Annotated in this window: 36 protein-coding genes and 1 pseudogene (1 of these 37 running past the window's edge); 13 read left to right on the top strand and 24 right to left on the bottom strand. The window is 34.7% G+C overall.

Annotation, left to right across the window (positions count from 1 at the left end; all coding sequences use genetic code 11):
- The 4 genes from F6K27_RS04990 to F6K27_RS04975 form a co-directional block, all read right to left on the bottom strand.
- Nucleotides 1-1,252, bottom strand: the 5' portion of a protein-coding gene (locus F6K27_RS04990; protein ID WP_287300846.1) for a hypothetical protein. 905 nt of this gene lie to the left of the window's left edge; only the first 1,252 of its 2,157 coding nucleotides appear in the window; its start codon is at nucleotides 1,250-1,252; its stop codon lies off the left edge, out of view.
- A gap of 327 nt (nucleotides 1,253-1,579) precedes the next feature.
- Nucleotides 1,580-2,479: a hypothetical protein gene (locus tag F6K27_RS04985; RefSeq protein WP_287273511.1), complete on the bottom strand. Its 900-nt coding sequence runs from the start codon at nucleotides 2,477-2,479 to the stop codon at nucleotides 1,580-1,582.
- Nucleotides 2,480-2,699: 220 nt separating this feature from the next.
- The gene (locus F6K27_RS04980; protein WP_287273513.1) at nucleotides 2,700-3,515 is read right to left on the bottom strand and encodes a hypothetical protein; all 816 of its coding nucleotides are present in this window, start codon (nucleotides 3,513-3,515) and stop codon (nucleotides 2,700-2,702) included.
- A gap of 950 nt (nucleotides 3,516-4,465) precedes the next feature.
- Nucleotides 4,466-5,209: a hypothetical protein gene (locus tag F6K27_RS04975; RefSeq protein ID WP_287273515.1), complete on the bottom strand. Its 744-nt coding sequence runs from the start codon at nucleotides 5,207-5,209 to the stop codon at nucleotides 4,466-4,468.
- 195 nt (nucleotides 5,210-5,404) lie between these two features.
- On the opposite strand from F6K27_RS04975, the gene F6K27_RS04970 reads away from it, so the two are divergent.
- The gene (locus F6K27_RS04970; protein WP_287273516.1) at nucleotides 5,405-5,590 is read left to right on the top strand and encodes a tetratricopeptide repeat protein; all 186 of its coding nucleotides are present in this window, start codon (nucleotides 5,405-5,407) and stop codon (nucleotides 5,588-5,590) included.
- 197 nt (nucleotides 5,591-5,787) lie between these two features.
- Here F6K27_RS04970 and F6K27_RS04965 read toward each other — a convergent pair whose 3' ends face one another.
- Nucleotides 5,788-6,024 (bottom strand): hypothetical protein, encoded by a 237-nt coding sequence (locus F6K27_RS04965; RefSeq protein ID WP_124143188.1) that lies wholly within the window; start codon nucleotides 6,022-6,024, stop codon nucleotides 5,788-5,790.
- 166 nt (nucleotides 6,025-6,190) lie between these two features.
- On the opposite strand from F6K27_RS04965, the gene F6K27_RS04960 reads away from it, so the two are divergent.
- A complete protein-coding gene (locus F6K27_RS04960) occupies nucleotides 6,191-6,319 on the top strand; it encodes a hypothetical protein (RefSeq protein ID WP_275670271.1) in 129 nt (42 codons plus the stop codon).
- 162 nt (nucleotides 6,320-6,481) lie between these two features.
- Here the strand turns inward: F6K27_RS04960 and F6K27_RS04955 are convergent, their stop codons facing one another.
- Nucleotides 6,482-7,951, bottom strand: a complete 1,470-nt coding sequence (locus tag F6K27_RS04955) for a hypothetical protein (protein ID WP_287273518.1) — start codon at nucleotides 7,949-7,951, stop codon at nucleotides 6,482-6,484.
- A 643-nt stretch (nucleotides 7,952-8,594) separates the two neighbouring features.
- Between F6K27_RS04955 and dnaE the strand changes: the two genes are divergently transcribed.
- Genes dnaE through F6K27_RS04940 form a run of 3 tightly spaced genes read left to right on the top strand, consistent with a single transcriptional unit; the run spans nucleotide 8,595 to nucleotide 16,829 of the window.
- Entirely contained in the window at nucleotides 8,595-14,513 is a 5,919-nt protein-coding gene (gene dnaE / locus F6K27_RS04950) for a DNA polymerase III subunit alpha (RefSeq protein ID WP_287300845.1), read from the top strand.
- Nucleotides 14,489-15,271, top strand: a complete 783-nt coding sequence (locus F6K27_RS04945; RefSeq protein WP_287273522.1) for an endonuclease — start codon at nucleotides 14,489-14,491, stop codon at nucleotides 15,269-15,271. Before dnaE ends, F6K27_RS04945 begins: the two co-directional genes overlap by 25 nt.
- Complete coding sequence (locus F6K27_RS04940; protein WP_287273524.1) at nucleotides 15,264-16,829, top strand: OB-fold nucleic acid binding domain-containing protein; 1,566 nt, start codon at nucleotides 15,264-15,266, stop codon at nucleotides 16,827-16,829. Before F6K27_RS04945 ends, F6K27_RS04940 begins: the two co-directional genes overlap by 8 nt.
- A 732-nt stretch (nucleotides 16,830-17,561) precedes the next feature.
- Here F6K27_RS04940 and F6K27_RS04935 read toward each other — a convergent pair.
- Nucleotides 17,562-20,168, bottom strand: a complete 2,607-nt coding sequence (locus F6K27_RS04935; RefSeq protein WP_287273526.1) for a DNA topoisomerase (ATP-hydrolyzing) subunit A — start codon at nucleotides 20,166-20,168, stop codon at nucleotides 17,562-17,564.
- 880 nt (nucleotides 20,169-21,048) lie between these two features.
- Here F6K27_RS04935 and F6K27_RS04930 point away from each other — a divergent pair.
- The gene (locus F6K27_RS04930) at nucleotides 21,049-21,447 is read left to right on the top strand and encodes a response regulator (protein WP_287273528.1); all 399 of its coding nucleotides are present in this window, start codon (nucleotides 21,049-21,051) and stop codon (nucleotides 21,445-21,447) included.
- 166 nt (nucleotides 21,448-21,613) lie between these two features.
- Here F6K27_RS04930 and F6K27_RS04925 read toward each other — a convergent pair whose 3' ends face one another.
- Nucleotides 21,614-23,842 carry an amino acid permease gene (locus F6K27_RS04925; protein ID WP_287273529.1) on the bottom strand — a complete coding sequence of 743 codons (2,229 nt, stop codon included), beginning with the start codon at nucleotides 23,840-23,842 and terminating at the stop codon, nucleotides 21,614-21,616.
- Nucleotides 23,843-24,685: 843 nt separating this feature from the next.
- Here F6K27_RS04925 and F6K27_RS04920 point away from each other — a divergent pair.
- Nucleotides 24,686-26,341 (top strand): YcjF family protein, encoded by a 1,656-nt coding sequence (locus F6K27_RS04920; protein ID WP_287273530.1) that lies wholly within the window; start codon nucleotides 24,686-24,688, stop codon nucleotides 26,339-26,341.
- A gap of 486 nt (nucleotides 26,342-26,827) precedes the next feature.
- On the opposite strand, the gene F6K27_RS04915 is transcribed toward F6K27_RS04920, so the two are convergent.
- From F6K27_RS04915 to proX (F6K27_RS04890), 6 genes and pseudogenes are all read right to left on the bottom strand, one after another.
- Nucleotides 26,828-27,115 carry a type II toxin-antitoxin system RelE/ParE family toxin gene (locus F6K27_RS04915; RefSeq protein WP_124145038.1) on the bottom strand — a complete coding sequence of 96 codons (288 nt, stop codon included), beginning with the start codon at nucleotides 27,113-27,115 and terminating at the stop codon, nucleotides 26,828-26,830.
- On the bottom strand, nucleotides 27,100-27,288 hold the full coding sequence (locus F6K27_RS04910; RefSeq protein ID WP_044136527.1) for a hypothetical protein: 189 nt from the start codon (nucleotides 27,286-27,288) through the stop codon (nucleotides 27,100-27,102). The genes F6K27_RS04915 and F6K27_RS04910 overlap by 16 nt, the downstream gene beginning before the upstream one ends.
- Before the next feature lie 1,118 nt (nucleotides 27,289-28,406).
- Nucleotides 28,407-30,233: a threonine--tRNA ligase gene (gene thrS, locus F6K27_RS04905; protein WP_287273531.1), complete on the bottom strand. Its 1,827-nt coding sequence runs from the start codon at nucleotides 30,231-30,233 to the stop codon at nucleotides 28,407-28,409.
- A 1,189-nt stretch (nucleotides 30,234-31,422) separates the two neighbouring features.
- The gene (proX, locus tag F6K27_RS04900) at nucleotides 31,423-32,025 is read right to left on the bottom strand and encodes a glycine betaine/L-proline ABC transporter substrate-binding protein ProX (RefSeq protein WP_287273533.1); all 603 of its coding nucleotides are present in this window, start codon (nucleotides 32,023-32,025) and stop codon (nucleotides 31,423-31,425) included.
- Between the two features lie 311 nt (nucleotides 32,026-32,336).
- Nucleotides 32,337-33,206, bottom strand: a pseudogene (gene proX / locus F6K27_RS04895) (glycine betaine/L-proline ABC transporter substrate-binding protein ProX).
- A 211-nt stretch (nucleotides 33,207-33,417) separates the two neighbouring features.
- Complete coding sequence (proX, locus tag F6K27_RS04890; RefSeq protein ID WP_287273535.1) at nucleotides 33,418-34,431, bottom strand: glycine betaine/L-proline ABC transporter substrate-binding protein ProX; 1,014 nt, start codon at nucleotides 34,429-34,431, stop codon at nucleotides 33,418-33,420.
- Between the two features lie 196 nt (nucleotides 34,432-34,627).
- Between proX (F6K27_RS04890) and F6K27_RS04885 the strand changes: the two genes are divergently transcribed.
- Complete coding sequence (locus F6K27_RS04885; protein ID WP_287273537.1) at nucleotides 34,628-34,771, top strand: hypothetical protein; 144 nt, start codon at nucleotides 34,628-34,630, stop codon at nucleotides 34,769-34,771.
- Between the two features lie 140 nt (nucleotides 34,772-34,911).
- Nucleotides 34,912-35,088, top strand: coding sequence for a hypothetical protein (locus F6K27_RS04880; RefSeq protein ID WP_287284066.1), 177 nt, complete (start codon nucleotides 34,912-34,914; stop codon nucleotides 35,086-35,088).
- Between the two features lie 518 nt (nucleotides 35,089-35,606).
- Here F6K27_RS04880 and proX (F6K27_RS04875) read toward each other — a convergent pair.
- On the bottom strand, nucleotides 35,607-36,626 hold the full coding sequence (gene proX, locus F6K27_RS04875; RefSeq protein WP_287273539.1) for a glycine betaine/L-proline ABC transporter substrate-binding protein ProX: 1,020 nt from the start codon (nucleotides 36,624-36,626) through the stop codon (nucleotides 35,607-35,609).
- Between the two features lie 270 nt (nucleotides 36,627-36,896).
- On the opposite strand from proX (F6K27_RS04875), the gene rplI reads away from it, so the two are divergent.
- Both rplI and dnaB read left to right on the top strand, forming a co-directional pair.
- Nucleotides 36,897-37,355: a 50S ribosomal protein L9 gene (rplI, locus tag F6K27_RS04870; RefSeq protein WP_124145033.1), complete on the top strand. Its 459-nt coding sequence runs from the start codon at nucleotides 36,897-36,899 to the stop codon at nucleotides 37,353-37,355.
- 457 nt (nucleotides 37,356-37,812) lie between these two features.
- Entirely contained in the window at nucleotides 37,813-41,292 is a 3,480-nt protein-coding gene (dnaB, locus tag F6K27_RS04865; protein ID WP_287273541.1) for a replicative DNA helicase, read from the top strand.
- Between the two features lie 545 nt (nucleotides 41,293-41,837).
- Here dnaB and F6K27_RS04860 read toward each other — a convergent pair.
- From F6K27_RS04860 to F6K27_RS04835, 6 genes are all read right to left on the bottom strand, one after another.
- Nucleotides 41,838-42,527 carry a hypothetical protein gene (locus F6K27_RS04860; RefSeq protein ID WP_287273543.1) on the bottom strand — a complete coding sequence of 230 codons (690 nt, stop codon included), beginning with the start codon at nucleotides 42,525-42,527 and terminating at the stop codon, nucleotides 41,838-41,840.
- 20 nt (nucleotides 42,528-42,547) lie between these two features.
- Complete coding sequence (locus F6K27_RS04855; RefSeq protein ID WP_287273545.1) at nucleotides 42,548-43,282, bottom strand: hypothetical protein; 735 nt, start codon at nucleotides 43,280-43,282, stop codon at nucleotides 42,548-42,550.
- 65 nt (nucleotides 43,283-43,347) lie between these two features.
- The gene (locus F6K27_RS04850; protein ID WP_287273547.1) at nucleotides 43,348-44,865 is read right to left on the bottom strand and encodes an NACHT domain-containing NTPase; all 1,518 of its coding nucleotides are present in this window, start codon (nucleotides 44,863-44,865) and stop codon (nucleotides 43,348-43,350) included.
- Between the two features lie 224 nt (nucleotides 44,866-45,089).
- On the bottom strand, nucleotides 45,090-45,416 hold the full coding sequence (locus tag F6K27_RS04845) for a Uma2 family endonuclease (RefSeq protein ID WP_287273549.1): 327 nt from the start codon (nucleotides 45,414-45,416) through the stop codon (nucleotides 45,090-45,092).
- Between the two features lie 281 nt (nucleotides 45,417-45,697).
- Nucleotides 45,698-46,219 (bottom strand): FKBP-type peptidyl-prolyl cis-trans isomerase, encoded by a 522-nt coding sequence (locus tag F6K27_RS04840; RefSeq protein ID WP_287273551.1) that lies wholly within the window; start codon nucleotides 46,217-46,219, stop codon nucleotides 45,698-45,700.
- Nucleotides 46,220-46,673: 454 nt separating this feature from the next.
- Nucleotides 46,674-47,000 (bottom strand): phasin family protein, encoded by a 327-nt coding sequence (locus F6K27_RS04835; RefSeq protein WP_202223014.1) that lies wholly within the window; start codon nucleotides 46,998-47,000, stop codon nucleotides 46,674-46,676.
- Nucleotides 47,001-47,117: 117 nt separating this feature from the next.
- Between F6K27_RS04835 and F6K27_RS04830 the strand changes: the two genes are divergently transcribed.
- Nucleotides 47,118-47,471 (top strand): zinc ribbon domain-containing protein, encoded by a 354-nt coding sequence (locus F6K27_RS04830; RefSeq protein WP_287273555.1) that lies wholly within the window; start codon nucleotides 47,118-47,120, stop codon nucleotides 47,469-47,471.
- A 780-nt stretch (nucleotides 47,472-48,251) separates the two neighbouring features.
- Here F6K27_RS04830 and F6K27_RS04825 read toward each other — a convergent pair.
- Nucleotides 48,252-50,432, bottom strand: coding sequence for an ATP-binding protein (locus tag F6K27_RS04825; RefSeq protein ID WP_287273556.1), 2,181 nt, complete (start codon nucleotides 50,430-50,432; stop codon nucleotides 48,252-48,254).
- Nucleotides 50,433-50,940: 508 nt separating this feature from the next.
- Nucleotides 50,941-52,218 carry a phosphoribosylamine--glycine ligase gene (purD, locus tag F6K27_RS04820; protein ID WP_287273558.1) on the bottom strand — a complete coding sequence of 426 codons (1,278 nt, stop codon included), beginning with the start codon at nucleotides 52,216-52,218 and terminating at the stop codon, nucleotides 50,941-50,943.
- 854 nt (nucleotides 52,219-53,072) lie between these two features.
- Here purD and F6K27_RS04815 point away from each other — a divergent pair.
- Nucleotides 53,073-55,862, top strand: a complete 2,790-nt coding sequence (locus tag F6K27_RS04815) for a bifunctional serine/threonine-protein kinase/formylglycine-generating enzyme family protein (RefSeq protein ID WP_287273560.1) — start codon at nucleotides 53,073-53,075, stop codon at nucleotides 55,860-55,862.
- A 524-nt stretch (nucleotides 55,863-56,386) separates the two neighbouring features.
- Here the strand turns inward: F6K27_RS04815 and F6K27_RS04810 are convergent.
- A complete protein-coding gene (locus tag F6K27_RS04810) occupies nucleotides 56,387-57,577 on the bottom strand; it encodes a serine hydrolase (RefSeq protein WP_287273562.1) in 1,191 nt (396 codons plus the stop codon).
- Between the last annotated feature and the right edge of the window lie 94 nt (nucleotides 57,578-57,671).

Below are 57,671 nucleotides of genomic sequence, written 5' to 3'. Positions count from 1 at the left end.
TGTTCCCCAAAGATTCTAAATATTCTAAATCGTGGCGAACTTGTTGTTTGATTATAGTAGAATAGGTTGACCATAAACTATTTTTAGTTTTTAATAGCCAACAGAAAGCAGGAACAGATATTTTTCCTCCTAATATTTGATAGAAGGCGTAATTCATTCCTAGTACAATTAATGGATCTAATGATTTTTGATAATTTTTCAGTTGAGATTGTAATTTTAGAGATATTTTTTGTTTCTCATCTTCTTTTTTTTCATCTCCAGTAATATTTAACCAATTCAGATATTCTGGTAAAGTTTCGGGAATAAAAATTGCTCTTAAAGTTAATAACCTAACCATTTGAGCATTAGCATTTTCTTGTTTTACAGCATTACTCGCCCCCAGATTATCAAACAGGTTGTTTAAATATTTTGATGTAACTTGACCATTCTGTAATTTTAAAATTAAATTTTCTACCCATTCTTGTTTTATTTGAGAACCACTAATTAATCCTTTAATTGCTGTTTCTATAGCTGCTTCATCTATATTTGTTGAGATATTTTCCCTGGAATTTTTCATCATCTTTGTCTGTATTTGTAACAGATTTGCTTCTACTTTAGTATTAGCAGGATGAATAATAATAAATTGTTCTGGTCGTTCAATTGCTTCAACATTATAAGCCCATGATATAGGTAGATTGTTGGCTTTAATTTCAGCCATTTTATTAATAATTTGTAAGTCAGATAATTCAGTAGGAATTATTACAGGTATAACTTGACTACTCAGCCAATTTTGCCATTCTGTGGGTAAATTTATTTCTGATTTTGTAGTAACTGTATGTTGATTTGGTTTACCAACTTCTTTAGTTTCAGATGGATTAAATACCGGATTAACACCTTGTTGTTGTTGAGTACTTATCCAGTCTAATATTTGCCAAATATTATCTTTACCAGTGCAGAGAAAATAACGATAAAAAGAAGTCGAACGTCCATACTCATCTTGTCCAGTAGTGACTACAGCAACTACTGAATAATCTGGTTCTTCATTACTTATACTTAAGACAACTCGCCCTACAAAAGTAGGTTCTTGACTATTACGGTCTTTGGCTACTTCAAAGCCTTTATTAGCAATTGCTCTTGCTACAATATGAGGAACTTGAGTTAAGGTTAAGTTCATATATTCCCCTACTTTAAATCCCCGAGAAATCCATTTACCATCGGGTAATATTTCGGGAATTATACCTGTGCTGAACTCGTGAATTTCAATTGTTTCCATGGGCAAATTAATTTTTTTGGTGGTGGTGCATTGTAATGGTGGTGCATTGCATTATTTTTGTTACGAGAACAGTGGGAGCATCTTGCTCCCGTGCCAAGCATCTCTTGTTCCTTGTATACCATTACTATGCAGGACTACCATTTTTTTGTTAAATCCATTCCCAATAATAAAACGATATTAATAATCAAACAATATTAGACATCTGGTGATAATAAAAAATAAAATTAATTATCGCACATAAACTATCAATTATTTCCCCTCCTGGGAGGGGTTAGGGGTGGGTTCCCTACTCCCTACTTCCTACTCCCTATTCCCTAAAATACAATATTAATCATAATCTAACTGTGAATTACGTTTACCTGTACAAATCCAATATATAGGAGAAACTAAGCCAAAAGGTCGCCATTTTTTCGAGTCTTCTAATACTGATGCTACCCCTCCACGACCCCGATAAATTTGCTGAGAATTTGGTTTATAATATTTATTTCCTGTCACACCAAAAGCAGAAGTTGTAAAATATTCCACATTACCCATTCCCAAATTTTGCCAAGATTCTAATCTTTTAAAAATAGTAGGAAACCGTGCCTCTGCCAAAAACTTTGGTCTATTTCTATTTACCCATAAATCAGCTAATTCACACTTAGTTAAAACCAAAGCAATACGCCGTTTTTCACTAAACAAATCCCGACCTGCTAATGCTACTAAAAGTCGATCGACTCCTCTGGCATATTCTAAATCTTTACGATGAGTTGTACCATCAATCATTAACATAATTCCCGTAGCTGGAAAACAATCATTTAAGTAGTCTCGAAGTAATTGAGAATCTGTTTGCTGAAGTACATCGCTGAAAAATTCTCCAGAATAATCTTTGCAACTAATATCTAGGTTTAAAACAGTATTTAATCGCCTCGAATTATCTTCTTGTTTGAGAGTAATTCTTAAAGTATAATCCTTAATTTCTAGCACATCATTAGCTAGACGAGTTTGTTCAATTTGTAACCCTGACTCTATCAAATTTTGTGCCTGCTTAATCAAATATTCTCCATCTTTATTTGCTGGAGTAACTAATTCAACAGGACTAGAAAAATCAGCATTTGGCCATCTAGCCAAAGCAGCCATATAAGTAGTTTTACCAGCAGCGCGATCGCCTATTACTCGTAAAATGCCAGAACAATTTTCTTCTTTTAAATTCTCATTAATTCTGGTCTTTAATAGGGATTTAAACATTTTTTTTACCGAAAAATTGTGGTTTGAAATAGCAGTCAGCACCTCAGCGGTCAGCTATTCCTACGGAATGCTGCGCAAACAGCTTCTGTGGCGTGTATAATGGGGGATACTTAAGAGAAGCCGCTCCGCGTCTACAAACCCCCATAAAAGGGGATAATAAATAAAAATTTTCATTATTAGTCAATCCTATCCGTTTTAAAGGAGAGGTAATTATTAATTATTAATTATTAATTGTTTTACCTTGACTTAACCAATACAGGGGTGAAACTATACCATAAGGTTTCCATTTCAAAGGTTCCCGTAAAATTGAGTGGGGACTTCCTAATTCATCAGTACGATTTGGGCGGGGGTCATTTCGTTGTAGAACGCCAAAAGTAGATATAGCATAAAACCGTAAATTTTGTTGAGGAATACGCTTTTGTAAAATACTGGTTGTTCTTGGTAAATGCACTTTAAATATGTCTAATTCTGGGTCAAGACGGCCAGGCCAAATTTCTCCTCTTTCACATTTACTCATTGCTATAGCTAGGCGTAAATCTTGGGAGCGGTCGCGTTCATCCATTAAATTAATAAATTTCTCCATCACATTACTATAGAATATGTCGTTTCCTGGCTCCCATTTGTGGAGTAAAATTAGACAACCGACATTATCTTTGATTAGACATTCATCGAGAAATTCTTGATGTAAAGGATTAGAAATACCTGTTTGTAATTCATTAAAAATTTCCCCTGGATAATCTCGCACTACTAGATTAATTTCTTCTGGTTTTTTTTGCCACCAACGCTTAATTTCTATGTGAAAAGAATACAAAGGTAAATCATAGAAACTTTTGATTTTTATTCCATCAATAATAGTGGGTTCTAAAGAAGCACCATTGAGAATAATTGTTTCAGCTTTATTAACTAAATTTTGAGCATCATTAGTAATGGCTGTAATTTGAAAATTTGGGTGAGTTTTTTCCGGCCAATAAGCTAATCCTGCTAGATAAGTAGTCTTTCCCGCACCCGTAGGTCCAATAATACAAATATTCCCCATTTTTTTGATTAAATCTGTGTTTACTATGTAAGCATTTCCTGCGGAATGCTGCGCAAACAGCTCTCAGTAGTCAGCACTTCCCTACGGGATGCTACGCAAACAGCAAATAATGAATAATTCCTTCTAAGGTTGAAGGAGCGTACCTTGGCAGTAATATCAAGTCTCATTAATTAGCCATAATAAATTAGCTATCTTTAGTCATCTTTAGATGACTTCTGCTTTGATCCTAGAAATTTATTTCTTGGCGGATAACATGGCTCGCTAACCTCGCCAAGGATTTCAATCCTTGGCTAATAGTTTAAGTCATCTTAAGATGACTCTTGAGGAGTATGCCATCTTTTTATATTGTGGTTAATCAGTGCAACTTGATATAATTTTTAATTCTCTCTCAATTTTTCAATTGCTTTTACCGAGAAATTGTGGTCTAAAACCTCTCCTTTAAAGGAGAAACAAGAAAAATTTTTCCTTTGAGTCAATCCTCTTCTTTCCAAAGAGAGGTAATTGTTAATTATTAATTATTAGACTTGTCGCTTTATAACTTAAAAAAACCAAAAACCTTGTTCTGTAAGGATTGTAGCTATTGACAGGAAAAATGCTTAGAATTATTGCTCTGTCTAGGTTAGAGTGATTTTTTCCCTTTATTTAGCGACAACTCTATTAATTATTAATTGTTGAATTCTTCCTCTCATCAATAGCTAATAGCTGATGGCTGTTTGCGCAGCATTCCGCAGGAAATACTTACTTTACTATTGATTAATTTAACTTGCTTGTTTGACAAAAGGAAATATCTAACTCAATGACAAAACTTTCACTCTTACCTTCTTGCTTTTTCCTTCTTCCTTATTTTTAGAACGGGAGCAAGATGCTCCCACTAGCTATACCATTATAATTCACAACTACCCTTGTTGCCTTCTTCCCTCTTCCCTCTTCCTTCTTCCTTATTGCTTCTTTTAAACTAAATAACTAGCTAAATAAATCCAAGGTAATTCTAATAAACTACGGTGATAAATACTGGTAATAAAACACCGAACAGACAAACCAGAACGACTACTATTTATTTGTTCCAACTGTGACTTAAGGGGTAAAAAATAACTATTAACCACATAATTATGCCGTTGCAGCCAATTCATAGTAGAACCATGAGGTAAATAAGCCAATTTAGAAATTTCTTGCTCAAGATTACAATCAATTAAATCAGCTTTATTCAGACATATTACAATACGTCTAACTTGAGGACAATCATAAATAAAAAAGTCTTTCCAACGATTAAATCTATTGCACCATTGCTGCTGAGTAATATAATTTTCCTGGTTAATATGAGGCTGTAAAATTTCTCTATAGGGAGGAACAATTAAAAAAAATCCTTCACTTTTACCCATTGTTTCTTTAAAATCTTGCCATTCATTAATATGCTCAGATTGCCATGATCTACGAAATAATTCCCCAGGAGAATCTATCCAATCTACAGAAATTTTACTAATACCAGTAGAAAGTCTAACTTTCACATCCAAAGAACGCTTTTCAATGCTTTGAGTAGGTTTAGCAGTACCATCTAAATTAAGTAAATTTGCCTGGAGATTTTGATAATTTTGATTGCTCAAAGAAACCTGAACATAATTTCCTTGGGGATTGGCCAATTCTAATGCTAAATGAGTTTTGCCGACGGCGCGATCGCCTATATAAACTACTCCCATTTTAGAGTTAATACCAATTTGATAAATATTTGCTACAAATAACTAGGTTATTTCTTAGAAGTCAGGAGTCAGGGGTCAGAATGAATAGCTTTGATACTATTTGTTAGGTCATAATTTATCTTTTTAGTCTAAGGGACATTTCCTGTATATGTCTTTTAACTGCCCTGATTATTCAAACACATTCTTTTTCCAAAGGTGTTAATCTCTTCTGCTTACAAAGAAAATATATTAGTAGCAAATATTTCCAACAATTTGGGATTAATTTATAAAGATTTAAGTTGCTATTCTGAAGCCGAAGAATATCTGATTAAATCCATAGCGATCGCTACCCCCATCTTACCGAAGACTTCCACAAACTCCGCGACTTTGGCGAACAAATAATCCACCTTGCCTTTTCCACCACTCAAATCCAAGATTTCACCACTTACCAACAACAATTAGCACAATTGCAAACCGAACATAACAAAAGGAGTCCTATTTGCTCAGGACGTAGCCGGACTTGACCTCTGGGCAAATGAAATTACTGTCCTGCTTCGTTGGCAAAGAGCGCAGTAATAATGTTTGTATCTAGAAGGTATTTACCACTCATTTTGTTCACAACCTTGTTTAATTGCTTCGTCCATAGTTTGAAGGTCTTCAGGAGAAATTGAGCCAGCAAAAGGTAATAATTGTGTTCCTGAAATACCTCTAACTTGAGTTTTTAGCAATTTCCGAGCCAATTCAAGCACTTGCAATACTAAGTACTGTGGCATAACTTTGTACTGTGGCATAACTTTTAATTGTTCGACTACCTCATCAATGACAGACAAACTCATTAGACTTCTCCTTTGCTGAGTAGAGATTAAAATATAGTAATTAAGGAAACGCCAATTAATTTGACTTTATGATAAAAATACTGCACTTCAAACAATATTGCATAAATTATAATTTACTGATGATGTGATTATTTATTTGCATTAAATCCTACTACTTATAAAAACAATGTCAAGAGAAAATATAGCAACTGTTGTAAAAATTTTAGAGTCTCTTTCTGATGAGCAGCAGGAAAGAATTTTTGAGCATTTACGAGAATATATTGCAGATTTTCAAATTGGTATTAAAGTAGGATAAATCTTTTGAAAAAACCCAAAGCAAGTTAGTAGTAGCAGCGAGACAGGCGAAACAGTAAATTGCTGAAGGAAAAGGGCAAACAATTGACTATGATAAGTTATGAAGTCTGTTACCTTACCATCTTTTTGGGAGGAATATCATGGTCTTTCCCTACTTGTTGCTTTATTCACAAAAGTGTCTCTCAAGTGATACAAGAAAGTCTCTAACTTCAACAAGAATTTCCTTGAGCACATCAGAACGGTTACTGTCTTTCAATCCAAAAGTTTTGGCAATTTTTTTGTAATTGTCGCTCTTACGATGAGCTACGCTAGTTGAGCGAAGGTTTTGCAAATTTCTCAAGAATTTTATCTGCTGCTCATAGTTTGGATATTGATGAGCTTTGAGGAACTGCTCGAATTTAGATATTCCCTTTTCTTCGGTGTTGCCTCCTAGAGTTGCCTTAACAATTTCACCCTCATTTAGAGAGTCAATCAAAATCTTTGTCAGAGCAAGAACTTGTGAATCAAATTCTACCTGACTATTTGTCAGGGGAATGTGCAAAGCGTCAAAAAGATGCTGGTCAGATTCAGCTAATTTGCGAAAGAGACTCCATCCCATAAATGCTTTCCAATTCTTAGAAAACCTAACAAAACAATCCTTAAACATAAGGTCAATTTGTTCTGGAGGAGCAGGTGTTAGTTGAAAGCTACGCTCAAAATTAACTTTACTAATCTTTCCTTCAGGTAGAATATTGTAACTACGCCAATATATTTGTTCATCTGATGGCAAAGATGCTAAGTCTCCAAGGAAGACAGTTATGTATTCAGGGTGATTATTATCAAGTTTCAATCCCCATAATCCTTGACATCTGAGAAATCCATCTTCAACCGAGTATCGCTCTGGATGAGCATAATATTTTGCAAGAACCTCGCGCTGAAAGAAAACTGGTGTGAGATAGTTAGGAGTATCTGGGTAGTTTGGAAGCTTATCTGGATTACAAGAATATTCGACTGAATCTCCATTTTCATCCATTCCAACAATGAAATCAATGTAGTTTTCCTTGTCCTTATCATTGAATGGCCACATTCCACAGCGATTGAGTGGAAATGGAGAAATAAGTTTCTTTCCACACAAGTATGAGAAGGATTTGTAGTTGGCTATATGAAAATTTTCTGCCGAACTTGCGCGAAGTTTATAGTAAGTTAAATCCTTTTTATTTTTATGGTCTAATTCCTGTGTAAATTCATCAAGCACTGATTCAGAGTATCGTTTAAAGTCAAAATAAATTGCTAAGTGCATTTCTTTTACAGCAAGAAATTGACGTACTTCTTTGAGACGAACTTCAACCTTATCTGTTTCAAGTTTTGCTACTACAGTTTCATCTCCTCTATCATCAAATTTGAGAAGTTGATTTTTTTCAACATCGTGGTACAAACGATGGAAGTGTCGAAACTCTTCAATGATTTCGTTATATGAGTCGCGAATGCCATGAAAATCCCGACGAATTATAAAGGGTTCTACATTATCTAAGTTTCCAAACCGCAAATAGGTAGGATTTTTATTTCTGCCGTTGAAACATGGATGCCCATCTTCAAGATGGAAATCCCAAGAAATCTTGCTTAGAGAAGTTTCAACATCAGCATTTGGAATCAAGGCTGAAAATATGCCAAGATTCTCGTCTTCAGTAACTTTATCAAAATAAACAGTTATCCATGGGTCTATACCTAAACTAGGAATGAATTTTTCTCGCCAATCTGATTGAAGTAGCCATTCCATTCCAAACTTGGATTTACCTTTTTAGTAGTCATAGTAGTGGTTTCATATCAACATTACTAATTGTAATTTGATTTACATAATATTGACGGAAATGCGATCGCACTCCCACTCAAAAATTCTTTACTCATCTTAATAAGCACCTACGCAGAGCGAGCTACTTACTTCCAAAATACACGAAAATTTCTTGACAAGCAACAACCTTGTATCTCTTACATATCAATACTTATAACAAATGGACAATGAAGGCGCGATCGCACCCAAATTACCCCCATTTTTCCTCCTAAATAGCTCATTTGAACTTTTTTTGGAAAATTCAGTTTAAATTTCTAATATATTTAGCAATAATTTATCAGCTTAATTTATACTAACTATTCATTAAACCCTAAAAACTTAACAGGTAAAGACTTTCAGTCAAACCAACACCAGCAAAAATTAAATATCAACCTTCTTCTTTCTTCCTTCTGACTTCTTCCTTATAAAATAAAGCTACATATAATATTTATTCTAAAATCTAAAAAAAATGTCATTTGTTGGCCTACATATTCATAGCGACTATAGCCTATTAGACGGGGCATCCCAATTACCACAATTAATAGATAGAGCAGTAGAACTAGGAATGCCAGCCATTGCTCTGACAGACCATGGAGTAATGTATGGGGCGATTCAATTAATTAAACTGTGTAGAAATAAAGGAATTAAACCCATAATTGGCAATGAAATGTATGTGATAAATGGAGAAATTGAGAAACAACAAAGAGGCAAAAAATTTCACCAAGTCGTATTAGCAAAAAATACTCAAGGCTATAAAAATTTAGTCAAACTAACAACTCTTTCTCATCTACATGGTTTTCAAGGAAAAGGCATATTTGCTCGACCTTGTATTAATAAAGAATTACTAGAAAAATATCACGAAGGTCTGATAGTAACTAGCGGGTGTTTGGCAGGAGAAGTACCGCAAAATATTATGCAGGGAAAATTAGATGAAGCCAAGAAAATAGCTAAGTGGTACAAAGATTTATTTGGAGAAGATTATTATTTAGAAATACAAGACCATGGTTTCCCAGAAGATAGAGTAGTAAATACTGGAATTGTCAAAATTGCCAATAAATTAAAGATAAAAATAGTAGCCACAAACGATTCTCATTTTATTTCTTGTCGAGACGTAGAAGCACACGATGCTTTGTTGTGTATTAATACTCAAAAATTAATCTCTGAAGTAAAACGGATGCGGTATAGCGGTACCGAATATTTAAAGTCTGCTGAAGAGATGAAACAACTATTTAGAGACCATCTAGAAGATAAAGTTATAGAAGAGGCGATCGCTAATACATTAGAAGTAGAAAAGAAAGTTGAAAAATATGAGGGAATTTTAGGAGAGCCAAGAATTCCTGATTATCCGATTCCACCAGACCATAATGCTGATACTTATCTAGAAAAACTTTCCTGGGATGGATTATTAGAAAGACTGAAACTTAAACAAAGAAGTGAAATTTCCCCAGTTTATAAAGAGCGGATGGAAACTGAATTGAAAGTTCTTCAGGATAAAGGTTTCTCTACATATTTTTTGGTGGTTTGGGATTATATAAAATATGCCAGAGATGAAAATATTCCTGTTGGACCTGGTAGGGGAAGTGCTGCTGGTTCATTGGTTGCTTATTCTTTGCGAATTACTAATATAGATCCGGTGCATCATGGCTTGTTATTTGAAAGATTTTTGAATCCAGAACGGAAGTCAATGCCAGATATTGATACAGATTTTTGTATTGAAAACCGAGATGCAATGATTGATTATGTGACTGAACGGTATGGAGAAGAGAGAGTTGCCCAAATTATTACTTTTAACCGGATGACATCTAAGGCAGTATTAAAAGATGTGGGGAGAGTGTTGGGAGTTTCGTTTGGGGAAGCGAATAAAATGGCAAAGTTAATTCCTGTTGCACGGGGTAAACCAGCTAAGTTAAAAGTGATGATTTCTGATGAGACTTCTTCTCCTGAATTTAAGGAAGCTTATGAAAATAATGAAATTCAAATAGAAGATAATCAAGCCGGAAAAGTTAGTAAAATTTCTGTTCGTCAATGGATAGATATGGCAATCAGAATTGAGGGTACTAATAAGACTTTTGGAGTACACGCAGCAGGGGTAGTAATTTCTAAGGAACGCCTAGATGAAATTGTGCCTTTACAAAGGAATAATGATGGAGCTGTGATTACTCAGTATCACATGGAAGATATAGAATCCCTTGGTTTGTTGAAAATGGATTTTTTGGGATTGAAAAATTTAACTATTATTCAGAATACTGCCGATTTGATTGAGCAAAATCATCATCTTCCTTTAGTTCCAGATGAGTTACCAGCTAATGAAAGAAAGGCAATGGAAATTTTGGCGAGAGGCAATATTAAGAAAATGCCAGAGGATGTGAAAAAGACCTACGAATTGATAAAGTCTGGAGACTTGGAAGGAGTATTTCAGTTGGAATCTTCTGGCATGGTGGATGTGGTGAAAAAATTGAAGCCTACTTCTATTGAAGATATTTCTTCTATATTGGCTTTGTATCGCCCCGGACCTTTAGATGCGGGTTTAATTCCTAAATTTATTGACCGGAAACATGGGCGGGAGAAAATTGAATACCAACATCCAAAGTTAGAACCAATTTTGCAAGAAACTTATGGAGTTTTGTGTCTGCCAAAGGGAACTTTAATCGATCAACCAGATGGTTCGAGAGAGGCGATCGAAAATATTAAGAGTGGGGAGATAATTTTAACTTCGGATGGTAGGAAAGTTTGGCAGGCAAAAGTTGCTAAACAGTGGCGGAGTGGTGTTAGGGAAATATTGAAAATTACTTTGTCTAGCGGAACGGTAATTTATGCGGGAAAAAACCATCGCTTTTTAACGCCGGAAGGAGATAAGTTTGCCTGGGAATTAGAATCAGGAGTTAAAAACGGTAATATTTATGGTTCTGCTGTTTATGAAAAATGGCAGGTTTCTAGTAATAACAAAAGACTAGGTAAAAATGAAGCTTATTGTTCAAATATACCTCAGCCAGAAAATGGGGAAAAATCTAGAGAAAGCCATCTACAAATTTCCTCTTTATCTTTGACAACTTCTTCGGAAAATTATATTTCTCACACCAATACTTCGAGTCGGAAAAATCAGGAGTTTTCTCTGGAAAAATGTACTTTATTTAAAGAGACAAATTTCTTAGATAGACTCAAGGCAGAAAATGAGGAAAATTTGAGAGAAAACTATCTACAGATTTCCTATTTCCCTTTGGCAACTCCTTCAGAAAATTATATTTCTCACACCAATACTTCGAGTCGGAAAAATCAGGAGTTTTCTCTGGAAAAAGGTATTTTCTTTAAACAGACAAATTTATCAGATATAAGGAACCTGGAAAAAGATACTTTATTTAAACCGACTAATTTATTAGACAGAGGGAAGCTGAAAAATTGGGAAAATTTGAGAGAAAGCTATCTACAGATTTCCTATTTTACTTTGACAACTTCTTCAGAAAATTCCATTTATCAGACAGATGCTTCGAGTCGGAAAAATCTAGAGTCTTTCCTCGAAAAAGGTACTTTATTTAGACAGACAAATTTCTTAGATAGAAAAAATTGGGGAAATGAGGAAAATTTCCGAGAAAACTATCTAGAGATTTTCCCTTTCTCTTTGACAACTCCTTCAGAAGATTCTATTTCTCAGATAGATACTTCGAGTCGGAAAAATCTGGATTCTTCCCGGGAAAAAGCTACTTTATTTAAACAGACAAATTTCTTAGATAAGCCTCAGCAAGAAAATCAGGAAAATTTTAGAGAAAACCATCTACAGATTTTCTATTTTCCTTTGACAACTACTTCAGAAGATTCTATTTCTCAGATAGATACTTTCAGTCGCAAAAATCAGAAGTTTTCCCGGGAAAAAGCTACTTTATTTAGACAGACAAATTTCTTAGATAGAGGGAAGTGGGGAAATGGGGAAAAATCTGGAGAAAGACATCTACAGATTTCCTATTTTCCTTTGACAACTCTTTCAGAAGATTCTATTTCTCAGACAGATACTTTGAGTCGGAAAAATCAGAAGTTTTCCCGTGAAAAAGCTACTTTATTTAGACAGACAAATTTCTTAGATAGACAGAAACTAGAAATTAGGGAAAATTTGAGAGAAAACTATCTACAGATTTCCTATTTTCCTTTGACAACTCTTTCAGAAAATTCTATTTCTCAGACAGATACTTTGAGTCGGAAAAATCAGAAGTTTGCTCAGGAAAAACCTACCTTAAATTTTTTAGATAAACCTCAGCCAAAAAATCGGAAAAAGTCTGATATAAAGATATACGAAAAAAATCATTTACAGGATGTCAGACTTGTTTATGTTGTCTCGGTGGAAGAAGCAGGAAAAGCAGAATGTTTTGATTTGGAAATGGAAGACCAAGCTTCTCCTTATTTTCTAGCTGAAGGAGTAGTTGTTCATAATTGTTACCAAGAACAAATTATGAAAATGGCTCAAGATTTAGCAGGATATTCTTTGGGAGAAGCAGATTTATTACGTCGTTGTTTGAGTGGTTCAACAAAAGTAATAGATGCAGCAACAGGCAACTTAGTTACTCTCAAAGAAATAGCTGCTAAACCTGAGTATTGGTTAAGTCGAAAAGTATTTTCTTTAGACACCAAAACTCAACAAATTGTGCAAAAACCAATAACAGAAATTCATCCTAATGGTGTGCGAGATGTTTGGGAAATTACCACTCGTACAAATCGGAAAATTAAAGCTACAAACGACCATCTTTTTTATACAGTTTTAGGATGGAAACCTTTAAAAGATTTTTCTGTAGGCGATCGCTTAGGTTTACCAAAGAAAATTCCGATTAATCATGGCAGTGAAATATCTGATGCTCAAATTAAACTTACTGCTTATTTAATAGGTGACGGACATCTATCTACTAAGAGTTTTTCGTGTAGTTATTTCTGTAATAGTGATGCGGAATTAATTGCTGATTTTAATCGCTGTACAGAAGAATTATTTGGTTCTTTAGCGCCTATCGATCAACAACTCCATCAAGGAAAAAAATCAGTTACTTATGTTCGTATAGGTTTTCTTTCAGCTTTTAATCATTGGGTAGATAATCATCTCAAACTTGCTAATTCACGGGATAAAGAAATTCCTGATTGGGTATTTTATTTGTCTAAGAGTCAGTTACAACTTTTCTTAGGAATTTTATGGTCAACAGATGGTAGTAGGGATGTTGCATACAACGTCCGTACAAACAAAACAATTGGGTATACAGAATATAACTCTACCTCAGAAGTTTTAGTCAGACAAATCCAACATTTACTTCTACGTTTAGGTATAGTTTCTCTGTTCAATATTAAGAAGATAAAATATCAAGGTAAACCTTATCTTTCTTATCAAGTTCAAATTACAGGACGTGAGGATATGCTCAAGTTTTGTGAATTGATACAACCATATTTAAGTAGTTACAAAAAGGAGCTTTGTCAAAGTTGTTATTTAGTTATTCAAGATATAGAATTTCTCAGACTTATAAGGAATGGTTCTTTTTCTTCTTTCCTATTTTCTGGAACCAGAATTACTAATTCCTACTCCCTACTCCCTACTCCCTACTCCCTAAGAGAAAAAAATCAATCTAAACATTGTCTACCTCCAGAAATTCTTACCCTAATTGCAGAAGCTAAAAAAGCTAGTGGAATGACTTGGACAGAAATAGATAAAGCTGTGGGAGTATGTCGTGGCACTATGTCGTCAGGTTTAAATTTTCAAAATACTCCAACTAGGAGTTTATCCCGTTATAAAGTTAATAATTTTGCCACAGCTTTTGTAGATGAAGATTTAAAAGCCATAGCTAATTCTGAGGTTTTTTGGGATGAGATTACTTCTATAGAATATATTGGCAAAGAAGAAGTTTTTGATTTGACAATTTCCGAAACTCATAATTTTATTGCCAATGATTTTATAGTTCACAATTGCATGGGTAAAAAGAAAGTTTCAGAAATGGAAAAGCATCGAGAAATATTTATTGATGGTGCGACTCAAAGAGGTGTTCATTCTGCCGTGGCACAAGATTTGTTTGAACAGATGATTAAATTCGCTGAATATTGTTTGGCTTATGAGACAGAAATTATGACTGTAGAATATGGTGCTATTCCTATTGGTAAAATTGTAGAAGATAAGATTGAATGTACTGTTTATACGGTAGATAAAAATGGATATATTTATACACAACCAATTGCCCAATGGCATAATCGGGGTATGCAGGAAGTTTATGAGTATAGTCTGGAAGATGGAACGGTTATTCGAGCAACACCAGAACATAAGTTTATGACTGAAGATGGTCAAATGCTGCCTATTGATGAAATTTTTGAGCGTAATTTAGATTTGAAGTGTTTAGGAAATATAGCACAATGGAACTTTCCTATCGTCAGTTAACACCTCAATTGAAGCAACAGATTGTTCAAGCATTTGAGGGGGGAATGGAATGCCGAGAAATTCCAGATTTTCTCAATGTAAGTAAACGCTCAGTTCCACGAGTCTTGGCAGAAGTAGGAATTAATACTAAACGAAAGAATCGTTATAGTCTTGATGAGGCATACTTCGATACGATTGACTCGCAAAAGAAAGCATATTTACTTGGGTTAATGGCTGCAGATGGCTGTGTAACTTCAACGAATTACGTTGTTTATGAGTCAACCGAACTTTCTCTAGTTAAGTTGTTTAAAGCTGAGTTGAGATACACCGGGGATATCCGTACTATTACCTTTCCACAGGGATATGCTCCTCATTATCGGATTAACTTTTCTTCCAAACAACTAGCAACAGCACTAAAGCAATATGCTGTGGTTGTTGGACGCACTGAGTCAGGTGCTTATTATTTTCCAGAAGCTCAATACTTTAGTAGTTATTTACTAGGATATTTTGATGGTGATGGATGTGCCTATGTTAATCAGGGTAGAAGTGGTGGGTTAGTCTGCATTGTTGGTTCATACCCTTGGGCAGAGGCATTGTCAAATTACCTTGACATGGGCAAGGTTGTTCAGCACCAATCAGAATCCGTTTACTATTGGCGAATTTATAGTCAAGAGCATATTCAGCAATTTTACAATTGGGTTTATCAAATACCTGATCTAGGGTTAGATTACAAAAAAGCAAAAATAGAACAGATTTTAAGGAGTTATCGTCGTGGTTAAAATTGTTTCTCGCAAGCTGGCAAAAACAGAAAATGTTTATGATATTGGAGTAGCTAAAGACCATAACTTTGTCTTAGCAAATGGGTTAGTTGCTTCTAACTGCTTTAACAAATCTCATTCCACAGCTTATGCTTATGTAGCTTATCAAACTGCTTATTTAAAAGCTAATTATCCAGTCGAATATATGGCAGCTTTACTAACTGCTAATAGTAGTGACCAAGATAAAGTACAAAAATATATAGCTAATTGTCAGAAGTTTAATATCGAAGTCGAACCGCCGAATATTAATAAGTCAGAAGTAGATTTTACTCCTTTGCCAAAAGTAACTACAGGAGAAACAAAAGATAAAATTTTATTTGGATTATCAGCAGTAAAAAATGTAGGCGATGGAGCAATAGAAGCAATTTTAGAAGCAAGAAAAGAAGGGGAAGAATTTAAGTCTTTAGCCGATCTATGTGACAGAGTTAATCTTAACGCTCTTAATAGTCGTACTTTAGAATCTTTAATTAAATGTGGAGCTTTCGATAAAATTGAATCAAACCGTCACCAATTAATCAAAGATTTAGAAGGTGTAATGAAATGGGCGCAAGATAGAAATAAAGACCGGGATATAGGGCAATTAAGTTTATTTGATGTGGCAGAAAAAACAATGCCTGCTTTTGATTCTGCTCCTAAATCTTCCACTGTTTCAGATTTTCCAGCTAAAGAAAAATTGCAGTATGAAAAAGAAATTATAGGATTTTATGTATCCGACCATCCTCTCAAATATGCACAGGAGCAAAATAAAATTTCGGATGCTATTTCTATTGCTGAAATGAAGGAAAAAAAATCTAAGTCAGTTATAAAATTATTGGTAATGTTAGCTGGAATTAAACCTCATATTACAAAAAAAGGCGATCGCATGGCATTTCTGCAAGTAGAAGATATGACTGGGCAGGTAGATGCAGTAGTTTTTCCGAAAATATATGAAGAAATTAAAAATTTACTAATAGAAAGTTCTCTTTTAGTCTTGACTGGAAAAGTTGATAGGAAGGATGATGAAAGTCAGTTATTGGTAGATGGTGCAGACAAATTAGAAAAGGTAATGGCAGATGCAGTAGAACAACATGAAAAACCAGTGACAGAATTAGATAATTATCAAAATGAATCGAGAAATGAAGAGATAGAAATTAACCAACCTATTGTAGAAGTAGAAAAACCAATAGAGCAATTAGAAAGTCAAAAAAATCCTCCGAAAAAAGACCCTGAATTATTAATAACTGAAAATGGTTCTGCGAAACAAAGACAAATAATTATCTTACAAATACCAGTAAATATTATTCCTGAAAATGATTCTTTATTTGAACAAATTAAAGCCATTCTTGAAGAACAATCTTCTGGTGATCTGGAAAAAGCAAAGGTAGCAATAGGAGCATTAATATCTGATGGAAAACAACAACATTTAGTACAGTTTGGTCGGCAATTTTGGGTTGAAGATGAAGAGACAACTATTCGTCGTTTTCATGATGTAGGGTTTAAAGTTCAGATATCTAGTTGGGAAGCTTTTGCTTCTAAATAATAGTAACTAGGGCTTGCTGATTAAATTTCAAAGCATTGAATGGTATTAGTTTTAGCCTTTTTGGAGCGAAAAAAGTGAGCTTGTTTTTGGCATAAAAACTTCAAAAAGTTAGTATTGAGGGCAAAAAAAGCAGAACAATCTGCGGACAACTCTTCTTCCTACCTCCTCTATAATTCCCATTCCTCCTGTCTCCTGTCTCCTGTCTCCTACCCCTACTAAAAGACTTTTGATCACAAACCCTAAATATAGTTATAACAAACCTGGTTTATAAAGTTTATCAAAGAGATTTATAATTTTTCCGATTCTCTATAATAGTAATTTGGAAAAAGAATGTTATTAATAATAAGGACAGTTAAAAGACACGTCCAGGAGATTTTCCTTGGACTGAAAATGTAAATTAAGACCTAATAATATCATGTCCGTTAGTATCATTTGTGTAAAAGCTAGGGAAATATCTAACCTCATGTTAAAATTTACCGAATAATTAAGGTTTAAAGCCTCTCCTTTAAAGGATAAAAAAGAAAAAATTATTCTTTTAGTCAATCCTCTTCTTTTCAAGGAGAGGTAATTATTCATTATTCATTATTCATTATTCATTATTCATTATTCATTATTCATTATTCATTATTCATTATTCATTATTCATTATTCATTATTCATTATTCATTATTCATTATTCATTATTCATTATTCATTATTCATTGTTGAACCTCTTCCTTCTTACTTCTGCTATCAATAACCAACCACCTTAATAATCCTCTCCTTTGCCCCCAACTTCACCAACCGATTCCCCCTATCATCCTGTCCATAAACTTTAACAGAATCCACCATCATTCCACATACTTTTCCTTCAGTTGTTAACATCTGAGCTACTACATCCGACCTACTAACAACAATTCCTGCCAAAACATCAGTTTGTCTCGTAAACTGAAAAGCATTCTGACCAATACCACCACGATTAGCAACTCGCAACGAACCAATAGCAATACGCTTTCCATAACCCTGTTCAGAAACTAAAAATAAATTGCTTTCTCCATCCAAAGTCACACAACCTACCAACTCCTCTTGCTTTCTTAATCTTGTTGCTTGAGACCCCTGTGCAGTACGTCCCATTAAAGGTAACTGTTCCTCATCTATTTCTAATCTTAATAATCTCCCCCCAGAAGTTGCCAAAACTACTTGTTCCCCTACCTGAGCTAAATTAGCATAACGTAATTCATCCTCTTCCTTTAGTTTAATTACTGTTATACCGCGATTTGTAATATCACTTAAATCAGACAAAGGTAAACGCTTAATTTTACCATTTTGAGTCAACATGATTAAATCCTTATTTTCTTCAGCCTCCTGTAAAACAAATTGAGCAATAATAAACTCCTGACGAGCATCCGTCATTTCTTTAGTTGCTGACGGTGATAATAATGTTACTAAAGGTACACCCTTATATTCATGTCGTGTTGTCGAACGATTAGAACCAGAAGGAATATCATTTACTTTCAGAGGATAAGCTTTACCACTACGAGTCAATACCACTAAAGTTTGGTCTGTAGTTGCCTCAATAATATTAATAGTAAAATCATCATTATTTTCAACAGTAATATTAGATTTTTTATCAATTTGATGCTTCTCAAATTCTTTAGCAAGTAATCGTTTTACATATCCTCGGTGAGTAAATTCTATAACAACTTCTTCAGTCGGTGGTGGAGCAGCTTCCAAAGTCAAAAATTGTGATTCAACAGCTGTACCTTTTGATTTTCTACCTCTACCTTTAGCTTGTTTATTTGTTTCTTGATTACCAACTTCTACATTACCCTTTTGTGGAGAAACAGAAACATTTGATTCTGCTTGAACAATAATTCGAGTACGTCTAGGATCGCCATACTTGCGCTTTAGAGTCCGTAATTCTTTTTTCAGCGATCTTAGAAGTAAACGGCGATCGCTCAATAAACCCTGTAACTCTTGTATTTTCCCCCTCAGTTGCTCATATTCCTCCTCCAATTTTTGCCTTTCCAAACCAGTCAGTCTACGCATTGGCATTGCCAGAATAGCATCAGCTTGATTTTCACTCAAACCCAAACTTTCCTGAAAACTAACCTTAGCACTACTACCATCAGGAGCATTTCTGAGAATATCAATCGTAGCATCCAAATCTTTTAAAGCTTTGAGCAAACCCTCAACTATATGACACCTCCCTTGAGCTATTTCCAAATCATTACTGTAGCGACGAGTTAAAGTTTGCTCCCTAAAACTAATAAACTCCTGTAAAAAATCTCGTAGAGATAACTGTCGTGGTTGTGCATCCACCAAAGCCAACATAATAGCACCAAACTTTGAAAGTAAATCAGTATGCTGATAGAGGTGGTGAAGTACAACACTAGGATCAGCTTCACGTTTAAGCTCAATTACAACCCTAATACCAGAGCGATCGCTCTCATCTCGCAAATCAGAAATACCCTCTATTTTACCCGCATTAACCAAATCTGCAGTTTTTTCAATCCAACCCGCCTTATTAACCTGGTAAGGCAACTCTGTCACCACAATAGCCCTTTTTGTGCGACGCCCACGAGCTGTAGGAACTTCCTCAATAGTGGCCACTCCCCTGATAGGAATACTACCTCTACCTTTAGTATAAGCATCAATAATTCCGTCAGTACTAACAATTTCCCCACCAGTAGGAAAATCAGGCCCAGGAATCAATCGAAATAACTTTTCATCAGAAAGATTAGGATTATCAATTAAAGCAATAAGGCCATCTACTACTTCTCCCAAATTATGTGGCGGAACATTAGTCGCCATTCCCACTGCAATACCAGAAGAGCCATTAAGTAATAAAAAAGGTAATTGTGCCGGTAATACAGTAGGTTCTTGCTGAGAGCCATCAAAGTTGTTGGTATAATCAACTGTAGCCTCACTAATTTGGGTAAGTAAACCTTCATTACTAATAGATGCCAAACGACTTTCTGTATAGCGCATAGCAGCAGCAGGGTCATTATCGATAGAGCCAAAGTTACCATGTCCATCTATTAATGGATAACGACTGGAAAAGTCTTGAATCATCCGTACCATGGCATCATAAACAGCTTGGTCGCCGTGAGGATGATATTTTCCCAGAACATCTCCGACTACCCTGGCACATTTACGAAATGGTCTGTCTGGGGCGAGACCAAGTTCATGCATAGCATATAGAATTCGACGATGCACTGGCTTTTGTCCATCTCTGACATCTGGCAAAGCTCTACCAATAATCACACTCATGGCGTATTCAAGATATGATTGCTGCATTTCGATGTGCAGCGCTGCAGTAACGACTTGTCCGGAGAGTAGATTTAATTGTTTGGCCATGAGTTGCTATTTAGATTACTATTTATAAAAAAAAATGACAAAGCACAATTGAGAGGCTAAGTCCAAATATTATGACAATTTAAGATTTTCAGCATGAAATACCTAAATTTTCTCAAAAGTAACAAGTGTTACCCAATTTAATATGCGCATCAGTTTACTAATTGGAGTGTATTGAAGAATGTTTTGTTCTAATTAAGGCAAAGTAAATTTAATATTTTTACAGATCCTGACAGTAGTAACTTTTTTCTCTATTTTTTTTAATGTACACAAGATTTTTTGGAGATCGTAGCTAACACACCTCAAATCTTTTGACCATAGTTGATGATAGGAATAATTATTTATATTTGATTGAGCACAAACTTAGGTTAAAGCTTAAAATATTACCTACTTAGCCAACTAATACTTTGAAAGCTATGCAGATCGAAAATATCTGCTATGTCACTTTAGGTAGTCGTACAACTACATGAGGGTAAAGTATGTTAACCTCTATTATGCTGAAGGAATTGAAATCTTACCTCGATAAGTATGTATGATTATTGATGTTTTAGATTCCTGCATTGGAGCTGCTAAAAGTAGTATTTCTAGATTACTTTCGTGATCATCATAGCAGTCAGAAGAAAATAAGCTCTTAATCTTTATACAAATAAGATTGGACTATTAAGCTTCTTCCTGGTGAGGTAGACGTCCAAAAACTCATAGATAACCATTAGAAAAATTTAAAACAATAGCTATTTAGTTAGTTTAGTAAGTGATTATGGAATTTTTAATTGATTAAACTGAAACTAGTTAAACTAAGTTGGCTTTCCCTATCTATAAAAAAATTTAGTCTAAACTTTATAATGGGGTTTTTACATTTACGAGTATTTAGTGGGAGGCCTATATGAAAACTGTTTTGATTGTAGAAGACGATCAAGTTAATGCTAGAGTTTTTTCCAAGATTTTGACAAAAAGAGGTGGTTTAGCTGTTAAACACACAGAAGATGTGGAAGAAGTAGTAAAAATGGCTAACTCAGGGGAAGCAGACTTGATTTTGATGGATGTTTCTCTAGCTCGTAGTGTTTACCAGGGTAAATCTGTTGATGGGATTAAAATTACTCAAATTCTTAAAGCTGACCCTAAAACGGATAAAATACCAATCATATTAGTGACAGCTCATGCTATGGCAGGTGATCGAGAATCTTTTTTGAAGCAAAGTGGTGCGGATAGTTATATTTCTAAACCAGTAGTGGATCATCAAGAATTTGTCAGTCAGATTAAGGCACTATTACCCCCTGATTAATTATTAAAAAACGACCACAAACTTTTCTAGAATATAACTTTAAAGATCAGAAAAGATCAGAATCCTGCTCCAATTTTTACACTTTTGGAGCGGGAGATATTAATTTATCTACATTACCGCTCCTGATTTATTGACTTCATATGCCTAAAATATTATCTAATGATAACTAGCGATCGCTGAGAACTTCGCCATAAGAAAAACCTGGTGCTGCTAGAACAAATACTGTACTAGGAAGATTAGACGTTTTGGACTGTAAATCCTCATAATACTTAGTAAAATTCTCCCCAGGAGTCCGAATTCCCAGAAAAATCAAGTCAGCATTTTGAGAAGACTCATGCAAAATATCATAGAAAGGACGACCATTAGAAACCAAAATTTGAGATTTGGCGCTAATTCGTAAATCTCGAATCACACGATCAACATTTGCCTGAGTCGGTTGAATAGCTGCTTGCTCCGGTACTACCAATTTCAAATAAATTTCCGCATTCCGCCAATCCATATCTGTGCGCAGCAAATATGCTAGAAGTAACATTAAGCCACCATTATTTTGTAAACCACCCCACCACACATCAATTCGACGATGTTGACCAAAACCACGATCGCTGTCTTCTTGAAAAATCACTACATTTTTCTTAGCCTTATGAATATGACTAATCAACTGACAGTAGCGATCGCGCCTTGAAGCTTCCTGACTATCTCCAAGTACAACAGTATTTGGCGTAAGTGGCCCAATGCCATAAGTTTCCACCAAGAGTTTAGCACCATCAAAAAAATCTGTAGCAGTGACTACTCGCACCAGAGCTTGTACCCCTCGCTTGTCCAAATACTCACGAATTGTATCTTGCATATCACTTTGCTGCGAGACATCGCGAGACGCACTAGGCAAAACACTACAGACCGTAATCATACCTCGATTATGAGTTAGGTCATCTGCAAATTGAATCAACAACCAACGTTTTTTTGGTATCCCAGACAAGACTAAAATATGTGGCCGCCAATTTTTAGTATCTTCTTCACCTATTTGAAGAATTCCTTCACGCACCAACGCCATCCATATTCCGCGTCTAGCATCCCCCCAAGTTGTCTCTAACTCCCGACGCTGTAGCCAGATAAATATTGCCAGCACTATCAAAGCAGCAATAACTGTAGCCACAGCATTAATCAAAAACATCACTGCCAGACAACCAAGGGCTCCCAACATTGATAATGACCAATGGACTTTAAATGTAGGACGGAAAGAGGGGCTTTGCAAAAAGCCTTCTATACCTGCTGAAACATTTAAAACCATATAGGTTGTCAAAAAAAACATTGTCAGCACCGGGGCAATAATATTCAGGTCACCAATACAAACCGTGGCAGTAGCAACAAATAAAGTTACCGCTGTACCAATCCTGGGTTCATCATTTTGCCCATGGCCATTACCCAGAAAAGACAACCAACTAGGTAAAACTCCATCTCTTGCTAAAGCTTGTAAAACCCTTGGTGCTCCCAGAATACTACCAATGGCGCTGGAAAGAGTTGCCCCCCAAACTCCCAACAAAATTGCTGGCCCCCAAAAAGCCATTTCCTTCATCACCAGAGGTTGTTCAATTAAAGTAGTAGTATCGGCCCGCATAGACAGGATAATTGGTAGTATCATATAGACTAAATACCCTGTACCAACTGCTGACAAAGTACCTACAGGAATTGAACGGCTAGGTTCTCGCAAGTCTCCAGACATACTCACCCCTGCCATAATACCTGTGACGGCTGGAAAGAAGACTGCAAAAACTGTCCAAAATGGTTCCGATACTCTCTCTGAAGCTCCCAAAATTTCTATGTTTGTTGTTTCTAGTGGATGTCCGAATGCAAATGAAAGTAGAGATAGAATTATCGCGACCATAATAAAATACTGGGCCTTAATAGCAATCTCTGCCGAAGTTATGGCTAAGACTGCCACTGCTATAGTTGTAGCTAGAGCTACATATAGTTGGTTAAGACCACCAAAGGCATCTACTAGGCTTTCTGCAAAACCAATAGTATAAAGAGCTACTGATAGAGCTTGGGCAAAGTATAGTGGTATTCCCACTGCACCGCCTGTTTCAATACCTAAAGACCGACTAATCATATAGTAGGCACCTCCTCCTTTGACTATTCTGTCTGTAGCGATCGCGCTGACTGACAAAGAAGTTAGAAAGGTAATTGCTGTGGACAAAGTGACAATAAGCAAAGTCCCCAATAAACCAACATTACCTACTACCCACCCAAAACGGAGGTACATAATTACACCCAAAATTGTCAAAATTGAGGGAGTATAGACACCACCAAATGTTCCTAAACCTATTTCATTAGTATTGTCAGAAGCAGTTTTTGGAGTTGATTGTGTTTCTTCTGATGGTTTTTTAAATAGCTTCATACATACAAAATTTTAATATTTAAATTTCTCATTGAAGTTATCTATCATTTAATTAAATATCTATCATTGCTTTATGTCTTAGCTTTCAAGTCTTAGATTTTAGATAGTGTTTCAACTCAAACATTTTGGATACCAATAAATAATAGGGATTTTTAAAGCTGATGTTCTTTTTTCTTGATTAATTTAATTTCTAAAGTCAAAAAAACTCCCGACCATTACCTTGTAAAGCAAAGATGTTTTATACCAACTTTATAAATCTTTGCTACAAATAGCTAGGTTATTTCTTAGGAGTCAGGAGTCAGAATGAATAACTTCAATACCATTTATTAGTTCGTAAGTTATCTTTTTAGTCAAAGGGACATTTCCTGTAAAGTCTTTTGATTGCCCTGATTATTTGTAACATTATTTTTTGAAAATGGTATTAGATATAACAACCATATTGCTTAGAACATAGACTGATTATGAATCGAATAAAGTCCACTTTTTTTCCCACTACTAGCTATTGCCTGCTATATGACCAAAAAAATCAGGTCTCAAGTCTCCAGTGTGAAACTATCCCTAATTATTCGGTAATGGATAGCCTATTATATAGAATCCGGTTATTTATATAGTATATGTTTATAACTATACTTCAAGCCTTCAATCTTCTCCTACTCCTCTACTGCCCTACTGCCCTACTCCCCCCAAATATATAATAAGTGTTCAACTGGATTTGATATTAAAGGGGATAAAAAGGAAAATTCTGCATATTCAAAGTTTCCCTATTTCAGGAGGTATTGATAACTCATAACTCATAACTCATAACTGATTTGACCTCAAACCTCTGATTTCAAGTAAGTAGAAATGCCAACTTCCCGCCTGTTAATATTGATTCTAGGTCTAAGCCTAATTTTATTGCTCATAATTTGGCTGATTGGTTCTTTATCATGGCTATATAGTCAAGTTTCATGGTCCGCCCCCCCATTTGTGGCCAACCTATTACTATTACTATTAATTTTCCTCATTGGAATAGTCATTTTTGCTTTCATATATTATTTGAGACTATATACCATTCAAAAAAATCAACGGCGACGAGGTTCAAAAGTTAAAGTTAAGATTCCGGCTGTGAAATCTGAGGTTGCTTCTGAATCTCTTAAAGCTTTGAGACAACAGGCTATATTGATTCAAGATGAGGTTGCTCGACAAGCGTTATTAGAGCGTTCACAAGAAATAGAAGCTAGTCTAGCACGAGGTGATGTAAAAGTAGTTGTTTTTGGTACGGGTTCTGCTGGTAAAACTTCTGTAGTTAATGCGCTAATGGGTCAGATGGTGGGTAGGGTAGAAGCACCTATGGGGTCAACCAAAGTAGGAGAAACCTATCATTTAAAAATGCCAGGATTGGAAAAAGAAATTTTGATTACTGATACTCCAGGAATTCTAGAAGCGGGAGTCGCAGGTACGGAAAGGGGTCAACTGGCAAGAATTTTGGCGACAGAGGCTAATCTATTATTATTTGTGGTTGATAATGATTTACAGCAATCTGAATATGCTGCTTGGAAATGTTTAGTGGACATTGGTAAGCGATCGCTTGTGGTCTTTAATAAGATTGACCTCTACACTGAAGAGGACCAAAAAGCAATTATTGTTAAGTTGAGGGAAAGGTTAGTAGGGTTTAGCAAGATGGATATTGTGGCGATCGCTGCTCATCCTCATTCTGTTAAGCTTGAGACTGGAGAAATATATCAGCCAGAACCTGATATTATGGCTTTAATCGGACGTATAGCTGCTATTTTGCGGGCTGAGGGAGAAGATTTGATTGCTGATAATATTTTGCTCAAATCTCAACGTTTAGGGGAAGAAGCAAGATGTTTAATTGATGGTCAAAGACGACGACAAGCAGAGAAGGTTGTAGAAAGGTTTCAGTGGATAGGAGCAGGAGTTATTACTGTTACGCCTTTGCCTGTAGTAGATGTTTTGGCCACAGCAGCAGTTAATGCTCAAATGGTGATAGAAATTGGCAAAGTTTATGGTTGTGAATTGAATTTTGAAAGAGGGCAAGAGTTAGCAATGTCTTTGGCTAAAACACTTGCTAGTTTAGGTATTGTTGAAGGGGCGATTAAATTAATTTCTACAGCTTTACAATTAACTATAGCAACTTTTTTAATTGGGAAGGCAATTCAAGGAGTAAGTGCAGCTTATTTAACTAGAATTGCTGGGAAGAGTTTTATTGAATATTTTAGTCATAATCAAGATTGGGGAGATGGTGGCATTACAGAGGTAGTACAAACACAATTTCAATTAACAAGAAAAGATGAATTTGTTAAGTTGTTTATTCAAGATGCGTTGGCTAAAGTTGTAGAACCTTTGACTAATATTTATTCCCAGAATGAAGAAGTTGAAATGGAAAAAGAATCTGATGAGGAAGAGGAAATAAATTATCGACCTCCGGGGATGACAAAGCAGGATAATACTATTAATGATTGGGATACAGGAAGTAGAGTAAAATGGGAAGATTGGTAACAGTTAAAGACTCTTCAAGAAGGAAGAAGGAATCAGGAAGAAGGGATTTAGGACTGACCTTGTTGGAAAAATTCCATGGGGGTAGTCAACGACCTACCTACTACCTGTCTTATAACCCCAAGCAATTGTCAACAGCGTGTAGACTGTCGGGTATTATACCCTTTATCGGTAAGGATAAATCAAGAGAAGTATAGATTGATTAAAGTACTAAATTAAGGAGTTTTCAATTCGTTAGATTTTGTAGAGTGTTTACATAATTGATAAAAGTCGATCATTCAGGGTCATTGAACCTCTACTCCCTATTGCCCCAGAATTTTGTACCTCCAAGACTAGAAAACTGCTGTAGTTATATAAAAAAAAATCGTGCTACTCCCCCACTCCCTCACTCCCTACTGCCCCAGAATTTTGTACCTCCAAGATAGGAAACCGAGCTTCTAATGAAACTCGGTTCTGAACTAATATTTGATTGGGCACGACCGCTATCAGCTATAAATCTAATAACCTTTTTCCATGAATAACCGCAGCAACAATTACTATATTACCTTTAACTTGATAAAGGACTCGATAACTGTAAGCATAATCTTGTCGGTAACTTTCATCCCCAAACTCTTTGACTACTTCTCCTTGTAAAGGATTATGAATCAAATTTTTGGTGACATTAATTATCCTATGGACTACTGCTGCAGTATAAGAAACAGAGTCACGTGCTATGTAGGAAGCAATCGCGTCCACATCATCTATAGCTTTAGAAGACCAAACTACTTTATAACCCATTTACTCAAAAGCCCTTCAGCTTCTTCTTGTGTAATTTTTCTTTCTTTATCAGCTACTTCTAAACCATGAAGAACTTTTTCAATTACATATAAATGATATTGAACATCTTCAAGGGAGCAATTATCTGGCAATTTACTTAATAGAGATTCTACTTTTTTCTTAGCAGTATTCATAAAGTTCATATTATTAAGTCACTGTTCCTAGCTGTACGTGAGCCATTGGACAGCGACATCTGGTGCTTTGCATTTTTGCGCTTTCCCAGCAGAAAAAAGCGAAAAACACATCCCCTCTTAGAAGAACCTTTAAGATATTAATCATTTTTATCTCTAATTTTATTATTTTGAAACCTTTTGGTCTCATATAGTTCCTTTAAATTAGATGCTTTCATGTTCTAGCGCCTTTCGCAAACAAAATATGTCAGATTATCGCCGACCTTGGCTCTAAATATAAGGAAGGTAATATACCTATCAATAATATAACAATCTGATTTAACTTTTGAAAGAGAATACTATCACTTTGAGCTATCAGCTACCAGTATAATTACTTATAGCTAATAACATATTGGTCAATCATCTATGTTTATGATCCCTGCAAAGTATAACTTGATATAGACTTCTTAATCGTCTTCAAAGAAAAGTTTTACTTTCTATAGATAGACCTATCAAATGCAATTTGGCATAATTTAATGGTATAATTTGGGACTAATCATTATTGATTTATGGCCTTTCAGGAATTATTCAATTCAAAACTTTTAAATACTATCAAGAGCTTATCAAATAACAAGTCAAATAAATAAACCCCCTCTCAATTTATCAGAAAGCAGGTGTAAATACTTATGTGGAGATTAGTCGAAGTATATTTTTGATTTTTAATTACTTCCAGTTTTTTTATGTAGTAACCTAATTGGAATTGATGATAGTTGTGTCATGTAAGGTTCAACAATACTTGAAATCCTCCCGATGTTGCGCTTACGCGACAACGTGAAATTCCCACTCCATCACTGATAGGGACTTTCTGCTGCCTCTTGACAGAGGAGCTGCGCTTTTTCCTATCGGAATGCTCCGCAAACATGTCGCGAAGCGAAACATAGCACCTGTCTCCGAGGCCGAACCTCTTTTTGGTCTTACGGCTGCTCCACAGTACGTCACCAATCCGACACTCTCCTAGCCCAGCAACCTTAATTTAAGTGCTATATCACAGGCTTTGGAAAAACCAATCAATGTTCGGTTTTCCCATGTGACGCTACCTTGCCAGGAGAGCATGAGTCTTCAACCAAGGTTGAGATCAAAGTCTAGAAATTTTCATAGTTAGCGATCGCCCCAGTCATCTTCTCAATTACCTCTGGCACAGTTATAGAACCTAATTCCCCAGCAGCACGAGTCCTAATACTCAAACTATTTGATTCGACTTCCTTAGCTCCAACTACAGCCATTACAGGAATTTTGGCCTTCTCAGCATTTCTAATCAACTTACCCAAACGTTCATTACTAATATCCACCTCAGCACGAATACCTACTTTACGCATTTGAGCAGCAACCTCTTGAGCAAAAGGTAAAAATTCAGAATTAACTGGTAAAAGTTTAGCCTGGGTAGGAGCTAACCAAAGAGGAAAATCTCCTGCATACTCCTCAATTAAAATACCAATTAACCTTTCTAGAGAACCGAAGGGTGCCCTATGAATCATTACCGGACGTTTTCTAGTGCCATCTTCAGCTACATATTCTAAATCGAATCGTTCGGGCAAATTATAGTCTACCTGCACAGTACCCAACTGCCATTCTCGCTCCAAAGCATCCTGGAAAATAAAATCTAATTTTGGGCCATAAAATGCAGCTTCACCAATACCCTCAAAATGATCCATACCCATTTTTTCCACAGCTCCACGGATTGCACCTTCAGCTTTTTCCCAAGCCTCATCAGAACCAATGTACTTATCTGAGTCAGGGTCACGGAAACTTAATCTAGCCTTAAAATTATTTAGTTGTAGATTTTTAAACACAAATAGAGTTAAGTCTACCACACTAAGAAACTCGGCTTCAAGTTGTTCGGGTGTCACAAACAAATGAGAATCATCTTGAGTGAAACCTCGGACTCGGGTTAAACCACCTAATTCCCCAGACTTTTCATGGCGGTAAACAGTGCCAAACTCGGCAAGTCGTATTGGTAACTCCCGATAAGAACGTAAGTCCTGTTTATAAATTTGGATATGGAATGGACAGTTCATTGGTTTTAAAACAAAACCCTGTTCCTGAGCTTCTGATTCCTCATCCTCAGCCATCATCGGGAACATATCCTCTTTATACTTTTGCCAATGTCCGGAAGTTTTGAATAAATCGACTCTGGCAATATGGGGAGTATCTACAGGTAAATAACCCCGTTTCTGTTGTTCTTGTTGGAGAAAGTCTTTCAATGAATTCTTTAACATTGTACCTTTGGGAGTCCACAGAGGTAATCCCGGTCCAACAAGGTCGGAAAACATAAATAGTCCTAATTCTTTACCTAGTTTACGATGGTTTCTTTTGAGAGCTTCTTCCTTTCGTCTTTTATATTCGACCAGTTGTTCTGGTGTTTCCCAAGCAGTACCATAGATACGTTGTAATTGGGCTTTGGTTTCGTCTCCGCGCCAGTAAGCACCAGCAACAGTTTCTAAATCAATTGCTTTGGGATTAAGTTGCTTTGTACTTTCAATGTGAGGGCCAGCACATAAATCCCACCATTGTTCGCCAAGATGATAAATGGTAATTGGTTCTTCTAAATCTTCTAAGATTTCTAATTTATAAGGTTCTTGAATTTCTTCAATTCGACGTTTAGCTTCTTCTCGGCTAACTTCTTCTCTAATTACGGGTAAATCCCGTTTAATGATTTTGACCATCTCTTTTTTGATGGCTTTTAAATCTGCTTCTGTAAATGGCTCTGGGGTATCAAAGTCATAGTAAAAGCCATTTTCGATCCAAGGACCAATTGTTACTTGTGCCTTGGGAAACAGCTTTTGTACTGCCATGGCCATGACATGGGATGTGGTATGGCGAATTTTTTTGAGGGTTTCTGACTCGCTGGTGCGAGGTAAATGGATTTTTTCTGGTTGTTCTGGGGAAGGATTAGATTCTGGCCTAGACATTGGCTGTTTATTCTTGGTTTTTTTATATTTGCACAGGAAAAGAGGAAGACTCTATTCTAGTTTAGTTAATCATCAATTTAGGAATTTTTGCGACTTTAACGCTACATATATAAAACGTTATAGTTTTTGATTACTACATCTAGCGTTTTTTTCTAAATTTTGATTCACAGGAGAAGAGGAAGACTTAACTTAAGTTTAGTTAATCATCAATTTAGGAATTTTTGCGACTTTAACGCTACATATATAAAACGTTATAGTTTTTGATTACTATATCTAGTGTTTTTTTCTCAATCCTGATTCACAGGAGAAGAGGAAGACTTAACTTAAGTTTAGTTAATCATCAATTTAGGAATTTTTGCGACTTTAACGCTACATATATAAAACGTTATAGTTTTTGATTACTATATCTAGTGTTTTTTTCTCAATCCTGATTCACAGGAGAAGAGGAAGACTTAACTTAAGTTTAGTTAATCATCAATTTAGGAATTTTTGCGACTTTAACGCTACATATATAAAACGTTATAGTTTTTGATTACTACATCTAGCGTTTTTTTCTCAATCCTGATTCACAGGAGAAGAGGAAGACTTAACTTAAGTTTAGTTAATCATCAATTTAGGAATTTTTGCGACTTTAACGCTACATATATAAAACGTTATAGTTTTTGATTACTACATCTAGCGTTTTTTTCTCAATCCTGATTCACAGGAGAAGAGGAAGACTCTATTCTAGTTTAGTTAATCATTCATTTAGGGATTTTTGCGACTTTAACGCTACATATATAAAACGTTATAGTTTTTGACTACTATATACGATTATATTAATTATATTACGGATAGTGTTTTGCTTAAATTCTATTTACAATAGATATCTTCAAAAAAGAGGGAGTAGGGAATAGGCAGAAATAATCAATAATTTATGTAGGGTAATTAATTTTATTTTTTATTATTGGAGATGTCTAATGAATCAGTCTCTTGTCTTGCTTTTGCTAACCAATTATCATATTTTTATTGATTATTTTGTACCCATTCTTGAGCATGAAGCGGAATATCTTCTGGTTTGTCTTCACCCTCTTTAATAAGTAAACTTTCCTCACTCATATCGGCAACTAGAATTTCTACTAATTCAAACCATCGTTTAGCAACTGGATTATTTTTTAAGAATTTTTTATTAATTAGCTACTATACGCTGTTACATTATCTGAAAGCCAAAATTTTTTCCATCTAGAGATGTATCTTTTTCACTCAAATTTCCCATAGATTTTGGTAAGGAGGTGAAAGGAACTTCTAACCAAACTACATCTTCTCCTGGTTTTAAAACTACAGATATCCAATGAGGTTCGTAAGCATAATAAATAATTGGTTTTCCTTGCTTATAATGAGTCATTGAATCTCCTAAGAGAATTTCATATTGTCCTTGATTATTTTCTACAGTATCCTCTAATTCATAAGCTTGAAGATGATGCTCGATCACTAATTCACAAGACCAACCAGGATTACAACCTACTAAATTTGCTTTACCATCTCCATCAGAATCAAAAAGTTTGGCTATTTCTGGATTTTGTAATTGTTCAATGTTAGTAATATTATATTTATCGGCTGTTTTTTTATCAATTTGATATCCTTGGATGTCATTGGGAGTTAAATTTCCAACTCCTTCTAATTTTTCTTTTCCACCAGCATTTTTAAAGAATTCATTGTGTTGTGGTTGATAGTAAACAGTGCTATATTCTAAATCTCCATTGGCAAGAGAAATATAGATTGACGGATAATCAATTTCTTTTGTTTTTTTCAACTTTATAGCCGAGTTTTTCTAAGCCTATATTCACTACTTCAGTTTGAAATAATTCTTGTATCCAGGTACTATTGGCACTACGAATAGTAACTATTCCAGGAGGAGTTTTTTGACAGGAAGTGAAAACTATTAATAAGCTTGTTAATATGCTTCCTACTTTTTTCAGGATTTTAAAATTAATTTAATTCCTGATTTTTTGCTCTGATTTATACTTATTTATGAATTAGCTGAAACCTAAAAATGTGAAAAGTAGTATCAGCTTTTTTATAAAATTTAAAACCAATTTTATTATTAAAAAATCAGCAATTTTTTTATGCTGAATTAGCAGCTTTTCTCGCTTTTTCTAACCAAATATCATATTTTTGCTGATTATTTTTTATCCACTCCTGAGCATGACGGAGAATATCTTCTGGTTTGTCTTCACCCTCTTTAATAAGTAAACTTTCAACATTCATATCTGCTACTGGAATTTGTACTAATTCAAACCATCGTTGAGCAACTGGGTTGTCTTCTAGGAATTTTTTATTAGCCACAATATGCTGTTGCAGTAAGGGAAAACCTAGATTTTTTCCATCTAGAGATGTATCTTTTTCAGTCAAATTTCCTATAGATTTTGGTAAGGAAGTAAAAGGTACTTCTAACCAAATTGCATCTTCCCCTGGTTTTAAAATTGTATATATCCAGTGGGGATTAAAGCCATAATAAATAATAGATTTTCCTTGTTTATAGCGAGTAATAGCATCTGCTAGAAGAATTGTATATTGACCTCGATTCTGTTCTACTGTATCTTGTAATCCATAAGCTTTAAGTTGATTATCTATAATTAATTCACAAGCCTAACCAGGATTGCAACCTACTAAGTTGGCTTTACCATCTCCATCGGAGTCAAAAAGCTTGGCAATTCCTGAATCTTTTAATTGTTCAATGTTAGTAATATTATATTTATCGGCTGTTTTTTTATCAATTTGATATCCACTTCTTCCGTTAGGAGTTAAAATTCCAACTCCTTCTAATTTTTCTTCACCACCAGCATTTTCAAAGAATTTTTCGTGTCCTGGTAAGTAATAAATAACACTATATTCTAAGTCTCCATTACCCATAGAAATATAAAGTGCTGGGTAATCAATTTCCTTTGGCTTTTCTACTTTATAGCCGAGTTTTTCTAGAGCTAGATTAACAATATTAGTTTAGAATCACTCTTTTTTTTTACTTTTATAGCGGTTTTCACAAAGATAGACTACAGTAAAAATTATAGATATGCACCAAGCAGGTGAAAATTGTATAAATCGTTGTATTCTAGATTAATGAAAACCGCTGAAAAATCCTTTTAGTTAAGATTTTGTAGTGATGAAATATCCCCTGATTGGCTATTAAAAATTATTTATCCATACTTTAATTAGCTGCTTGCTTTGCTGTTTCTAGCCAACTATCATATTTTTGTTGATTATTTTTTATCCATTCTTGACCATGGCGCAAAATATCTTCTGGTTTGTCCTCTCCCTCTTTGATACGTAAACTTTCAACATTCATATCCACAATTGGAATTTCAACTAACTCAAACCATCTTTTGGCAACTGGGTTGACTTCTAAAAATTTTTGATTCGCTACTATACGCTGTTGAAGCAGGGGAAAGCCAAGATTTTTTCCATCTAGAGATGTATCTTTTTCGCTTAAATTTTCCATAGATGACGGTAAGGAAGTGAAAGGTACTTCTAGTGAAACTACATCTTCATTTGGTTTTAAAACTGTTGATATCCAATGAGGTTCGTAAGCATAATAAAGAATTGGTTTTCCTTGGTCATAACGAGTCATTGCATCTGCCAAGAGAATTTCATATTGTCCTTGATTATGTTCTACAGTATCTTCTAATTCATAAGCTTTAAGATGATGATTGATCACTAATTCACAAGACCAACCAGGATTACAACCAACTAAATTTGCTTTCCCATCTCCATCGGAATCAAAAAGTTTGGCTATTTCTGGATCTTTTAATTGTTCAATGTTAGTAATGTTATATTTATCAGCTGTTTTTTTGTCTATTTCATATCTTTGTATTCCATTAGGGGTTAAAGTTCCAACTTTTTCTAACTTTTCTTCACCACCAGCATTTTCAAAGAATTCATTGTGTTGTGGTTCATAGTAAACACTGCTATATTCTAAATCTCCATTGGCAAGAGAAATATAAATTGCTGGATATTCAATTTGTTTTGGTCTTTCAACTTTATAGCCAAGTTTTTCTAAACCTATATTCACTACTTCAGTTTGAAATAATTCTTGTATCCAGCTACTATTAGCACTCCGAATAGTAACTGTTTCAGAATCAGGAACTTGTTGGCAGGAAGTAAAAATTACTAATAAGCTGGTGAGAATTGTTCCTAGAATAGTTTTGAGATATTTTTGTTTCATTGTGGTTTGATGGAAAATTTTTTCATCAATAGTATTTTACTACTCTCAGCACTAAAGATTTATAGAAATTTGAGCATAGGCAAAAGGCAATATATTTTGATTCAAATGGCAAATTTTGAATTAAAAAGGCTCTACTAATTTCCTCGACCAAAAAGCACTTATCAGACCAGTTTTAAGTTTATTAAAAAAATATAAATTGGTGGTTATTGGAGACCGTGAAATTCACGGTGTCGAATTATCTCACTGGCTAAAAATTAGAGCTAGAACTCAAAAAATTAATTTCATCTTCGGACAAAAACAAGATACTAAAGAAAACCCCGTCAAAAATACCAGCCATTGAGTAATTTACCTGTATATCCAGGAACAAAAATATTTTTAAGTAACATCAATATTACTCATAACAAAGGATTGGGATATTTTAATTTAGTTGCTTATTGGAAACGAAAATATAAAAACAAGATAGAAAAGGAGCCTTGGTAGTTGTTGACAAATCTTGAAAGTTTAGATGAAGTTCTCAAATTTTATCGGTCGATAATGGGTATTGAAGCTATGTTTAAAGATTGTAAAACAGGGGGATATAATCTAGAAGGAAGTAGAGCTAATACACAACGTATTACCAATCTCATTTTACTAGTTGCAATTGCTTATAATGCTTAATGTTACCATGGTAATTGCCTCAAAAAGTCAGGAGGTCAAAGATATATTTTTCGACTAAAAGAACCAGGGCGAAAAGATAGAATACATAGCAATTTGTGGGTAGGTATGTATTGTGAGTTGTGGGTCATAGCTGGGGAATATTTAGTTGAAATTGTCACAGATATGATGAATTTTAATTCTCAGAAAAAGTCTCATGATCAAAGGGGATTAAAAGCTCTGTCAATGTTAAATCATATTTAATTATTTACCCGAAACGTCTGACTATTCATCTGATTATTAAAAATTTTTTAATTGACTTACATAAATGTTTTGAGAGTAATTTACTTGAACAATAAATCAACGCAGTGTGTTGGTATGGGTGAGCGAAGTTCACCCACACCCTCACTAATAATAATTATCATTCTCACAAAACCAGTCAATTTTTCACCCTTGCTTATATCCTTTAAACCCTTATCCCACAATAGCTTTGAGGTGCTTGTCACCCCGTGAGGCTGAAAGCTTATGAAGATTTTTCCTACTTAACTAGCTTCTTTTCTTGCTACCTCCAACCAATTATCATATTCTTGTTGATGATTTTTTACCCACTCTTGAGCATGACGCTGAATATCTTCTGGTTGGTCTTCTCCCTCTTTAATACGTAAACTTTCAGTATTCATATCTGCAACTGGAATTTTGACTAATTCAAACCATTTTCTGGCCACTGAGTTAGCTTCTAGGAATTTTTTATTAGCAACAATACCCTGATCGCCTTTAGGAAGGCCAAGATTTTTACCATCTACTGATGTATCTTTTTCACCCAGATTTCCCATAGATTCTGGTAAAGATGTGAAAGGAACTTCTAACCAAACTACATCTTTTCCTGGTTTTAAGACTGCAGATATCCAGTGAGGATTATAGGCATAATAAAGAATAGGTTCACCTTTTTGATAACGAGTAATAGCATCTGCTAATAAAATTGTATATTGGCCTCGATTATGTTCTACAGTATCTTCTAGTCCATAAGCTTTAAGGTGATGGTCTATGGCTAACTCACAACCCCAACCAGGATTACAACCAACTAAATTTGCCTTACCATCTTTATCTGAGTCAAAAACTTGAGAAATTTCTGGGTCTTTTAATTGTTGAAGGTTAGTAATTTTATATTTATCGGCGGTTTTTTTATCTATTTGATATCCTTGAATTCCATTAGGAGTTAAAATTCCCACTCCCTCTAATTTTTCTTCACCACCAGCATTTTCAAAGTATTTTTTGTGTCCTGGTTGGTAATAAACAACGCTATAGTCTAAGTCTCCATTACCTATAGAAATATAAAGTGCCGGATAATCAATTTCTTTTGGTTTTTCGACCTTGTAGCCTAATTTTTCTAAACCTATATTTACAACTTCGGTTTGAAATGATTCTTCTATCCAATTACTATGAGCACTCCGAATAGTTAAACTTTTATTATTTGGCGATGTTTGACAGGAAGTAAAGACTATTAATAAGTTGGTCAAGATTATTCCTAAAATAATTTTGAAGAATTTTTGTTTAAGTTTCATTTTTATTAGATTGGCAAATTTTACATTTATTGAATATTTATTTGATGATAATTTTTTCCTTGTATAATAGAGTAGGAGATTTACAGTCTAGAGAACATAATTTTAAATGAAATTTAAACTGTACTTATCTAGATATTTAGTCGGTTTGAGCTATTACCCTAGCTTAAATTAATCAGTTAATTTTGTAAATCTACTTTACTAATCATCTCTATGATTCTTTAAATTTAGGATATAATTAAAGTTTGCAGTGAAAATTTAAAAATTAAAATCATGGCCAAAAAATTACAGGTAGTCCTGAATCAAGATGTGAAAAATTTGGGAATATCAGGAGATGTGGTAGAAGTAGCTCCTGGTTATGCTCGTAACTATTTGATTCCTCAGAAAATTGCTTTTCGTACTACTCCAGGTATTCTTAAACAGGTAGAACGTCGTAGAGAACAAGAGCGACAAAGACAAATAGAATTGAAGCAAGCAGCAGAAGCTCAAAAGACGGCTTTGGAAACAGTTGGTCGCTTTAAAATTGCTAAACAAGTTGGTGAAAATGATGCGATTTTTGGTACTGTTACTGATAGAGAATTGGTGGATGTAATTAAGGAAAATACTGGTCAAGAAATTGATAGACGTGGCGTTACTTTGCCAGAAATTAGCAAGGTTGGATTCTACAAAGCTCAAATTAAACTTCATCCAGAGGTAACTGCTGAAGTAGAGATTCAAGTAGTGGGTAGTTAATTAAAGTCAAAAGTCAAAAGTCAAAAGTTAAAAAGAAATTAGGGTTTATGTAAATAAATGCTCTAGTGCCACACTAAATCTAGATTTTATGACTCGAAAATGCGTAAGTATCCTTTGATAGACAATCTTTGACTTTTGACTTTAGTCCAACTGTAATATTCAGCAATTGGATTGAGTATGGATTTTTCTAACAGAGTAATTTAAACTCTACTCCCTATTCCCTTTTCAAATAAATTTTAAATAATTGTAGGTAAATCACAGATGTCTAACAATCGCCTACCTCCCCAAAATATTGAAGCGGAAGAAGCTATTTTAGGTGGCATTCTCCTCGACTTTAATATTCAGCAATTGGATTGAGTATGGATTTTTCTACCAGAGTAATTTAAACTCTACTCCCTACTCCCTACTACCTATTCCCTTTTCAAATAAATTTTAAATAATTGTAGGTAAATCACAGATGTCTAGCGATCGCCTACCTCCCCAAAATATTGAAGCGGAAGAAGCTATTTTAGGTGGTATTCTCCTCGACCCAGAAGCTATTAACCGAGTCACAGAGTTATTACGCCCAGAGTTTTTTGCCATTGAAGCTCATCAAATTCTTTATAAAGCAATGTGGCAACTTTATAATCAGGGCAAACCTACAGATTTAATGACTGTTACCAGTTGGCTTACTGACAATAATCAATTAGAAAAAATTGGCGGGCAAGTAAAAATAGCTCAACTTGTAGAACGAACTGTTTCGGCGGTTAATATCGACCAATATGCTGTTTTAGTTATTGATAAATATATCCGCAGAAAATTAATTCAAGCGGGAAATGAAATTTTTGATTTAGGGTTTCAAACAGCTACTGAATTAAAAACTATTCTTGACCAAGCTGAACAAAAAATATTTGCTCTGACTCAGGATAAACCACAACAAGATTTAGTTCCTATTTCTGAGACTTTAATTAATACTTTTCAGGATATTGAAGATAGAAATGAGGGAGTTGCTTTACCTGGTCTTGCTTGTGGTTTTTACGATCTAGATGCTATGACTGGAGGTTTTCAACGTTCGGATTTAATTATTGTAGCTGGTCGTCCATCAATGGGAAAATGTGCTGCTTACGATACTTTAGTTTTGCAAAAAGATGGCAGTTTAATTACTTTGGCAGAAGTTTATCAAAGGCAGGAAGTAGAATTATTAACTCTAGGGAAAAATTGGAAGTTTCAGATGACTAAACCTTCTGCTTTTATTGATGATGGAATTAAGCCAGTTTTTAGAGTAAAAACAAGATCGGGAAGATTTGTAGAGACGACAATTACTCATCCTTTTCTAACAGTTGATGGTTGGAAACCTTTGGCAAAATTACAGGTAGGAGAAAAAATAGCTGTACCCCGTCGGTTAGATGTTTTTGGCGATGAAACTATTCCAGAAAATCAGTTTGCTTCTCTGATTGATTATGATAATTTCTGTCTTTCTCCTATTGTCTTTAAATTAGAAAAGTCGCAATTAGCTTTATTTATTAGATATTTATTTTCCCTGGATGGATGGGTAAAAATATTTGAAACTGGGGCAGTATGTTTAGGCTATTCTGTGGTTAGTGAAAAGTTGGTTAGGCAAGTACAACATCTTTTGCTCAGATTTGGAATTATTGCTGCTATTGAAAAGGTTGAAGAGTGTAGAAGTAGGAAAGGAAAGACGAATAAATATTTGTGGCATTTAACTATTACAGATAAAGTATCCCTCAAAAATTTGGTGCTAGATATTGGTAATTTTCCATTAGAAAACTTAGATTTATCCTCTAGCAGATTAAATTTAGTCAGAAAGGAGAATTTTTGGGTTGAGAAATTAGAAAATACAGAGGGTTTCTGGGATAAAGTTCTTGTTGTGATGAAAAAGTTTGCTCCATCTATCATCCTTTCGGCACAGAGCAAAAATGGAAAAGAAAAGACCGAGCAAAATTTCAATAATCTAACTACTACTGATGTCTTATTTCGACAAAACTTTCTAGCAAATATTGGTAATGTTCCATCAGAAAGTTTGGATTTACTCAGAAACGAAAATGCCTTGGTTGAAAAACTCAAAGGTAGGGAAATTTTCGGCAATGAAATAATTTCTGTGATGGAAAAGTTTGCCGAATCTAGATTTCTCTTGGCACAGAGCAAAAATAGAAAAGTCAAGACCGAGCAAAATTTCAATAATCTAACTACTACTGATACTTTCGGTGGGAAAAATATTCTGTCAGATATGAGAAATTTTCCATTTATAAATCTAGATTTTCCCTCCTATAGATTAAATTTAGTCAGACAGGAGAATTTCTGGGTTGAAGAATTAGAAAATATTCAGATTTTGTGGAATGAAATTGTTGATGTGATGGAAAAGTTTGCTGAATCTAGATATCTTTCAGCACAGAGCAAAAATGGAAAAGAAAAGACCGAGCAAAATTACGATTATTTTACTACTACTGAGATTTTCTGTGGGAAAAATTTAGGGGCAGATACGAGAAATTTTCCATCTATAAATCTAGATTTCCCCTCCAGCAGATTAAATTTAGTCAGAGACGGAAATTTATTAGTCGAACAATTAGAAAATGACGATATTTACTGGGATGAAATTGTTTCTATAGAACCAGTAGGAGAAAAGCAAGTATACGATCTGACTGTGCCAGAAACTCATAATTTTGTAGCTAATGATATTTGCCTCCACAATACTAGCTTCGCTGTAAATATTGGTCATAGTATTGCAGCTAATCTCAAATTACCAGTAGCAATTTTTAGCCTAGAAATGTCTAAGGAACAATTAGTATTAAGACTATTAGCAAGTGAGGCAAGAATTGAAAGTAATAGATTGCGGTCTGGACGAATTAGTCAGAGTGAATGGGAACCTTTAACTTCCGCTATTGGTACTCTTGCTGAAATGCCAATTTTTATTGATGATACTCCTAATATTACTGTTAATGAAATTCGTTCAAAAGTCAGACAATTACAAAGTGAACAAGGTGGAGCATTAGGATTAATTTTATTAGATTATCTACAGTTAATGGAGGGGAGTAATACTGATAATCGAGTGTTGGAGTTGGCAAGAATTACTCGGAGTTTGAAGGGTTTGGCACGAGAAATTTCAGTACCGATTATTGCTTTGTCTCAACTTAGTAGAAGTGTAGAGTCTCGAACTAATAAAAGACCGATGATGTCTGACTTAAGAGAGTCTGGTTGTTTGACTGGAGATACTTTAATTTGTTTAGCTGATGGTAAAAAAAATCCTATTTCTCATCTGGTTGGTAAGTCTAATTTTTCTGTTTTGGCGTTGAATGAAAATACTGGAAAATTTGAGTCAGCTATTGTTAGTAGGGTTTTTTCTACTGGGGTTAAACCTATATTTTCTTTGCAAACTTCTTCGGGAAAATTGATTCGGGCAACGGCTAATCATCCTTTCTTTTCTATGGGGGGTTGGAAACAGTTAAATACTCTGAATATTGGGGATTCTCTTGCTATTTTGAACCAAAAAATGCTTAAATATTCAATATTGTATTGTGGGCAACTTTTGTATCAAATGGATTTTAGGCCAAAATATGGTGGAAATTTAGGGTCTGTAGTTAAGTGTCGGGAGTGGGAAAAACCTACTCAAATTGATGTTAAATGGGATGAAATTGTGGAAATAAGACCAGATGGTGAGGCGGAGGTTTTTGACTTAACTGTGCCTAGTCTCCATAATTTTGTGGCAAATGAGATTGTTGTTCATAACTCTATTGAACAAGATGCTGATTTAGTTATTATGCTTTATCGGGATGAGTATTATTCCCCAGATACTCCGGACCAGGGTATTGCTGAGGTGATTATTACTAAGCATCGGAATGGGCCGACTGGTACGGTTAAGTTATTGTTTGACCCCCAGTTTACTAAGTTTAGAAATTTGGCAATAAGAGGGAACAGGGAACAGGGAACAGGGAACAGATAAATCAGTTATCAGTTATCAGTTACCAGTCTCAGGAATTTTCCCAGGAGCAATACCAGAAATATTTTCATCTTGTGAAGCTCTCAATAAATGAATGCTAGTTTTTCCCTCGTCAAATCTTTCCATCTATTTCTCCTCAGTGGAAAAGTACGAATATTTTCATTTTGTGAAGCTTATGAAAAAAAAATCGGCACGTCGAAGGATTTTCAGTTGCTTCCTCTTTTCAGTTATCAGTTATCAGCTTTCTACCTAAATTACCAATTTTTAAAGGATGAAATATTATAGAGCGATAGAACTCTGTTCCGCTTCGCGATCTCTCAATCCATTTTTTTTCATCATTAAATTTTTTCATCTAACCTCCTCAGTGGCAAATCACCAATATTGTCATTGTATGAAGCTCCAAAAAAAATCGGCGCGTCAAAGGATTTAGGGGTTGCGCTCTCACAATTTTTCTGATACTTTAATATTTAAGTGTGGTTGTTTGTCTATACGCATGACTTTTTCTTCAACACAAGCAAGATAGTATAGTTTTGAGGGCGATCACCTCTTCAGTTATCAGTTATCAGCCTTCTGCTTAAATTGCCAATCTTTTTACAGAACTGCCAAAAAAAATCCTTAACTGAATCGTATAGGGTTAAATATAGGAAAATTTTCATCGGGGTAATTTCAGCAGTTTCAAAAATCAGATTTGCAAAACTATCAGATTTTAAAATGTTCTTGAGGGGATTAGTCATCTTTTGACCTATGTTTGTTGTGTAAATCTGTAAAATCAAAAGTATAATTAGCTGAACTAAGAAATTCACGCCCAAAGGAAAATCAAAACTTACAATAAAAATTGTTACAATAAAAATTGTTATAAGTGGTAAATAAAATACTAGTAAAAACTCAAGTTTTACATCTAGAAAAAGATTATACCAGTTATCACGAATTGGAGGACGGTACTTTATGAGAATAGATAGTAAGACAAATTGTAAATCTCTATCTAAAGTTTCAAATAGAGATTGCCATCTCTCGCTAGGATTAATCTCATTAATCTCATCAATTTCATCAAACAATACTATCGCGCATAAAGGAATTACTATTCTTGGATCGGGATTATATTGAGAAATTTGTTTAGGAGTGCACTTACAACAAATCAACCAAGCTACTTTTGCCATGCTTTCTCTTTCTGATGGCGGAAAATGAACTGCTATCCATTCCCAATCTCTTAAATTAAATCTATCATCAACTTCTGCCATATTTCTCACTCCTAGAAAACCTAATTATTTAGACTCCTAAATTCTGCCAAATTTAAAGCAGCTAACCTCTGAATCTTTTCATCAGAATGATAAAGCAAACCATTTAAAATTTCTCTCGCATAAGGAGTACCAATTTTCACTAAATCTCTCATTGCTGTTTCCGAACCTTTCTCCGCTAAACCCTTCAATAAAGAAACTGCAATATCTCCCATATTAATAAGTGCTAAACGAGCATCCACCAAATAAACATCCTCATAATACCTAAACAAAATATCCGCCGCTTGTGGCAAATTTGTTTTTGATAAAGCCTTAACAGACGCTCTACGAACTTCCAGAGATTCAGAATTATTCAAAGCATTTTCTAGAAACTCAAAAACAACTTTTCCCCTACCTCTTTCACGAACATCAGAAGCAACTGCTCCAAAAGCTCTAGCTAAATTTTCATCAGAATTTGCTTCTGCCAATTTATCCTTAAACTCTTCAATAATTCTCTCTGCCAAAATAGGATAAACTTCTTGAGCATCCGCTAAACATTCAAAAGCTGTCAGAGAATCTTCCTGATAAATAACCTCTATTAAATTTGTACTATTCCCCGCAAAACCACACCAAAGTTTAACCGTTTCTCGCCAACGTTCCGGGTCATTTTTAAACCTTTCTATTAACTCATTTTCTCTATCTCTCAAAGCTGTCGCTGCAAAATATTCCTGCAAAGTTAGATGAGCAAATTGATATTTATCTCCCCTCTCAATTTTCAATAATAATCCACTACGTTCGACAATTTCATCTAATATTTTTTGAGTATCTGTTTCAGGATTAAGATTCAGATCGGGTAAAACTTTCTGAATTTTTCTAAGACAATTTGATAATCTAAACTCAAGTCATCCTTTTGTTGTTTACTAGCATTATCCTGAGCAAATAAAGCTAAATGTTGTAACACTCTCCGCTTATGAGCGCTCTCTTTGTATTGATTAAAATTATTCTGCCATTGATTCAATAAAATATGAGTAGATTCTTGATAAAAATCTGACCGAGACTGAGGCAAAACAAAAGCAGGTTGAGTATAAAGATGAGCAACAATTGTCAACATTAAAGGATTTCTAGTTAACTCCATAATTAGAGGTCTATCTCTCAAAGTTTGTATGAGTTGATCGATAGATTTATCGGGTGGCATTTCAGATTTCCATGCTTCTAAAAAAAGTCGCATTTGTCTGTCGCTAAATTCTTTAATATCTAACGTTTTATCGACCGACTCAGCAAAATCATTGCGATAAACTGCTGCCCGACAAGTAATAATTGCTCGACATTTATCATGCTTATCTAATAAATCATTAATAGCTTGTACAACTTGAGAGCGAATCAAACTTTTCACTTCATCTAATCCATCAAATAACAGAAATAATTTTCCTTTTTCCAGACTTTGCTCGACAAAAGAATTAGCTTTAGGAAAATCATCCCTATCTAAAGCTTCTACTAATTTCTGTTTTAATACTTCCATATTGAGGGCAGAAATTTCTATTTCATTCAGGCGATATAACTCCAATAAAATCGGCACATATTCATTAGAGGAAGTTTTTAATTTTTCCCTCGCCCAAGAGAGAACTATATTTCTTAATAAAAGAGTTTTTCCAGCTCCAGGTTGCCCCTTAATAGCCAAACGATTATATTTTTTAATCTCAGAAAAATTAATTGGTTCATTATTAGCTTTTTCCAAGAATTGCAAATCCACATAAATTTCTTGCAGACTTAAAGGACGATTAGGACGAAAAGGAATTCTTAGTTGTTTGTGTTTATTAATGAGACCTTTTTTATAGCGTTTTAGAGAGTAATTCCAAAACAATTCAAAACCAGCAATTTGATTGTATAGCCATTTCCCAAAGGTATTAATGAAATGAGTTACCCAACCTTGTATAGCTTCCTTAAAAACTAACAGAATCAAAAGTGCTAAAGCAGCAAACCATCCCAAACCATAAAATAGATCGTCATTAATTTTTTCCCAGAGATTACTATCTTTTGCCTCCTTGAGTTTTGTGTATTCTTCCTCGTAAATTTTAGTAATTTCTCGAGTAGTTAAACCCACAGAATTTTTCTCATATAAATCAATCATTAACCTACTATCCATTGCCTTATCATTATCAACATGACGTTCGGCATAATCTTTAATTTCTTCAATTAAAACTTCTCGACTTTTAATAGTAGGTGTAGGTGTCTGAGTATAACTAGGTAATATCCAACTCCAACACAATACAATAGTTAAAGTTAGTAGAAACAAATTAATCGAAACCAGTCGGTTAAATTTGTGTCGAAAAAGTTGAATGTAAGATAAATTGAATTTAGGCATATCAAGTTAGAAGTCATAAATTAGAAGTCAGAAATTAAATTCTTACTTTGTTATTTTGATAAAACTAGAAAAAATATTCAACTGATAACTGATAACTGATAACTGATAACTGATAACTGATAACTGATTAAAGGGTCTATCAATATTCCTACTTCCGCTCCCAATTCTAAATACTTCTTTACTTTCTGTTTTTAAGGTTTAATTCTGTCACTTTGAGATTTAATTTATACTACTAAATCTGGCACTAATTCCCCAAAATAACGAACACTTTTTTTCAAACGTTGGGCACGAACAAAAGAAACATCAGGAACTTTTAAATTAGTATCTGAAAGAATAAAAGCACCACTAGAATCAAACAAACGTCCAAGACGACGTGGGTAAACCCAATTACCTAATAGTCTAATTAACTGAACACCAACTTCACTAGAAATAATATCTGACAGACCTGTGACTAATATCTTTCCTTCATCTAATTCTAATTGATAATCTAAACCTACTTGATTAAGAGTACCTTGCAGTATTTCTAAGTCTTTAACTGTGAGATTTGACATATAATTTTTAGGGATTAAAAGGAAGAAGGAAGAAAAAATAAATATTGAAGAAAAAAAGACAAAAATGATAGATATAGCTGTCGAAAATCAACTCGGTCAGCTCTTTTTAAATCTCCAATACTATGCACCACCACCCAGAAGTTAAATTCTTGTATAATAGGGAATAATAGAACATATAAAAGGGAACAGAGAAAAAGTCTCTATTCCCTACTAAAAATTATAATTGCTGATAGCTGATAGCTGAATGCTGTTTGCGCAGCAGTCCGCAGGAAATGCTTAATTTATCCAGCAATTCTCAATAATTCCACATCAAAAATCAGAGTAGCATTAGGAGGTATAACCCCACCAGCACCACTAGCGCCATACCCTAATTCTGGTGGAATAGTAAACTTACGCCGTTCACCAACTTTCATACTCGCTACCCCTTCATCCCAACCTTTAATAACTCGACCTACCCCAACCTGAAATTGGAAAGGTTGATTGCGATCGCGAGAACTATCAAACTTAGAACCATCCTCTAAAGTTCCAGTGTAGTGAACCACAACTGTTTGACCTTTTTGAGGAGTCGCGCCATCTCCTTCTTTCAAGACCACATACTGAAGACCAGATTCAGTAGTAATAGTTTCTTCGTTATTTTCAGTCATAATATTTTCTGCCACTTGTTCCTGAACTTCAGTAGAATTTATAGTACTTGGTGTATTTTGAGAAGCAACTGCCCCTTTTTCCGAACCCGTGATTTGAGCAACAATCAAAACTAAACCACAGAATATTACTACTGCCAGACTAATAATAATTCCTCGCAAAATTAATCCTCCTAATTTAAGTTAAAAGTCAAAAACTCTCAGTTGAAGTTTCAATTATAGCTACTGTCGCTACGCGGAAGTTAAAAGTCAAAAGTTAAAAGTCAAAAGTACTGATTTGTAGTTGTTTTAGAATTTTTTAACTGGTCAGTTATTTCCGCCATCCTGCACTACTATATTCTGAAGCTAAATTTAGTAAAAGTACAGTCAAATATAGGCAGATTTAATTCCATTTCACCCCTCTCAAATTTAGTCCATGCTGCGAATCTAAATTCAGACTTCTATAGTCATTCCAGTTAAGATTGAGACAAGGTTTTCTTGCCTTGAAAGGGTTTCAGCTAAAAAAGTTTCCCAGTCTTATTCAGAATGACTATAACTTCTAACTTTTAACTTTTGACTTAATCTTGCGAATCTAAATTCAGACTTCTAACTTCTAACTTTTGACTTTTGACTTCACCTATCGCCAGTTGCGATTTTCTAAATCTCGGATCTGACGCTCCAAACGGTCCAAACGACCCCGTAGTTCGTCCAATTCAGATTGACGAGGAACACCTATATCCTGCATGACATTCCGCATTTGTCGCTGCATCTGAGTTTCCCAGTTTCCCTGCTCTGACCTAAGTTGCTGCATTATATCATCAACGAAAGTTTTAGCTTGGTCTGGGTTGATAGTACCATCTTTAACCCATTGGTTAGTGACTTCCTGTATTTTTTCGGCCACTAGGGAAGTTGTACCAATGCCTATCATTAAAAGTTGTTTAAGTAGATTTTCAGTATTATTCATATTTTTTTCCTATTTCTATATTTTAGGTATAAAGGAGCAACTAACTGAGAATTAAGCTACAAATTTAAACTGTAGATTAAAAAAGTTGTTGAATTTAATATATCTAGCATAATCAAAATGTCAAATTGTCCTCGTTGTCATCAACCAATTGATAGTCAGGCGATCGCTTGTCCGCATTGTCGAGTTTCTCTTAAAGCTTTTGGTCATCCAGGAATTCCTATTTATCACACTCAAACAGAAGAATATTTGTGTAATAGCTGTATCTACCATTTTGATGATACCTGTAATTTTCCTCAACGTCCCTATGCTAAAAATTGTACTCTTTATCACGACCAATCCGAACCCCTTGTACCTCCTACTAATTTTAATCGTATTAGTTGGTTTGGAACTGTCAAATTTTGGCTTCAAAGAAATACTATTTGGTGGTTATTGTTAAGTTTAGTTCTTATCAGTTTGATAATTTCTTTTTGAAATTCCCAGCAGCTATTTCTGAGGAGGTCATTTCAGTTATCAGTTATCAGTACCTCTGCCTGTTTGCGCAGCATTCCGCAGGAAAGTCAGAGGCTTGAAATATTGAACTTTATTTTTTTTTATCCCCTTGTAGAGCGGTAGCTCGTGGCGCAACCAAGGGGAGGCTTCAGACTTTATTTTTTAGTAAGTAATCAAAAAAAATTACAAATTTATTTGATATGTAGTACAACAGTTTTTTAGGTGCATCTCAGTTTTGAAGAAAACCAAAAATTTATCGCTTTTAGGGAATAGGGAATAGGGAATAGGGAATAGGAAAAAAGTATTTTTGTAAATATGAGATGCACCCTCAAAAACTGGTAAATCAAACCAGAAAATTGTACCCAGTATATATAGTAATCTTGAATAATTTTTCAGTTATTACTCAATAGATAAAAATTTTTCAACCCTGATTCCTGTTACCTAATTCTGGAGTTGAGTTACATCTAAATAATTAATTTTTTTCTGATACTATATCTGGGTCAAAAACTGGTATAGCAGTGGAAAGAAAGGTTAGAAGATATCCAAAGCTTAAAACTCAGACAACGTAAATTTTTTCCTTCCTCCTTCTTCCTTCTTCCTTCTTCCTTCTTCCTTCGTAATAATTATTTTTTTTCTGATACTATATCTGGGTCAAAAACTGGTATAGCAGTGGAAAGAAAGGTTAGAAGATATCCAAAACTTAAAACTCATAAAACGTAATATTTTTCCCTCTTCCTTCTTCCCTCTTCCTTCTTCCTTCTTCTAAAGTTGAGTTACATCTAATAATTGACTTTCTTCTGATACTATATTTTGCTCAAAAACTGGTAAATCAAACCAGAAAGTTGTACCCACACCAAGTTCACTAACTAACTGAACCTTACTATGATGCTTATCCATAATATTCCTGACAATAGACAAACCCAAACCAGTTCCTTCCAAAGTATGAACTCGATTTTCTACTCGGAAAAACCTCTCAAAAATAGCCTCTTGGTCTTCAGGTTCAATACCACTTCCTGTATCTGAAATTTCAACTCTGACAAACTTTTGACAACTTGGTTCTGAAGGTAAATGTAAATCTATTGGTCGAGGAGGAGGAGGAGAAACTATCCATCCTCCCTCTTCAATTTGTTGAGCTTCAATATTGCAAACTTCTGAGTCAGATTCTAATGTATACGCTCGAATCATTATCCTTCCCCCTGGTTCAGTAAATTTCATACCATTACCGACTAAATTAGCAAATACTTGTAATAACAAATCGTAATGACCTACTACAGAAGGCAAGTTAGGTTCTATCTCATAATTTAACTCTATTTCCTTATCTTTAGCATTAAGTTGATAAGTCCTTAAAGTTTGTTCTATAGGTTGAGCAATATCAACAGCATCTAGATGATAAATATGACAAGATTCCAAACGACTCAAATCTAAAACATCATTAACTAAACGAGTCAAACGGTCTGTTTCGTGATTAGCAGTTTCCAGAAATTCCCCTCTTTCTGTTTCACTTAAATCTTCCCCATATTCATACAAAGTTTCAATAAAAGATTTAATATTAAACAGAGGAGTTCTTAACTCGTGAGACACATTACTAATAAACTGACTTTTAGCTTCATTTAACTCTACTTCGCGAGTAATATCTTGTACAGTCATCGCAATTCCTTTCAGACTATCTCGGTACTGAGAATTTAAACCTTTTTCTAATTTATGCTTATAAAGAGTACATTCAACAACTTCAGGACGTTCAGTAGAATTACAAGTCTCATCTGTCTCATAAATACAACTTTTACAAAGAGATTCATTACCTGCTGCTCTATTTAATAAAACCGTTGTTAATAACACTCTAATTGTACGTTTATTTGGTTCATCCAAAGTACAACAATATTCACCACCTTCTATTTCTCCTCCAGCTATTTGATAAAGCGGTCTACTAATCTCCATTTGTACAGCTACAGGCAAATAATCAATAACATTTTCACCCACAACATTTTTGCCTTCCCAACTAAAAATTCGCCTAGCAGTAGAATTAACTAACATAAGTTGTAAATTAGCATCCAACAATAAAGCACCATCAGCAATAGTCGAAACCAAAGTCTCCAACTTAGCTTTTTCTGCTCTTAATTCTTCAATATTTTGCTTCTTATAATTTTCTAACTGCTCTGCCATTTCATTAAAGCTAAAAATCAGTTCCCCTAACTCTCCTCCAAATGGTAAATCAATCCTTTGCTTAAAATTTCCCTGAGCAATATTTCTCACACCTTCTGATAATTCCTTAACGGGTTTAGTAATAATCAAAGCATTAAATACTGCCCCTAAAATTACCATTGCCCAAATCGAAACAAACACTGCCAAAGTAACATCTCTAGTAAGATTTGAAGAAATAACAGCAGTAGGATTAGGATTAATTCCTATTGCCAAAACTCCTAAATATTTACCTTCTTGAATTAAAGGCACAAAAACATCTGTTAATTCTCCATTCGGAGTTAAATGTTGTCGCACCATCGGTAGGACAGACAAATTTCCTGCCTCTACATTGGCCATAAAATCTTCTGGTAGTTGAATGCGACGGCGTAAAGTCAGGGACGTCTTTACCTCTGATTCTGAGAAAGGCAGACCAAGGAAAATTTTTCCTTCCTCATCGGCGTAGAGCATATAACGAACACTAGAGGTGCTGCTGTAGAAAAGTCGAGAAAAACGCGCTACTTCGTTGCGATCGCCTTCTGCCACTAGAGGAGCGACATTTGCAGCCAATAATAGTCCCAGGTCTCGACCATAGCGAGTATCATTGAGGCGAGCATCCTGTTGAATAGTATTTACCGCCCAAAAAGAAAAACTACTCATTAGCAAAGACACCATCAGGGTAACTACTGCCATGAGTTTGGTCTGGAGGGTAAACTCAGACCACCAGTTAGCGATAATTTCTCCGATTTTTTTTAGGAGGGCAAGCATTTTTTTAAGTCAAAAGTTTAAATAAAGTCAAAAGTCAAAAGTCAAAAGTCAAAAGTTTAAATAAAGTTATAAAGTTAAAGGTCAAAATTTATTAGGCATTTTTGACTATATTATTAATTAGGATAACTAAAAATTCTTGAAAACTGAGATTTATTTTATTTATATTTTGATTTGCCGAGTGCATCTCAATATTTGCAAAAATACTTTATTTGCAAAAATACTTTTTTCCTATATATTCCCTATTCCCTATACCCTTTTGCCTAAAAGCAATAAATTTTTGGCTTTATTCAAAATTGATATCCACCCGATTTACCGAATAATTAATAATTAATAATTAAATAATTATGGTTTAAAGCTTCCCCTTTTAAGAGGAAAAAAGCGGTCGAGGGATGGATGGGTTTCCTAAGCATATCCAATCGACCAAGAGAAGAAATAATATTTCCTTATATTCAATTCCGTAACGGTTAAAATCCAAAGTAATTATCAATTATCCATTATCAATTATCCATTAATAAACAGACCTAAAAACCCGACTACCTATATCCCGCCGATAATAAATTTGGTCAAACTCTATAGAATCTACACCATTGTAAACTTTTGTCCTAGCTTCAGAAAAGTCAGATCCTATTGCTGTTACTCCCAATACACGGCCACCATCGGTGACTAACTGTTGTTCCTGTAATTTAGTTCCGGCATGAAATACAGTTACTCCAGTAGCTTCAGCTTTTTCTATTCCAGAAATTACTTTACCTTTCTCATAAACCTCTGGATAACCCCCGGAGGCTAAAACTACGCACACTGCTACTCCTGGTTTCCAATTTATCGGAGGCAACTCAGCTAAACGCTGTTCACAACAGGCCAAAAATAACTCTTCCAATGGAGTTTCTAGCAGAGAAAGAATAGATTGAGTTTCTGGATCGCCGAACCGACAATTAAATTCTAAGACTTTTGGCTCTCCTGTAGGACTAATCATTAATCCAGCATAAACAATGCCTCGGTAGTCAATACCACGTTTTTGTAAATTAGTCAAAGTTGGTTCTAGAACTTCTTGTTGAATTCTGGTCATTAGTTCTGGTGTAATGATGGGAGTGGGAGCATAAGCGCCCATACCTCCAGTGTTGAGTCCGGTATCTCCTTCACCCACTTGTTTATGGTCTTGAGCTGGCAATAGGGGACGAATAGTTAATCCATCAGTGAGGGCTAAAACCGATACTTCTTGACCTGTGAGAAACTCTTCGATTATCACAGACTGGGTATCTGGCTCGAATTCTCCTTGAAAGATGGCATCTATGGCATGATGAGCCATTTCAATTGTAGTGGCGACGGTAACTCCTTTTCCTGCAGCTAGACCATCTGCTTTAACCACTATGGGAACTTCTTTGATGTAAGCTTTGGCAGTTTCGGCACTGGTAAAGGTGGCTGATTTGGCCGTGGGAATATTTGCTTCGGCCATGAAATCTTTAGCCCATGATTTACTAGCTTCGAGGATTGCTCCTGCTTTTGTGGGGCCGAATATTTTGAGGTTTGGTTGTTGTAGATAGTCAGTAATGCCCAGGGCTAAGGGTATTTCTGGGCCAACAACTACGAGAGAGATGTTTTGGTCAGCAATGAGTTGTTTGAGGGCTGGGAAGTCTTCAACTGGGATGGGTATATTTTGGCATTTTTGCAAGGTGGCAGTACCGCCGTTACCTGGGGTACAAAATATTTGTTGAACTTGGGGAGAGTGGGATAATTTCCAGGCGATCGCGTGTTCTCTACCACCGTTACCTACTATTAATATTTTCACGTTTTTTAAGTTAAGAAGGAAGAAGTAAGAAGGAAGAAGTAAAAAGTAAGAATACTTTAGTTATCTAAGAGAGAATACTTTATGCTAAATCCGATTTAGAAAAGTTGATTATAGATATCTATGTTATGCCTTACCCTATAATCAGTCTATAATAACCAGATTTGTTATTAGTTATCAAGAAGAGAAAGTTAAATTTTAAATAAAGTATCAAAGTCTGACTAAAAATAAGGATAGGTAGTTAAGTTGATATAGTAAAGATTGCTTGTTGAGATGAGTTGGTTAATATGAGTGATAATTTTCAATTACTTAAAAGTGATAATGATATTTTTTTCTTTGAGAAAGACATATTTACAGTTGTTAGATTTAAGGAACTATGTTCTGAACAACTCAGATGAATCTGAATCACCATTAGATGATATTCATCAAAATGAAAGCTATAAAAAAAAATGTAAAAATTATTTTATCTGAGAAACAGAACATTATTAAACCAAGCTAAAAAAGTCATAAATTATTTTATTTGTTGACCGATATTTTGGAAAATTTTAAGTTATAAAAGCTTCAACATAAGTCAAAGCAATATTTGAAATTTACGACGAAAATTTATGCCACATATTAGCTATGTAGCTTGCTGAATTAAAGCATGAAAATACCCAGCGTTGAACTAGATAAAAATTAGTAGCTACTCGGGCAAATGTTAGATTTTTTGATTTTATACTAATTTTTTCAGTGAAGTAATGACAGAAAAATTTGTTAAAACTCTAGAAAAAATCCTCCCCTTTTAAGGAGATAAAAATAATAAACTTCAATATTTCAAGCCTCTCTATTACACGAACTACTGATAACTGATAACTGAAATGACTCAATGCTTAAATCCTAATTGTTTAAAATCAAATCCACCAGAAACAAAATTATGCCAAAGCTGCAATGAAAAATTAGTTTTAGTCGAACGTTATCGCGCCCTAAAAATTATTGGACGGGGTGGTTTTGGTCGAACTTTTCAAGCCGTCGATGAATTTAAACCCTCAAAACCTTTTTGTGTAATTAAACAATTTTTACCTCAATTACAAAGAACAGAAAATTTATCAAAAGCTGTTCTATTATTTGCTCAAGAAGCTGAACGTTTAGATACTCTAGGTAGACATCCACAGATTCCCGAACTTTTGGCCTATTTCACCCAAGATAACCGACAGTATTTAGTACAAGAATTTATCGACGGGCAAAATTTACAACAGGAATTAAAAGAGTCAGGAGCTTTTGATGAAAGACAAATTTTGGAGTTGTTAAAAAGTTTATTGCCCGTATTGGAATTTATTCATTCTCAACAGGTAATTCATCGAGATATTAAACCAGAGAATATTATTAGGAGAAAAAATAATAATCAATTTTATCCAGTGCGAGCTTCTAGCTCGCCAGATAAAATTAATCCAGTGGGAGCTTCTAGCTCGCCAGAGAATAATATTATATTAGTAGATTTTGGCATAGCAAAATTTGTGACAAAGAAGGCTTTAGCTGTAACAGGAACTATTATTGGTTCTGAAGGATATGCTCCTCCCGAACAAGCAATTGGAAAAGCGACATTTTCTAGCGATATTTATAGTTTGGGCGTAACTTGTATTCATTTATTAACTGAAGTCGAACCTTTTAAGTTATTTGACGTGGGTGAAGATAAGTGGATATGGCGAAATTATTTAAAGTCGAGGGTGAGTGATGAAGTAGGAAATTTGTTGGATAAAATGATTGTCAGGGCGACTAACAAAAGATTTCAAAATCCAGGAGAAATCTTGTCTCTGATTAATCAGACTTATCCAACAGAAAAAAAGTTTACCCCTCCACCACAAAAATCTCAAAAATTAACAGCACCACCCATTATTAATGAAACTTCTCCACCACAAACATTTCTCAAATCGATACCAGAATCAGAAATAGGAGAAATATTTACTTTTGAATTCCTAACTGTCAATAATTTTGGCAAAATAATCAGTCGTACTCCCGGTAATGCCAGACAAAAAATAGAAGATTTAGGTAATGGTATTAAATTAGAAATGGTTTATATTCCTGGGGGAAGTTTTCTCATGGGTTCCCCAGAAAAAGAGGTTGAAAGACTTAATAGTGAAAGTCCTCAACATCAGGTTACTCTCCAACCTTTTTATATGAGTAAATACCCTATTACTCAAAACCAATATCAAGCAATTATGGGAGAAAATCCTTCTAACTTTAAAGGAGGAAACCATCCAGTAGAAAAAGTGACATGGCATAACACCAAAGATTTCTGTCAAAGACTTTCTGAAAAAACTGGGAAAATTTATAGACTACCCAGCGAGAGTCAGTGGGAATATGCTTGTCGTGCAGGTACAACTACTCCTTTTTATTTTGGAGAAACGATAACGTCTGAGTTAGCTAACTACAACGGTAACTATATTTATGGCAAAGCTCCTAAAAGTAAACATTTAGAAAAAACAACCGAAGTGGGAATTTTTCCTCCCAATGCTTTTGGTTTATATGATATGCACGGCAATGTCTGGGAATGGTGTCTAGATATTTGGCACAATAACTATAATGGTGCGCCTACTGATGGAAGTCCCTGGGAAAGTGAAGGAGATAGTAGTCAACGACTTCTTCGTGGTGGCTGTTGGAACATACATCCTAGATTTTGTCGGAGTGCCCGTCGTATCAGAAATAATGCTGACTACTATGGCAGTTACTGGGGTTTCCGCCTTCTCCTATTGCCTGATTTTCAGCAAAAGTTTCAAAATACAGCAGAAATATCGTTAGTTATTAACCAGACTCTTCCACCACAAACGTTTCTCAAATCAATACCAGAATCAGAAATAGGAGAAATATTTACTTTTGAGATAGTTACTGTTAACAACTCTGGCAAAATAATCAACCGTACTCCTGGTAGTGCCAGACAAAAAATAGAAGATTTAGGTAATGGCATTAAATTAGAAATGGTTTATATTCCTGGGGGAAGTTTTATTATGGGTTCGCCAGAAAATGAGCTACACAGATATGATGCAGAAAGCCCTCAGCATCAAGTAATCCTAAAACCTTTTTATATGAGTAAATACCCCATTACTCAAAACCAATATTTAGCCATTATGGGAAAAAATCCTTCTGACTTTAAAGGAGAAAACTGTCCAGTAGAAAGAGTAACATGGCATAATGCCAAAGAGTTCTGTCAAAAGCTGTCTGAGAAAACTGGGAGAATTTACAGGCTGCCCAGTGAGAGTCAGTGGGAATATGCTTGTCGTGCAGGTACAACTACTCCTTTCTATTTTGGAGAAACGATAACGTCTGAGTTAGCTAACTACAATGGCAACTATGCTTATGGCAAAGCTCCTCAAAGTAAGTATCGACAAAAAACAACTGATGTGGGAATTTTTCCTGCCAATGCTTTTGGTTTATACGATATGCATGGAAATGTCTGGGAATGGTGTCTAGATATTTGGCACAATAACTATAATGGTGCGCCTACTGACGGAAATACTTGGGAAAGTCCAGGGAACAGTAATAAACGAGTGCTTCGTGGTGGTTGTTGGTGCAACCTTACTAGGAGTTGTCGGAGTGCCTGTCGCCATAGCTTCTATAGCTATGAACGTAATTCTCGGGCCGGTTTTCGTATTGTTTGTTTACCTGGTGTTTAGTTTCCTGTTTTTCCCTCTTTAATATTCTCGCCTCAGCTTAAAGATTGAATCATTTTTAAATATCTGTACCACAAAATAGCTAATTAATCAACCTACCGAAAAATGAGGAAAGAAAAATTAGTTATTCATAGTAAAGGAAATCAAGAGCGATCGCCTCCCAAAACAACGAAATCATAGGCATTTTCAGCTTTAAAATTCGCTATAGTCATAAAATACCTATTGATTATATCACTACCTATAATATTACAAAATTGAGCAAAAGAGCTAAAAAGATTGAAATTTCGTGAATTGATAGAAAAAATGTTTCTCCTTTTTTGTCAGAGATTAATGACAAAGTTTAAAATTTTCAAACTAAAAACTAAAACCTATAACTAAAAATTAAAACCCACATAATTTGAGATTGTTAAATTAGGGAAGCTATAAATAAAGCATTATAGTCAAGCTTATATTTGCCCACCAAACAAATTGAGAATAAATAATCAGAATTAATTCGTTGAATTTCTCAGGTCAACCTAACCCCTATTTCAAAAATCTAACTCATCAGCGATCGCGCGAAATAAAGCAACAGTTTCCACATCATCAATACTCCTCAAAATATTATTGCTAGAACCAGTTTTTACCCCAACAAAATTATTTTCTGGATTAATATAAATATATTGTCCCCAAGCACCAGTCGCACAATAATCACCATTTGAACCTTCAGGAATCCACCAATGATATTGATAACCCCACTTAAAATAAAGCTGATCTGTCGCCCCTGGTTGTAAGTGAGGAGTATCAGGAATTGTTGACTCCTTTACCCAACTTTTAGGAATAATTTGTTGTCCGTTAAAATACCCATTATGTAAATAAACTAAAGCAAATTTTGCATAATCTCTCAAAGTACAATTCATCCCACAAAAAGTTACTTCAGTTCCATAATTATCAGTTAACCAATAAGCATCTGATTCTGCTCCCATTGGTTGCCATAATTTCTTTTCTAAATAACTGACAATATCTTGCCCAGTAACTCGCCTCAACAATAAACCTAATATCTGAGTATTCAAACTGATATATTCAAAGTAATTACCTGATGGTTCTTTAGCAGGATAATTTAAAATCACCTTCTCCATCGGTCGCATATACAAAAATAATTTATACAAAAGTTTATTAATATCAGAATTATCATCTTCGTAGGCTTCACTAAAATTTATTCCAGAAGACATTTGTAGAATATGCTTAATTGGTACATTGTTATATCCAGATGCTTTTAACTCTGGCATATATTTAGTAATTGAGTCATCAATACTGTGAATATAACCATCATTAATCGCAATACCTATTAAGGCAGAAATAAAACTCTTTGCCACTGACCAAGAAGTTTTTTTATCATTTTTTGTATAACCTTGAGAATATTTTTCATAAACAATTACATCATTTTTAACTATTAAAAATCCTGTATTGCCTGTGCGTTGTAAAAAGTCTTTCATTGTCCGAGTTTCACCCTGAAATTGATAGGATGTATTCAGATCGTATAAATTTTCCTGAAAATTATAGGGTTTAGTAGAACGATAAATAATTTTACTGGGAAAAACCCGGTCCATATTACGGAAATTATTTACCCTTTTATCATCATCAAACATAGTTATTTTTGGTTCAAGATAAAAGCGCCAAATAATTAAGCTAGTCGCAATTAGAGGCACAATAAAAATCAGGATAAAATTGATAATGTTCATAGTTATTAACTGAAATATAGCATTTCTCAAGTTACTGAGGTAAAGTTGTTTTTCTTGTTTTCTATTCCTTACTCCCTACTCCCTACTCCCTATC

It is taken from the genome of Okeania sp. SIO2F5 (assembly GCF_010692685.1).
GTDB classification, from domain to species: Bacteria; Cyanobacteriota; Cyanobacteriia; order Cyanobacteriales; family Microcoleaceae; genus Okeania; species Okeania hirsuta.
Note: the sequence above shows the minus strand (reverse complement) of the source record. Positions and strands in the feature narration are given on the sequence as shown.

Bases quoted from the DNA above. Each gene is read 5' to 3' on its own strand.
- F6K27_RS04985 (WP_287273511.1), bottom strand. From the start codon at position 2,479: ATGTTTAAATCCCTATTAAAGACCAGAATTAATGAGAATTTAAAAGAA.
- F6K27_RS04980 (WP_287273513.1), bottom strand. From the start codon at position 3,515: ATGGGGAATATTTGTATTATTGGACCTACGGGTGCGGGAAAGACTACT.
- F6K27_RS04975 (WP_287273515.1), bottom strand. From the start codon at position 5,209: ATGGGAGTAGTTTATATAGGCGATCGCGCCGTCGGCAAAACTCATTTA.
- F6K27_RS04965 (WP_124143188.1), bottom strand. From the start codon at position 6,024: ATGAGTTTGTCTGTCATTGATGAGGTAGTCGAACAATTAAAAGTTATG.
- F6K27_RS04960 (WP_275670271.1), top strand. From the start codon at position 6,191: ATGTCAAGAGAAAATATAGCAACTGTTGTAAAAATTTTAGAGTCTCTT.
- dnaE (WP_287300845.1), top strand. From the start codon at position 8,595: ATGTCATTTGTTGGCCTACATATTCATAGCGACTATAGCCTATTAGAC.
- F6K27_RS04945 (WP_287273522.1), top strand. From the start codon at position 14,489: ATGGAACTTTCCTATCGTCAGTTAACACCTCAATTGAAGCAACAGATT.
- F6K27_RS04935 (WP_287273526.1), bottom strand. From the start codon at position 20,168: ATGGCCAAACAATTAAATCTACTCTCCGGACAAGTCGTTACTGCAGCG.
- F6K27_RS04930 (WP_287273528.1), top strand. From the start codon at position 21,049: ATGAAAACTGTTTTGATTGTAGAAGACGATCAAGTTAATGCTAGAGTT.
- F6K27_RS04925 (WP_287273529.1), bottom strand. From the start codon at position 23,842: ATGAAGCTATTTAAAAAACCATCAGAAGAAACACAATCAACTCCAAAA.
- F6K27_RS04920 (WP_287273530.1), top strand. From the start codon at position 24,686: ATGCCAACTTCCCGCCTGTTAATATTGATTCTAGGTCTAAGCCTAATT.
- F6K27_RS04915 (WP_124145038.1), bottom strand. From the start codon at position 27,115: ATGGGTTATAAAGTAGTTTGGTCTTCTAAAGCTATAGATGATGTGGAC.
- F6K27_RS04910 (WP_044136527.1), bottom strand. From the start codon at position 27,288: ATGAATACTGCTAAGAAAAAAGTAGAATCTCTATTAAGTAAATTGCCA.
- thrS (WP_287273531.1), bottom strand. From the start codon at position 30,233: ATGTCTAGGCCAGAATCTAATCCTTCCCCAGAACAACCAGAAAAAATC.
- proX (WP_287273535.1), bottom strand. From the start codon at position 34,431: ATGAAACAAAAATATCTCAAAACTATTCTAGGAACAATTCTCACCAGC.
- proX (WP_287273539.1), bottom strand. From the start codon at position 36,626: ATGAAACTTAAACAAAAATTCTTCAAAATTATTTTAGGAATAATCTTG.
- rplI (WP_124145033.1), top strand. From the start codon at position 36,897: ATGGCCAAAAAATTACAGGTAGTCCTGAATCAAGATGTGAAAAATTTG.
- dnaB (WP_287273541.1), top strand. From the start codon at position 37,813: ATGTCTAGCGATCGCCTACCTCCCCAAAATATTGAAGCGGAAGAAGCT.
- F6K27_RS04860 (WP_287273543.1), bottom strand. From the start codon at position 42,527: ATGGCAGAAGTTGATGATAGATTTAATTTAAGAGATTGGGAATGGATA.
- F6K27_RS04850 (WP_287273547.1), bottom strand. From the start codon at position 44,865: ATGCCTAAATTCAATTTATCTTACATTCAACTTTTTCGACACAAATTT.
- F6K27_RS04845 (WP_287273549.1), bottom strand. From the start codon at position 45,416: ATGTCAAATCTCACAGTTAAAGACTTAGAAATACTGCAAGGTACTCTT.
- F6K27_RS04835 (WP_202223014.1), bottom strand. From the start codon at position 47,000: ATGAATAATACTGAAAATCTACTTAAACAACTTTTAATGATAGGCATT.
- F6K27_RS04830 (WP_287273555.1), top strand. From the start codon at position 47,118: ATGTCAAATTGTCCTCGTTGTCATCAACCAATTGATAGTCAGGCGATC.
- F6K27_RS04825 (WP_287273556.1), bottom strand. From the start codon at position 50,432: ATGCTTGCCCTCCTAAAAAAAATCGGAGAAATTATCGCTAACTGGTGG.
- F6K27_RS04815 (WP_287273560.1), top strand. From the start codon at position 53,073: ATGACTCAATGCTTAAATCCTAATTGTTTAAAATCAAATCCACCAGAA.
- F6K27_RS04810 (WP_287273562.1), bottom strand. From the start codon at position 57,577: ATGAACATTATCAATTTTATCCTGATTTTTATTGTGCCTCTAATTGCG.